56 protein-coding genes and 3 rRNA genes (1 of these 59 running past the window's edge) are annotated in these 57,671 nt (G+C 40.1%); 15 read left to right on the top strand and 44 right to left on the bottom strand.

The features are described 5' to 3' along the window. On the bottom strand, nucleotides 1–853 hold the 5' portion of the coding sequence (thiI, locus tag L641_RS0110575) for a tRNA uracil 4-sulfurtransferase ThiI (protein WP_008113180.1). The gene continues 605 nt to the left of window position 1, outside the view; 853 of the gene's 1,458 nt are visible here — the first part of the coding sequence; the start codon lies at nucleotides 851–853; its stop codon lies beyond the left edge, outside the window. 100 nt (nucleotides 854–953) lie between these two features. Next, entirely contained in the window at nucleotides 954–1,607 is a 654-nt protein-coding gene (locus tag L641_RS0110570) for a TetR/AcrR family transcriptional regulator (RefSeq protein WP_008113179.1), read from the bottom strand. A gap of 177 nt (nucleotides 1,608–1,784) precedes the next feature. Here L641_RS0110570 and coaD point away from each other — a divergent pair, with 177 nt between their 5' ends. Continuing rightward, nucleotides 1,785–2,276 carry a pantetheine-phosphate adenylyltransferase gene (gene coaD / locus L641_RS0110565; RefSeq protein ID WP_024601870.1) on the top strand — a complete coding sequence of 164 codons (492 nt, stop codon included), beginning with the start codon at nucleotides 1,785–1,787 and terminating at the stop codon, nucleotides 2,274–2,276. Between the two features lie 20 nt (nucleotides 2,277–2,296). Here the strand turns inward: coaD and L641_RS0110560 are convergent, their stop codons facing one another. From L641_RS0110560 to argC, 9 genes are all read right to left on the bottom strand, one after another. Next, nucleotides 2,297–2,818 (bottom strand): hypothetical protein, encoded by a 522-nt coding sequence (locus L641_RS0110560; protein ID WP_008113177.1) that lies wholly within the window; start codon nucleotides 2,816–2,818, stop codon nucleotides 2,297–2,299. Next, nucleotides 2,818–3,327 carry a hypothetical protein gene (locus L641_RS0110555; RefSeq protein WP_024601869.1) on the bottom strand — a complete coding sequence of 170 codons (510 nt, stop codon included), beginning with the start codon at nucleotides 3,325–3,327 and terminating at the stop codon, nucleotides 2,818–2,820. Before L641_RS0110555 ends, L641_RS0110560 begins: the two co-directional genes overlap by 1 nt. A gap of 1 nt (nucleotide 3,328) precedes the next feature. Then, complete coding sequence (locus L641_RS0110550; RefSeq protein WP_024601868.1) at nucleotides 3,329–3,862, bottom strand: hypothetical protein; 534 nt, start codon at nucleotides 3,860–3,862, stop codon at nucleotides 3,329–3,331. 14 nt (nucleotides 3,863–3,876) lie between these two features. Continuing rightward, a complete protein-coding gene (locus L641_RS0110545) occupies nucleotides 3,877–4,077 on the bottom strand; it encodes a hypothetical protein (RefSeq protein ID WP_008112648.1) in 201 nt (66 codons plus the stop codon). A 252-nt stretch (nucleotides 4,078–4,329) separates the two neighbouring features. Further along, complete coding sequence (gene argH / locus L641_RS0110540; RefSeq protein WP_024601867.1) at nucleotides 4,330–6,207, bottom strand: argininosuccinate lyase; 1,878 nt, start codon at nucleotides 6,205–6,207, stop codon at nucleotides 4,330–4,332. 52 nt (nucleotides 6,208–6,259) lie between these two features. Continuing rightward, nucleotides 6,260–7,462: an argininosuccinate synthase gene (locus L641_RS0110535; protein ID WP_024601866.1), complete on the bottom strand. Its 1,203-nt coding sequence runs from the start codon at nucleotides 7,460–7,462 to the stop codon at nucleotides 6,260–6,262. Then, nucleotides 7,459–8,391 (bottom strand): ornithine carbamoyltransferase, encoded by a 933-nt coding sequence (locus tag L641_RS0110530; RefSeq protein ID WP_024601865.1) that lies wholly within the window; start codon nucleotides 8,389–8,391, stop codon nucleotides 7,459–7,461. The genes L641_RS0110535 and L641_RS0110530 overlap by 4 nt, the downstream gene beginning before the upstream one ends. A gap of 7 nt (nucleotides 8,392–8,398) precedes the next feature. Beyond that, nucleotides 8,399–9,166, bottom strand: coding sequence for an acetylglutamate kinase (argB, locus tag L641_RS0110525; protein ID WP_024601864.1), 768 nt, complete (start codon nucleotides 9,164–9,166; stop codon nucleotides 8,399–8,401). Continuing rightward, a complete protein-coding gene (argC, locus tag L641_RS0110520; protein WP_024601863.1) occupies nucleotides 9,163–10,176 on the bottom strand; it encodes an N-acetyl-gamma-glutamyl-phosphate reductase in 1,014 nt (337 codons plus the stop codon). Before argC ends, argB begins: the two co-directional genes overlap by 4 nt. 221 nt (nucleotides 10,177–10,397) lie before the next feature. On the opposite strand from argC, the gene argE reads away from it, so the two are divergent. Next, the gene (gene argE / locus L641_RS0110515) at nucleotides 10,398–11,543 is read left to right on the top strand and encodes an acetylornithine deacetylase (RefSeq protein ID WP_024601862.1); all 1,146 of its coding nucleotides are present in this window, start codon (nucleotides 10,398–10,400) and stop codon (nucleotides 11,541–11,543) included. Between the two features lie 124 nt (nucleotides 11,544–11,667). Here argE and panP read toward each other — a convergent pair whose 3' ends face one another. Next, the gene (gene panP / locus L641_RS0110510) at nucleotides 11,668–13,293 is read right to left on the bottom strand and encodes a pyridoxal-dependent aspartate 1-decarboxylase PanP (RefSeq protein ID WP_024601861.1); all 1,626 of its coding nucleotides are present in this window, start codon (nucleotides 13,291–13,293) and stop codon (nucleotides 11,668–11,670) included. A gap of 259 nt (nucleotides 13,294–13,552) precedes the next feature. Here panP and L641_RS0110505 point away from each other — a divergent pair, with 259 nt between their 5' ends. Beyond that, complete coding sequence (locus L641_RS0110505; RefSeq protein WP_024601860.1) at nucleotides 13,553–15,424, top strand: GGDEF domain-containing protein; 1,872 nt, start codon at nucleotides 13,553–13,555, stop codon at nucleotides 15,422–15,424. Here the strand turns inward: L641_RS0110505 and L641_RS0110500 are convergent. The 8 genes from L641_RS0110500 to folB form a co-directional block, all read right to left on the bottom strand. Beyond that, complete coding sequence (locus L641_RS0110500; RefSeq protein ID WP_024601859.1) at nucleotides 15,417–16,085, bottom strand: SAM-dependent methyltransferase; 669 nt, start codon at nucleotides 16,083–16,085, stop codon at nucleotides 15,417–15,419. The genes L641_RS0110505 and L641_RS0110500 overlap by 8 nt on opposite strands. After that, nucleotides 16,085–16,852: an ABC transporter permease gene (locus L641_RS0110495; RefSeq protein WP_008466038.1), complete on the bottom strand. Its 768-nt coding sequence runs from the start codon at nucleotides 16,850–16,852 to the stop codon at nucleotides 16,085–16,087. The genes L641_RS0110500 and L641_RS0110495 overlap by 1 nt, the downstream gene beginning before the upstream one ends. Beyond that, complete coding sequence (locus L641_RS0110490; RefSeq protein WP_013464297.1) at nucleotides 16,853–17,782, bottom strand: ABC transporter ATP-binding protein; 930 nt, start codon at nucleotides 17,780–17,782, stop codon at nucleotides 16,853–16,855. It lies immediately after the preceding gene. After that, nucleotides 17,779–18,402: a flavin prenyltransferase UbiX gene (locus L641_RS0110485; protein ID WP_024601858.1), complete on the bottom strand. Its 624-nt coding sequence runs from the start codon at nucleotides 18,400–18,402 to the stop codon at nucleotides 17,779–17,781. Before L641_RS0110485 ends, L641_RS0110490 begins: the two co-directional genes overlap by 4 nt. Before the next feature lies 1 nt (nucleotide 18,403). After that, a complete protein-coding gene (gene mpl, locus L641_RS0110480) occupies nucleotides 18,404–19,759 on the bottom strand; it encodes a UDP-N-acetylmuramate:L-alanyl-gamma-D-glutamyl-meso-diaminopimelate ligase (RefSeq protein WP_024601857.1) in 1,356 nt (451 codons plus the stop codon). 214 nt (nucleotides 19,760–19,973) lie between these two features. Then, a complete protein-coding gene (locus L641_RS0110470) occupies nucleotides 19,974–20,774 on the bottom strand; it encodes an undecaprenyl-diphosphate phosphatase (RefSeq protein ID WP_024601856.1) in 801 nt (266 codons plus the stop codon). Then, entirely contained in the window at nucleotides 20,771–21,259 is a 489-nt protein-coding gene (gene folK, locus L641_RS0110465; protein ID WP_024601855.1) for a 2-amino-4-hydroxy-6-hydroxymethyldihydropteridine diphosphokinase, read from the bottom strand. Before folK ends, L641_RS0110470 begins: the two co-directional genes overlap by 4 nt. Continuing rightward, the gene (folB, locus tag L641_RS0110460) at nucleotides 21,260–21,619 is read right to left on the bottom strand and encodes a dihydroneopterin aldolase (protein ID WP_024601854.1); all 360 of its coding nucleotides are present in this window, start codon (nucleotides 21,617–21,619) and stop codon (nucleotides 21,260–21,262) included. It abuts the gene before it with no gap. A gap of 207 nt (nucleotides 21,620–21,826) precedes the next feature. On the opposite strand from folB, the gene plsY reads away from it, so the two are divergent. Beyond that, nucleotides 21,827–22,432, top strand: coding sequence for a glycerol-3-phosphate 1-O-acyltransferase PlsY (gene plsY, locus L641_RS0110455; protein ID WP_008466051.1), 606 nt, complete (start codon nucleotides 21,827–21,829; stop codon nucleotides 22,430–22,432). Nucleotides 22,433–22,455: 23 nt separating this feature from the next. Here the strand turns inward: plsY and tsaD are convergent, their stop codons facing one another. From tsaD to L641_RS0110440, 3 genes are read right to left on the bottom strand one after another with little or no spacing between them, the layout of a single operon-like run. Beyond that, the gene (tsaD, locus tag L641_RS0110450) at nucleotides 22,456–23,469 is read right to left on the bottom strand and encodes a tRNA (adenosine(37)-N6)-threonylcarbamoyltransferase complex transferase subunit TsaD (RefSeq protein WP_008466060.1); all 1,014 of its coding nucleotides are present in this window, start codon (nucleotides 23,467–23,469) and stop codon (nucleotides 22,456–22,458) included. Nucleotides 23,470–23,513: 44 nt separating this feature from the next. Continuing rightward, nucleotides 23,514–24,104: a YjaG family protein gene (locus L641_RS0110445; protein ID WP_008115608.1), complete on the bottom strand. Its 591-nt coding sequence runs from the start codon at nucleotides 24,102–24,104 to the stop codon at nucleotides 23,514–23,516. Further along, nucleotides 24,088–24,450, bottom strand: coding sequence for a DUF2007 domain-containing protein (locus L641_RS0110440; RefSeq protein ID WP_008466062.1), 363 nt, complete (start codon nucleotides 24,448–24,450; stop codon nucleotides 24,088–24,090). The genes L641_RS0110445 and L641_RS0110440 overlap by 17 nt, the downstream gene beginning before the upstream one ends. Before the next feature lie 75 nt (nucleotides 24,451–24,525). Here L641_RS0110440 and L641_RS0110435 point away from each other — a divergent pair, with 75 nt between their 5' ends. The 3 genes from L641_RS0110435 (at nucleotide 24,526) to L641_RS0110425 (ending at nucleotide 26,813) form a co-directional block, all read left to right on the top strand. Next, a complete protein-coding gene (locus tag L641_RS0110435) occupies nucleotides 24,526–24,975 on the top strand; it encodes a DUF2721 domain-containing protein (RefSeq protein WP_008466063.1) in 450 nt (149 codons plus the stop codon). A 243-nt stretch (nucleotides 24,976–25,218) separates the two neighbouring features. After that, on the top strand, nucleotides 25,219–26,097 hold the full coding sequence (locus L641_RS0110430; protein ID WP_024601853.1) for a LysR family transcriptional regulator: 879 nt from the start codon (nucleotides 25,219–25,221) through the stop codon (nucleotides 26,095–26,097). Nucleotides 26,098–26,192: 95 nt separating this feature from the next. Then, entirely contained in the window at nucleotides 26,193–26,813 is a 621-nt protein-coding gene (locus L641_RS0110425) for a 2OG-Fe(II) oxygenase (protein WP_008468193.1), read from the top strand. Here L641_RS0110425 and ubiA read toward each other — a convergent pair. Further along, a complete protein-coding gene (gene ubiA, locus L641_RS0110420) occupies nucleotides 26,810–27,688 on the bottom strand; it encodes a 4-hydroxybenzoate octaprenyltransferase (protein ID WP_024601852.1) in 879 nt (292 codons plus the stop codon). The two genes, L641_RS0110425 and ubiA, sit on opposite strands and share 4 nt — an antisense overlap. Then, complete coding sequence (locus tag L641_RS0110415; protein ID WP_013464288.1) at nucleotides 27,685–28,230, bottom strand: chorismate lyase; 546 nt, start codon at nucleotides 28,228–28,230, stop codon at nucleotides 27,685–27,687. Before L641_RS0110415 ends, ubiA begins: the two co-directional genes overlap by 4 nt. Before the next feature lie 250 nt (nucleotides 28,231–28,480). Here L641_RS0110415 and L641_RS0110410 point away from each other — a divergent pair, with 250 nt between their 5' ends. After that, nucleotides 28,481–28,879 (top strand): flagellar basal body-associated protein FliL, encoded by a 399-nt coding sequence (locus tag L641_RS0110410; protein WP_008468199.1) that lies wholly within the window; start codon nucleotides 28,481–28,483, stop codon nucleotides 28,877–28,879. On the opposite strand, the gene glpG is transcribed toward L641_RS0110410, so the two are convergent. The 6 genes from glpG to L641_RS0110380 form a co-directional block, all read right to left on the bottom strand. Next, nucleotides 28,876–29,697, bottom strand: a complete 822-nt coding sequence (glpG, locus tag L641_RS0110405; protein WP_024601851.1) for a rhomboid family intramembrane serine protease GlpG — start codon at nucleotides 29,695–29,697, stop codon at nucleotides 28,876–28,878. The two genes, L641_RS0110410 and glpG, sit on opposite strands and share 4 nt — an antisense overlap. Beyond that, entirely contained in the window at nucleotides 29,694–30,011 is a 318-nt protein-coding gene (gene glpE, locus L641_RS0110400; protein ID WP_008468201.1) for a thiosulfate sulfurtransferase GlpE, read from the bottom strand. Before glpE ends, glpG begins: the two co-directional genes overlap by 4 nt. A gap of 65 nt (nucleotides 30,012–30,076) precedes the next feature. Further along, nucleotides 30,077–31,102: an L-threonine 3-dehydrogenase gene (gene tdh / locus L641_RS0110395; protein WP_010390995.1), complete on the bottom strand. Its 1,026-nt coding sequence runs from the start codon at nucleotides 31,100–31,102 to the stop codon at nucleotides 30,077–30,079. 52 nt (nucleotides 31,103–31,154) lie between these two features. Further along, a complete protein-coding gene (locus L641_RS0110390) occupies nucleotides 31,155–32,351 on the bottom strand; it encodes a glycine C-acetyltransferase (RefSeq protein ID WP_024601850.1) in 1,197 nt (398 codons plus the stop codon). A gap of 163 nt (nucleotides 32,352–32,514) precedes the next feature. Beyond that, complete coding sequence (gmhB, locus tag L641_RS0110385) at nucleotides 32,515–33,084, bottom strand: D-glycero-beta-D-manno-heptose 1,7-bisphosphate 7-phosphatase (RefSeq protein ID WP_024601849.1); 570 nt, start codon at nucleotides 33,082–33,084, stop codon at nucleotides 32,515–32,517. Next, nucleotides 33,081–34,142: a glycosyltransferase family 9 protein gene (locus L641_RS0110380; protein WP_024601848.1), complete on the bottom strand. Its 1,062-nt coding sequence runs from the start codon at nucleotides 34,140–34,142 to the stop codon at nucleotides 33,081–33,083. Before L641_RS0110380 ends, gmhB begins: the two co-directional genes overlap by 4 nt. Before the next feature lie 123 nt (nucleotides 34,143–34,265). Between L641_RS0110380 and L641_RS0110375 the strand changes: the two genes are divergently transcribed. Then, nucleotides 34,266–34,985, top strand: coding sequence for a 3-deoxy-D-manno-octulosonic acid kinase (locus tag L641_RS0110375; protein ID WP_024601847.1), 720 nt, complete (start codon nucleotides 34,266–34,268; stop codon nucleotides 34,983–34,985). A gap of 6 nt (nucleotides 34,986–34,991) precedes the next feature. On the opposite strand, the gene L641_RS0110370 is transcribed toward L641_RS0110375, so the two are convergent. Then, nucleotides 34,992–36,077 (bottom strand): glycosyltransferase, encoded by a 1,086-nt coding sequence (locus tag L641_RS0110370; RefSeq protein ID WP_024601846.1) that lies wholly within the window; start codon nucleotides 36,075–36,077, stop codon nucleotides 34,992–34,994. Further along, nucleotides 36,074–37,147, bottom strand: a complete 1,074-nt coding sequence (locus L641_RS0110365) for a hypothetical protein (protein WP_024601845.1) — start codon at nucleotides 37,145–37,147, stop codon at nucleotides 36,074–36,076. The genes L641_RS0110370 and L641_RS0110365 overlap by 4 nt, the downstream gene beginning before the upstream one ends. Nucleotides 37,148–37,316: 169 nt before the next feature. Between L641_RS0110365 and L641_RS0110360 the strand changes: the two genes are divergently transcribed. After that, the gene (locus L641_RS0110360) at nucleotides 37,317–38,864 is read left to right on the top strand and encodes a capsule assembly Wzi family protein (protein WP_024601844.1); all 1,548 of its coding nucleotides are present in this window, start codon (nucleotides 37,317–37,319) and stop codon (nucleotides 38,862–38,864) included. Nucleotides 38,865–38,928: 64 nt separating this feature from the next. Here L641_RS0110360 and hldE read toward each other — a convergent pair whose 3' ends face one another. Further along, complete coding sequence (hldE, locus tag L641_RS0110355; RefSeq protein ID WP_024601843.1) at nucleotides 38,929–40,368, bottom strand: bifunctional D-glycero-beta-D-manno-heptose-7-phosphate kinase/D-glycero-beta-D-manno-heptose 1-phosphate adenylyltransferase HldE; 1,440 nt, start codon at nucleotides 40,366–40,368, stop codon at nucleotides 38,929–38,931. Then, nucleotides 40,368–40,958: an SIS domain-containing protein gene (locus L641_RS0110350; RefSeq protein WP_024601842.1), complete on the bottom strand. Its 591-nt coding sequence runs from the start codon at nucleotides 40,956–40,958 to the stop codon at nucleotides 40,368–40,370. The genes hldE and L641_RS0110350 overlap by 1 nt, the downstream gene beginning before the upstream one ends. A 323-nt stretch (nucleotides 40,959–41,281) precedes the next feature. Here L641_RS0110350 and waaA point away from each other — a divergent pair, with 323 nt between their 5' ends. Further along, entirely contained in the window at nucleotides 41,282–42,565 is a 1,284-nt protein-coding gene (gene waaA / locus L641_RS0110345; protein WP_024601841.1) for a lipid IV(A) 3-deoxy-D-manno-octulosonic acid transferase, read from the top strand. Then, on the top strand, nucleotides 42,562–43,110 hold the full coding sequence (locus L641_RS0110340) for a DUF1415 domain-containing protein (protein WP_008468212.1): 549 nt from the start codon (nucleotides 42,562–42,564) through the stop codon (nucleotides 43,108–43,110). Before waaA ends, L641_RS0110340 begins: the two co-directional genes overlap by 4 nt. Before the next feature lie 36 nt (nucleotides 43,111–43,146). Here the strand turns inward: L641_RS0110340 and L641_RS0110335 are convergent, their stop codons facing one another. From L641_RS0110335 to purL, 4 genes are all read right to left on the bottom strand, one after another. Then, nucleotides 43,147–43,476, bottom strand: a complete 330-nt coding sequence (locus L641_RS0110335) for a YdbL family protein (protein ID WP_008468219.1) — start codon at nucleotides 43,474–43,476, stop codon at nucleotides 43,147–43,149. Between the two features lie 11 nt (nucleotides 43,477–43,487). Then, the gene (locus L641_RS0110330; protein WP_029750371.1) at nucleotides 43,488–43,685 is read right to left on the bottom strand and encodes a YnbE family lipoprotein; all 198 of its coding nucleotides are present in this window, start codon (nucleotides 43,683–43,685) and stop codon (nucleotides 43,488–43,490) included. Beyond that, a complete protein-coding gene (locus L641_RS0110325; RefSeq protein WP_024601839.1) occupies nucleotides 43,682–46,138 on the bottom strand; it encodes a YdbH domain-containing protein in 2,457 nt (818 codons plus the stop codon). Before L641_RS0110325 ends, L641_RS0110330 begins: the two co-directional genes overlap by 4 nt. A gap of 96 nt (nucleotides 46,139–46,234) precedes the next feature. After that, entirely contained in the window at nucleotides 46,235–50,125 is a 3,891-nt protein-coding gene (purL, locus tag L641_RS0110320) for a phosphoribosylformylglycinamidine synthase (RefSeq protein WP_024601838.1), read from the bottom strand. A 211-nt stretch (nucleotides 50,126–50,336) separates the two neighbouring features. On the opposite strand from purL, the gene mltF reads away from it, so the two are divergent. Then, nucleotides 50,337–51,782 (top strand): membrane-bound lytic murein transglycosylase MltF, encoded by a 1,446-nt coding sequence (mltF, locus tag L641_RS0110315; RefSeq protein ID WP_024601837.1) that lies wholly within the window; start codon nucleotides 50,337–50,339, stop codon nucleotides 51,780–51,782. Between the two features lie 126 nt (nucleotides 51,783–51,908). Continuing rightward, complete coding sequence (locus L641_RS23385; protein ID WP_008468235.1) at nucleotides 51,909–52,079, top strand: hypothetical protein; 171 nt, start codon at nucleotides 51,909–51,911, stop codon at nucleotides 52,077–52,079. On the opposite strand, the gene tadA is transcribed toward L641_RS23385, so the two are convergent. After that, nucleotides 52,076–52,582, bottom strand: coding sequence for a tRNA adenosine(34) deaminase TadA (gene tadA / locus L641_RS0110305; RefSeq protein WP_024601836.1), 507 nt, complete (start codon nucleotides 52,580–52,582; stop codon nucleotides 52,076–52,078). The genes L641_RS23385 and tadA overlap by 4 nt on opposite strands. Nucleotides 52,583–52,759: 177 nt before the next feature. Here tadA and L641_RS0110300 point away from each other — a divergent pair, with 177 nt between their 5' ends. Continuing rightward, a complete protein-coding gene (locus L641_RS0110300; RefSeq protein WP_013464270.1) occupies nucleotides 52,760–54,064 on the top strand; it encodes an inosine/guanosine kinase in 1,305 nt (434 codons plus the stop codon). A 22-nt stretch (nucleotides 54,065–54,086) separates the two neighbouring features. On the opposite strand, the gene glsB is transcribed toward L641_RS0110300, so the two are convergent. From glsB to L641_RS0110280, 4 genes are all read right to left on the bottom strand, one after another. Beyond that, on the bottom strand, nucleotides 54,087–55,010 hold the full coding sequence (gene glsB / locus L641_RS0110295; RefSeq protein ID WP_024601835.1) for a glutaminase B: 924 nt from the start codon (nucleotides 55,008–55,010) through the stop codon (nucleotides 54,087–54,089). A 925-nt stretch (nucleotides 55,011–55,935) separates the two neighbouring features. Further along, a 5S ribosomal RNA gene (gene rrf / locus L641_RS0110290) occupies nucleotides 55,936–56,050 on the bottom strand. Between the two features lie 63 nt (nucleotides 56,051–56,113). After that, a 5S ribosomal RNA gene (gene rrf, locus L641_RS0110285) occupies nucleotides 56,114–56,228 on the bottom strand. Nucleotides 56,229–56,362: 134 nt separating this feature from the next. Beyond that, nucleotides 56,363–57,671: ribosomal RNA gene (locus L641_RS0110280) — 23S ribosomal RNA — on the bottom strand; the annotation flags it as partial.

Here is a 57,671-nt window from a genome sequence, read left to right as displayed (position 1 = left end):
GAATATTTAGTTTTTCAGCAACGGCACTACCCGCTCGCATCATCATACGTTTAAGCACAACACCCATTTGGCTGTTCTCAACGTTTTCTAAAATTTCAGCAACCACTGGTTCAAAATCAACAGTAATAAACTTAACTTTATGTGTAGAGCTGTATTGTTTCCATAGATAGTAGCTCGCTTGCTTAACCCCAATTTCATGGGCAGCACCACCTAAGTTAAAGAATAAAAAGTGTGTACGAGCGCCTTTACGGATCATCTGATAACTGGCAACGCCAGAATCAAATCCACCAGACATAAGCGATAATACATCGTCTTGTGTTGGCAGTGGAAAGCCCGCCATTCCTAAATGGGTTTGCGTCACTATGTAGGCTTTTTCGTCTTTTATTTCTAAACGAATCGTTACCTCTGGGCGGCTTAGCTTTACTCGTGCTCCTTCAACATGTTGATTAAGTCCGCCACCAACGTAGCGCTCTAGTTCAGTTGAAGTAAAATCATGTTGACCTATGCGCTTAGCACGTACACAAAAGGTTTTACCAATAATAGTGTGGCCAACTAACGAGATGGTTTTTTGATAAATGTCATCAAGAGTTTTAAAGTCTGTTTCGGTCACTTCAATAAACTGTACGATGCCAGGAATGCGCTGCAAGCTATCGATAAAATCAAGGCGAGTTTGAGCATCGTCCAGTTTTGTAACAACTGAAATATTATCCCAGTTATTACGTACTTGTACTTTTTCGTCAACACGACGCAATACAATTTTAATGTTATTTTCTAACACTTTGGTAAAGCGTTTACGGACTGAACGGCTTTTAATGGCTATTTCAGGGTGTAGTTTGACGATAAATTTAAGCATAGTTCAACTCTTAGACTGCGGGAATTCGCGCACCCAGGCATTGGGCGCGGCGGATTATAGCAAAAAAATTAACGCCTAGGAACTAACCAACTTAACAGGCTTAAGGATTCTGAGGAGCTGAATTTGCTAAAAGAGTATACTTTTCTCTTAACTGATTAATTTTATTTGCGCTTTTTTCTGTGCTGTAGGCTTTAAATAAAGTCAGTACTTTTACAATGCCAGGGTAAATATCTTGCTCAACCAGCACGCCACTGAGTCTTCTTGCTTTCATATAAGGTGTCCAAAAGCTGACTGTTAATTTTAGTGTATGAGCAAGCTCGATGGCATCTTGTTCATCAATGGCAATAATTTCACTATCCCGCAAGGCCAAAATAATGTTGCGTACTTGCTCAAGTAGCTCCTGCTGAAAATCAATGTAACCCTGCTTTAAATGGCTATCGCGAGCGAGAATATCGCCAAGATTGTCGTAAAAAAAATGATAGCGCCACATTAACTCAAACAAAGAATCTAAATAAGGGCCAAGATGACTAAATGCATCATCGCCTTTATCAACTGGCTTAAAGTGAGTACTTAAATGATCACGATAAAGTGCAAATATATGGCGAATGATGTCTTCTTTGTTTTTAAAGTGGTAGTACAGATTACCCGGACTCATGCCTAAACTCGATGCAATATGATTGGTAGATATTGCTCTTTCACCGTGTTCATTAAACAATGAAATACTGGTTTGAATTATTTTATCCTTGGTATTCATATACTCATTACTCAATTTTCAAAAATACGATGCTGCATTAAAATAATCCACTAGTATAAACAAATCATTGCATTTGTAACACTGCGTAGCTGCAGTTATATACAATTTACTTACAAGGCTGCTTTGCACACTAAACACTGCTACACTACGGCTAAAAATAATAACACAGTAAATATTATGAAAGTGACCGCAATCTATCCAGGCACATTTGATCCCCTTACCAACGGCCACACTGATTTAATCCAGCGTGCTGCTAAGATGTTTGATACCGTTATTGTTGCTATTGCTCATAACCCGAGTAAAAAACCGTGTTTTACTTTAGAAGAACGCGTTGATTTAGCAAATGAAATTTTAAGCCATTTAGATAATGTAAAAGTGATTGGCTTTTCGGGCCTGCTCGCAGATCTGGCTCGTGACCATAACGCAAATGTATTGATTAGAGGTATAAGAGCGGTTTCTGATTTTGATTACGAGTTTCAGCTCGCGAATATGAACCGCCGTTTAAACCCTGATTTAGAAAGTGTATTTTTAACACCTGCTGAGCGTAATACTTTTATATCATCAACCTTGGTAAAAGAAGTTGCTCGCCATAACGGCGATGTGAGTGAGTTTGTTGATACCATAGTAATGAAAGCATTGCAGTCGAGGCTAGGTAAAACCAAGCATTAAAAATAACACCTAGCGTATCATTACATTGCGCTAGGTAGCTTCGCTCTTGCTGGAAACAGAACGTTCTTAAGCCTCACTAAACCTAAAAAATCTTTATTGATAAATAGTGCCAATGCCATTATAAAATCAAAGAGAATAACGCCAAACCCGTATGCAGCCCAAAACCACCAGTAATCAATGTTCCCTTTAACTTGAACATCATAATGCATCCCCAAAAATAAACAGGTATTAGCCCCTAACCCCAGCATTAAGTAATAAAAAGCAATAGGCGTGTTTTGCAACGTTATTTTTCGCCACAAAAAAAGAATCAAAATAGTTGTGAGATCAAATATGAAATAATCTTTATAAGTAGAAGTTTCGAGGCTTAAAAATGCACTTAGAAAATACGAGATCATCATTATTAATGAAATATGCAGTAAGCTTTTATCTTGTTTATTAATGCTCGAAGAAAGGTTGAATAGAAAAGCGATTAAAAATAGCCACAATATAAAATTACCTAAATTTTCGCCAACTTTAACAAGCAGCCATAATAGATCTGTCATTATAGGCTTTTAAACTCAGTGCGTGATCTAAATAAACGACCTTTAAGTTTCATTAGCCCTAAAAAGTCTTTATTGATAAAAATAGCTATAATCATCAGTAAATCAACAACATTAACCCCCATGGAGTATAGACTCCATAACCACCAAGGCTCTGAATTCCAGTTTATATAAAGATCTACATAAATAGCATAAGTTAAACATGCATTTATAATTAAACCACTTACAATATAGTTTTTAGCTACAGAGCTTTGAAAACTTGAAACCTGTAATGCTAAAAAAATGATTAGGATTGTGGCAAAATCAAAAAAAATCCAGTTCAAGTAAACGTTTTTAAAAATGTAAAGGAAGTCACTTAGAAGGTAAGAAAAGAACATTATTGAGGCTAAATAGACCAGTAATTTATTAGCTGTATTTATACTCGATACAAATGTGTACAACAAAGCCATTAAAAAGCCCCATTGTATAAATGCATCAATATAATCTGCTAAAAATAAGTCTACATAATACATTCTAAGATATTTGATTAGCTTTTGAAGAAATACAAAAAGTTTGAATTGTGTTTTTTAATTTATTTAAACCAAGAAAGTCACGGTCAACTATCAAAGCAACTATCATTATTAAATCGATTATGTTGACGCTAAAAGTATAAATATCCCAAAAAACCCATGGTTCCGTATTTTTAATCACATATAAATCGTAGTACATTGATAAAAAAAACAATGAATTAATTGATAAACCGGTGATCAAATATGCAAAAGAAGGAGTTGTTTTTTTTATAAAAAAAGCAACTATTAACAAGGCGATAATAGTAAAAATATCATATAACGCCCAATCTAACAGGAAGCCATTTTGTATTGACAACCAAGTGTAAAAATAATCAGATGATGAATATGAAACCATCATAACAAATGAACTGAGTAATAAGGTAGATTCCCTTTTAATTCCAAGTGAAAAAACAAAAGCATTGAAGAAGAATGCCATTAGAAATCCCCACATCATATATGCGGATAAAGAGAATAAACCAAAAAACTCAGTTAAAAACATGCATAACCTTTAAATTACTTAGGCTTGATAGGAGGAACAACTCCACCACCACGTTGAAGATCCGTTCCACTTGCCGCAGCCATCGCCTCTTGAGAGATACTTACTGTATCAGATTGTAGGGTTTTAGGGCTAGCAGTTTGTTCCATTGCAGGCTTTAATTGTTGCGTTTTATTGTATGCTTGCATTTGTACTTGGCTGTTCGCTGAAATTTGCATGTGATTAATCCTTTTGAGTATTAAATTTTTATTATTGGCGTAAATTTAAATCACACCACCTGGAGCAGTTACTAAATAACTGCTGTAACGTATTGCCTTCGTTGGTTAATTGACTCAACAACTCGCTTCAGAATAATAAATGCAAACGATATGCCAACTTTAAATTAATAGCATGTTAATTTAAAAATTATTTTATTTTACTCAAAAAAAAACGCATCGGGGTCACCGTGCGTTTTTTATCCTAGGGATTGCTCAAGCCACGTTTTTACAAGGGATCTCCATGCTATTACTTGGCTTATTACTTGGCTTTAACATATATTCCATTGCGACTTCATCACAGTTTTCTTTACGTAAACATAACTCACAATCTTTCATGACTTTTTCAGGTAAGCTCTCTTTGTTACAGAAACTAAACCGCTGATTTTCGAAAAAGTCAGGTACACGAGTCAGAACGATGACACGATTGAGTGCCAATTTTTTGGCTTTTACTAATAAATGTTCTACTAGCTCTCGCCCTTGGCCTGTTACTGCGCTTTTAGGATCAATGCCTAATGAACGTATTTCAGCTAATCCTGTGTCGTAAATATAAAGTGAAGCACAACCCGATACCTGACCGTCTATCTCGGTTACAGCAAACTCATTAATTGAGTGCACCATATCACTTTTAGCTCGCGGTAAATTTTCGCCGACTGTTGCCCAGTGCTGTACGAGTTTAGCAATTGCTTCTACGTCATCTAAGTTGGCATCACGAACCGTTATTTGCTGTTTTTTTTTCGCGTCTTTCACCGCTTTACTTACTTGCTCTAATGATGTACCGCCAAGCGCTTGGCGTGCTTTAATACAGGCATCAATTTCAAGTACCGGATACACGTCATCTTCAAACACTGGATTTACTGATTTATACTGCTCTAGTGAAAGCTCCTCTAACGTTTTACCTTCACTAATAGCTAATTGTACCAACACCCCAACAATATGATGCCCTTCTCTGAACGGTACACCTTTAGCCACTAAATAATCAGCAAGTTCGGTTGCATTCGCGTGGCCACCTTTTGCCGCTGCAAGGGTTTTATCTGCTTTAACTTTTATACCTTTAATACACGCTTGTGCCATATGAATACACGCAAGCCATGTTGGCATGGCATCAAAAATGCCTTCTTTGTCTTCTTGCATGTCTTTATTGTAGGCAAGCGGTAGTGCTTTTAGAGTCATCATCATTGCGCTAAACGCACCAAACACCCGGCCAGTTTTACCACGAATTAGCTCTAATGCATCTGGGTTCTTTTTCTGCGGCATCAAAGATGAGCCCGATGTAACATTATCAGCCAGTTCGATAAACCCAGCTTCTCCTGAGTTATAAAAAATTAAGTCTTCAGACATACGCGATAAGTGGATCATAGAGATAGACGCGCAGCTTAATAGCTCAACCACAAAGTCACGATCAGATACACCATCAAGGCTGTTTTTAGTCGCGCCAGTAAATCCTAGCCCTTGTGCAAGTGCATGGCGGTCAATCGGGTATGCAGTGCCTGCAAGAGCGCCACTGCCGAGTGGGCAGTAGTTCATTCTTGCTTGGGCATCTTGTAATCGGCTTTCATCACGCTCTAACATTTCTACATAAGCCATACACCAATGGCTAAATAACACCGGTTGTGCACGTTGTAAGTGGGTATAACCTGGTAATATTGTGCCAAGCTCACGTTCAGCTAAGCCAATAAACTCTGCTTTAAGTTGCGCAATCGCTTTTAAAATATGATCGGCGGTATCGCGGCACCAGAGTCTAAAGTCGGTAGCAACTTGGTCGTTACGGCTTCGGCCTGTGTGTAACTTTTTAGCTAAATCACCTACTTTTTCAATTAGTGCAGCTTCAACATGCGAGTGAATATCCTCAGCACCTGAGGTGGCAACAGCGTGTGGATCTGCTTTTACCTCTTCAAGTAATTCATATAATGCCGATACCAGCTTTTGGTGTTCGTCATTAGATAACACGTTCACTTGTTCAAGTGCGCCAGCCCATGCAACAGAGCCAATAATATCTTGCTCTGCTAATTGATAATCGAAGGGAAGTGAATCGTTAAATTGTTTAAACGCTTCATCTGGACCCGTAGAAAAACGCCCGCCCCATAATGCCATGAAATCTCTCCAAACCCGATAATAGCCCCTTAATTTCAAGGGGCATAAAAAATTACTTTTTAGCTAATGCTGAAATTCTGCTTGATAGTGAGAATAAACGAATAAAGCCTTCTGCGTGCGATTGGTCATAAACATCGTCTTCACCGAAAGTAGCAAAATCTTCGCTGTATAAACTGTTAGGTGATTTTTTCTGAACCGCTGTTACTTGCCCTTTATAAAGTTTAAGTACCACTTCACCTGTTGCTAACGTAGAAAGCGCTTCTGCACCGGCTAAAATAGAATCTTTAAGCGGCGTAAACCAACGACCGTCGTAAACTAAATGCGAAAATTCACCACCGAGTACCTCTTTCCATTTACGGCTTGACTTATCAAGAACGAGCTCATCAATTGCTTGAAGCGCAGCTATGATCACTGTACCGCCTGGTGTTTCGTAACAACCGCGTGATTTCATGCCCACTAAACGGTTTTCTACAATATCAACACGACCAACACCATGCGGGGCAGCTATGTCGTTTAGTTTAACTAAACAGTCGTAAGGCTTTAATTGTTCGCCGTTTACAGCAACCACTTCACCTTCTACAACTGATAAAGTGACATGCTCAGCTTTATCGGGCGCTTGCTCTGGTGAATTAGTCCATGTCCATACTTGCTCACTTGGCTCACACCAAGGGTCTTCAAGTTCACCGCCTTCGTGAGAAATATGCCATGCGTTAGCATCACGACTGTAAATTTTAGTTGCTGACGCAGAACATGGAATGTCACGTTCAGCTAGGTAATCAAGCAATGATTCACGGCTTGATAAATCCCACTCACGCCATGGCGCAATCACTTTTAAATCAGGTGCGAGTGCGGCAAAACATGACTCAAAACGTACTTGGTCGTTACCTTTACCCGTACAGCCATGAGAAAGTGCATCGGCACCTACTTTACGTGCAATTTCAACTTGCGCTTTAGCAATGATTGGACGCGCCATAGAAGTACCAAGTAAATAAGTCCCTTCATATATAGAACCCGTTTTAAGCGTTGGGTAAATATAATCGCTTACCATCTCATCTTTTAAATCAACCACGTAACACTCAGATGCACCAGACGCTATAGCTTTAGCTTCTACGCCTTCAAGTTCTTCAGCTCCTTGGCCAACATCGGCAACAAAGGCAATAACTTCACAGCCGTAGTTCTCTTTTAACCATGGCACGATAGCCGATGTATCAAGACCACCTGAATAGGCTAAAACGACTTTTTTAATTGAACTCATAGGTGTTCCTTAACAAAATTTGGATTTAACAATGTAACTAATAGCGCATTTTGCGCATGCATGCGGTTTTCTGCTTGCTGTATAATTTTTGATGCAGGGCCATCCATTACCTCAGAAGTAATTTCAAACTCACGGTGTGCCGGTTGGCAATGTAATACCGTGGTAGCCCCGGTTTTTTTAAGTAATGCCTGGTTTAATTGATAAGGCATGTATTTTTCTTTTACTTGCTCAAGAGGAGTTGTATCCCCCATTGATACCCAGGTATCGGCGTAAACAACATTAGCGCCTACTGCAGCCTCAACCCTGTCACTTACCATTACAGAAGCGCCATTCATCGCTGCTATTTGCTCTGCTTTTTTAAGAATTTGCGAATCGGGCGAGCTGCCTTTTGGTGTTACAGCGACAAAGTCTGTTCCTAAAGTAGCGGCTAATAGCATTAATGAGTGCGTTACATTATTGCCCTCACCTAGGTAGGCAAGCTTTAACTGGCTAACATCACCATGTACTTCTTGTAGCGTTAAAAAATCAGCTAATGCTTGGCATGGGTGATATAAATCACACAAACTGTTAATCACAGGAACGGATGAATACTCACCGAGTGTCGTTAACGTACTGTGCTGATTAACCCGCGCAACAATACCATCAGCCCAAGTCGAAATATTTAAGGCAAAATCTTTTATTGATTCGCGGGCGCCCATTGCACCATTTTGTTGGTCAAGGTATACCGCATGGCCCCCTAAACGGTTTATACCAATATCAAATGAAAGGCGAGTACGTAAACTTTGCTTTTCAAACAAAGTAACCACTGACTTACCAGCTAGCACTTGGCTATATTTACTTGGGCTTTCTTTAATATCTTGCGCTAACTTTAATAAATTTAGTGCGCCTTGTTGGTCTAATTCTAGACCCGTTAAAAAATCTTTAAACATGTTCAACCTATGGTGTTACTTTAGTTCCGACATGCTCGCCTTGCAGCAAAGCAGTTAAGTTTTCTGGCTTTTGCCAGCTGGAAATGTACACACCGCGTCGTAAATGTTGGGCAGCGTGAAGACTGGTCTTAACTTTGACCTCCATCCCGCCCACAATTACTCCCTCTGCAATTAAAGTATCAATGTGTTTTGTGTCAAGTTGATGTAAAGGCTGCTTATTCGCATCAAGCACCGCTTCCACATCCGTCATAAAAATAAGTTCGGCGTTTAAATTACTCGCAATCGCTGCTGCTGCTTCGTCAGCATTAACGTTGTACCAAAGCCCTTGCTCATCAAAACCGATGGAGCTGACTATAGGTAAACGCCCGCCACTGAGTAATTCATTAATAATAGAATCATCATTACTATGGCATTGACCTACTTGCCCTAGCGCTTTTAATTTTTGTGATGCTGTTATTCCAGCTTCATATAAACTCAAGCCAACGGGTTTGTGCCCAGCAGTCATTGCTTGCGCCATTAATTGTTTGTTTGCTGTTCCCGCTAATGCTCCTACAATATAAGGCATCTGTTCTTTAGGGCTGATACGCAAACCTTGGTGTTTAGCACTGGCAAAACCGGCTTCTGCTAACCAATGATCAACTAATGAGCCACCGCCATGAACAATGACAAACTGTGCATCATGTTGCTCATTAAGAACCTCAAAAAGCGCTTTAGCGGCATTTTCAGTATTGAGTACTGCGCCACCGAGTTTAATAACCCACGTTTTACTGCTCATTTAAACGCTCCTACTAAACCTGTAGTGTGGGGCAAACCCATTGACAAATTAATACATTGCAGAGCCTGACCAGCCGCCCCTTTTAGTAAATTGTCAATCGCTGCCATCACTATTAATTGTGAGTCTTGCTGCTGCCACGCAATATCAACATAGGGTTGTTTTGCTACCCCTTTAATTGAGGGAATTTTGCCACCAAGCAATCGAATTAACGGCTCATCCGCTAATACTTGATACGCTTTAGTTACTTGCTCACTAGTCACACCCGGTTTTAGCTGTACATAAATGGTTTCTAAAATACCGCGAGGAAAATTACCTAAATGAGGGGTAAATAGTACGTTATGGCCAAGATGCTGCTGTATTTCAGGCCCATGACGATGGTTAAACAAACCATAAGCAGCAAGCGATACTTCGCAAAAATGCGTGCCAATACTTGCTTTACGACCAGCTCCAGTTACTCCCGATACAGCATTAATAATAATCCGCTCATCACTTAGTAACCCAGCTTGCTGAAGAGGCTTTAATGCGTTTAATGCAGCAGTTGGGTAGCAGCCAGCTACAGCAACTAACTGCGCCTTTGCAATGGCCTCACTATTCCACTCTGCAAGACCATATGCTGCTTCATTAAGAAGTTCTGGATGCTGGTGTTCAAAACCATAATAAGTAACATAATCGTTATTACTTGCTAGGCGATAACCACCCGAAAGGTCAAATACCTTCTTGCCCATCGCTAAAAACTGAGGGGCTAAATCAACACTTACTTTATGATCAGTACATAAACACACATAGTCTGCTAAATGAGCTATATCACTCAACGCACTCTCATTAAGCGGTTGCAAAGGTAAGTCAAGTAACCCTAAGTGCTCAGGGTATAATTCACTGAGCAATTTATGTTTATCTAAGCTTTGTGCTGATACATAACATGCTGATAATGTTAATGCTGGATGTTTGGCAACTAAACTAGCCAATTCTGCGCCGCTGTAACCGCTGGCACCTATAATTACTACGTTCATTATTTACTCTTTATCTAAAATTAGTGACTACATTCCATGTTATTTACTTACACTAGGTTGCAACCTAGCTAAGCTGATTAAATTAATGAGTGATAACTATCGTCGTATTATTTTCATGGCGTAACTTTAATATATTTATGCTTAAAAAGTGAATTGATATTCATCATAAATACTTTTATATTGTTATGCAATTAAATTGAATACTTATTTTGGATTTTTTTATGTCTCTGCCGTCATTTATTTCGATGTACCAGCAATTGATTGCTGCCCCCTCTATTAGTGCTATTGAAGAGCATTTGTGTATGAGCAATAAAAGCGTAATTGAACTACTCGCTCAGTGGTGTGAAAGCTTAGGTTTTACCTGTGAAATAATAGAGTTAGAAGGTGGTAAAGGCCGCTACAACTTATTAGCAAAACGCGGACAAGGCGATGGCGGGTTAATGCTTGCGGGACACACCGATACGGTGCCATTTGATGATAGCCGCTGGAATCAAAATCCATTTAAATTAACCGAGCTTGATAACAAATTATATGGTTTAGGCAGTATTGATATGAAAGGCTTTTTTGCTTTTGTACTGCAGGCTATTAGTGAGCTTGATGAAAAGCAACAAACTCAACCTATTTTAATATTAGCGACCGCCGATGAAGAAACCACCATGGCTGGCGCGCAGCAAATTTGTAAGCACCCAAATTTAAAGCCAAGCCGCTGTATTATTGGTGAGCCAACAGATATGACCCCCGTATTTACCCATAAAGGTCATATGAGTACAGCAATCAGAGTCGTTGGTCGTTCAGGACATAGCTCTGATCCCGAACGGGGCCTTAACGCCATCGAAGTAATGCATAAAGTGATTACAAAGTTACTGATCTTAAAAGAACAACTTAAGAATAAATATTCAATAAACCACTTTGAAATTCCTTATCCAACACTCAACTTAGGCAATATTCATGGGGGTGACAATGCCAACCGAATTTGTGGCTGCTGCGAAATGCACATTGATATGCGCCCTCTCCCCGGTTTAAGCGTGCAAGAGTTTCAAGCGCTCGTGCTTGATGCAACCTACGATATAAACCAGCAATACCCTAATGCTGTAAGCGTTATTGATTTACATGAACCCATTCCTGCCTTTACGGGAAGCACAGATAGCGCTTTAGTTAAATTAGCCGAAAATATAGCAGGGCAAAAAGCAGTCGCTGTTAACTACTGTACCGAAGCGCCATTTTTACAACAACTCGGTTGTGAAACCATCGTAATGGGACCGGGTTCAATTAACCAAGCGCATCAGCCCGATGAATTTTTAGCAATGGAAAAAATAAAACCTTCGCAACAAATTATCAGCAACCTTATAAAAGCAAGTTGCTTTTAATTAGTAACAAAAAAGACGCTTAGTCGCGTCTTTTTTGTCATTGCATTTGTCATTGCATTTGTAATTGTAATTGTAATTGTAATTGTAATTGTAATTGTAATTGTAATTGTAATTGTAATTGTAATTACATATATTTTCGTAAATACTTTTTAAATACCGGATCAGTTTGTGCTAGTTCTTTCTGCTCTTCTAATATCTCTTTTAAAATAGCGCCCGATGTAAGCGGGTTCGCAAGTACCACTCTAAATACCACGGTTGGTTGATTATCATATTGTACTGGCGTTAAACGCGTACGCGATACAAATGAGCGACCCGATTCACGTTGGCGTTTTTGCATGCTGGCAGTAAAACGATTAAGCGCGGCAAAAATGTCTAAACGGGTTTGTGCATCAGCTTGGGCTATCGCGTGTTTAATTTGTTTTGGTACATAGCGATAGGTCAGTAAGCAAAGTTCTGGCTCTGATATTAACTCAAAGTCTTCATCGGCTTTTATTAAATCAGCAAAATAACGCGCTTTTTTAATACTGCGATCGATAAGCATTTCATAGCCTTTACGACCAATAACACGTAAGCAAGCATGCACTAACATCGCCATACCAGGGCGGCTCCCCTCAAGGGTATGGCTGCCTAAATCTTTAGAGCCTTTACGTAAAATATATTCAGCATGGTGTTCGATGGCATCAGTTGCAGCAGGGTCTTTAAACAGCACCAAACCTGCTCCCATCGGTACATACATTTGTTTATGCGCATCAATGGTGATTGAATCTGCATGCTCAATACCTTTTAATAAATGCCTATGGGTATTAGACAGTAAAGTAGCTCCGCCCCACGCCGCATCAACATGAAAGTGGCAATTAATCTCTTGTGCTAAATTAGCCATGTCTTCAAGTGGATCGATATTACCAGTTTCAGTCGTTCCGGCTACACCAATAATTGCCATCACTTTAATGCCTTGCGCTTCAAGCTCTAGCGCTTTTTCTCGCATAGCATCTACATCAACTTTATTATCAGCCGATGTTTTAATACCAATTAAATTCTCACGGCCAATACCTAATAAATCAACCGATTTGCCTAATGAGTAATGACCTCGCTCAGAGATTAAAACCGCCAGTCCTTTGTAACCATAGTGGAGCATTCCCGCCACTAAACCTTGTGCAGCAATGCCTTTAAAGTTGCCATCCGCTTTCAATAAGCGGTTGCGAGCAATCCAAAGTGCTGTAATGTTAGCTACTGTGCCACCAGAGCAAAATGCTCCTAAAGAGGTTTTTGCACTGTGCATCCATTTAGAATAAAAGCCATCATTTTGTCTATAAGCTAAATGATGCATCATTCCTAAAACTTGACGCTCTAATGGGGTAAACGCTTTTGAGGTTTCTATTTTTACAAGGTTTTGATTTAGCCCGACCATTAATTTCGATAACGGCAGTAAAAAATGTGGCAGAGCAGATGTCATGTGACCAATAAAGCTTGGCGCTGCGGTATGTACAGAATGAGCAACCAGCTGTTCCATAATATCTTGGGCATAGCAAGACACAAACGTTGGCTCTTCAGGGATAGCCGCCGATTGAAAATCTTTTTCTATTTCATGTAATGGTTTTTCAATTGCCGCGATATTTTCGTTTAAGAAACCTGCTAAATTACTCGAAATTTCAAGCTCTATTTTGCTCAAAGTTGAGTCAGGGGCCTCTGGAACGGTAAATATCCGTTTGAGGCTTTCTTTAGAGGCGACGGCACAACGCTTTTGATCCATCTTCATACCTAGTGTGTGACTAAAACACCTGTTAGTTTGTAAAACACGCTAATTTAAGGTGTTTTTAAGCAACGGCATTTCTAAAAAATTGCGCTAACTTTACTGCAATATGACAAAAATGTCTCGTTTTAAGCCATAAAAGACAATACAAAATAGATAACATTTCACTATTTTTTATATTTAGTACAAAGGGTAATTAAAATATTGGGCATTTATAATTTTTAAGTATAATAAATCTAACAAAAAATAAGGATGTTGCATGCTAAAAGGAAATCTAAAATTAACTCGGTTGGCGCTCGGTACCGTCTTTTTTTTAGTCAGCTTAATAATTTACAGTTACTACACCTACACTGCCATCAATAATGATGTGATACGCAGCATTGATAATCGTTTATTAAATGCAGCCACCAGCGTAAAGTACATTTTAGGTAATGATTATCACGATAAAGTAGCGCAAGAAATTAGCTTTTCAAGCTATCAAAATAAAGCCGACCAGCTTTCGGCATTGGCCAATGATTTAAATATAGATTATTTATATTCAATGGTACTGATTGATGAAAATGTTTATTTTACTGCCTCTAGCTACACTCAAGATGATCAAAATAACGGTAAAGTTACTCAGTTTTTAGATCTTTATCCCGAAGCCACGCCAATAACTATGGCTGCATTTTTATCAACGGCCCCTATTTTTGAAACCTCAACAGCGCATCGCGGCCATTCTAAAACAGTATATATTCCTCATCTGGCAAAAAATGGCAGAACCTATATTACAGCTGCAGATATTAGCGTTGATAAAATTAGCAATGCATTAAAAACAGACTTATATCAATCTATGTTTCATTTTTGCTGCGTAATTATTATTTTATTAATAATTTATACTCTTTATTACTATGGAGTACGTCGTTCATTAATGAGCGACCATGCAAGCGGATTCGAAAATCATATTGCCTTAGAAAAACGGCTAAAAAAAAGCAATGAACATCATTTACAAATTGCGATTATTTTAGTGAACGAAATTGATAATATCAGCCGTTTTTTTGGCACAAAAACAGCCGATGAAGTGATGAAAAAACTACTTAGTCACTTTAAGCAGCAAAACCGTCTGCAATCACGTATTTATCGTATTGCGACCAACAAGCTGGCCATTTTAACCAGTAAAGAAACACCTTTTGATGAGCTTTACAGCATTATTCAATCCCATAATAAAAATACACCTTTTATTACAGACCCATTTATTTATATTACACTCAACGCTGGAGTCGCAAGAGGGAATAAGTCATTACTGCTTAAGAATGCCCACATTGCTTTGCTACAATCAAGGCAAGGTGTTCAACCCATAGTAAACTACTCAGAAGCGATTAACGACGCTAAATCTCTGTATTTATACAATGTAGAAATAGCAAAGGAAATTCGTGAAGCGTTTGATGCCCATCGCGTTGTTCCTTATTTTCAACCTGTTATAGATACCAATACCAATGCCATTATTAGGTATGACTGCTCACCAAGAATAGTGACCTCACATGGGGAGATTTTAACCCCTGATACCTTTTCTAATGCAGTAAATAGGCTGCGTATGGATGGGATGTTAACACGTACCTTATTTACTCAATGCATTTCGCGCTTTCGCAAATCAGCAATCAGCTGGGGGTTAACTGTGTGCGCTGAAAATATTGCAGATCCCACTATTTATGATCACATAGCGTATGAGCTTCATCGCTACCCCAACCCTGAAAACATTACTATTTCAATATTAGAGTCGCAGGTCATTACACACTACTATGAAATAAAATCATTTATTGCGATGGTGAAAAGTAAAGGGGCAAAAATCGTGATGCATTGTTGGGGTAATGAGTTTATTAATACGCTCAATACGTTAAAGATTGAGGTAGATGGCATTAAACTCGATGGTGCGATCACCAAGCAACTGGTAAATGATGAAAATACGTCGCTATTTATCGCCTATATTGCTGATATAGCCCAGCAGCTTGAACTTGAATTGGTTGTTGAGGCGGTAGAAAATAACACGGTTGCCGAGCTACTCAATAAACTAAATGTGACGCTGATGCAAGGTAGTTACCTTGGTAAACCAACGCCACACGTGACTCACTTTAAGCAACAATTAGCTATATAAGATTTATAACAAGCCGGTGGCTTTGCTGGCCACTGGCCCAGTACTTACGTTCGAAAGGGGTAATTGCTTCGTCTGACTCAAACAATTCGGTTTCACATGGATTCCCCGCTAATTCAAGCGCTCTGGCAAACTCTTTAACATAAATATCCCAATTACTGCGCACCTCAAGTAAACCACCTAACTTTACAATAAACGGGAATATAGCCGCCCCATGCCAGCGCCTTTGTATGTGTTTAGACTTAGGCCAAGGGTTAGGGTAAAGCAAATAGTGATGCGTAGGCTGCCAATTAGCAGCCACCGCTAAACGCCAAAAGTCATTTAAGTCAGCTTGCACTAAAATGTATTGACCACTTTCACTTTGTTTATATTCAACATCATGCTTATCAAGTCGATGAGATGACTTATCAATACCTATGACTAACGCTTCAGGATGACGTTTTGCTAAATTAGCGGTGCTCTCTCCGACCCCACAACAGGAGTCTAAAATAAGCGGCCCATTAAAGGCTTGCACTTTAGCATTAACTTCATCAAATGCGGTTTGCGTATGCGTTGCAATTGGCTTTTTAAACTCAGCCTGTAAGTGTTTATTAACTATTTTATCAAGCTTTTCATGAAGTCCCGCTTGATTAGATACAATACTACGTGAATTTGCATCGCTCATTAGTGTCTTAGCCCCACACCTTTTTTAATTAGCGTCAGTGCTAAAGTAAATAGGACGCTGATAAACACCAACAACACACCCATTGCGACCGATAAATCTACATCCGAAACACCTAAAAAACCATATCTAAATGCGTTAACCATATAAATAATTGGGTTTATTTGCGACACCATTTGCCAAAAATCAGGCAGTAAAGTGATTGAATAAAACACCCCGCCTAAATAGGTCAACGGCGTTAAAATAAAGGTAGGGATAATACTTATGTCATCAAAGCTGTTTGCATAAATAGCGTTAATTAACCCGCCCAAGGCAAACACCGCCGAGGTGAGAATAACAGTGGCTATAATCACAAAAATATTATGTATTTGTATATCAACAAAAAATAAAGAAACGCACGTTACGATAAAGCCAACCATAATGCCACGGGTCATACCTCCGCCCATATAACCCAGTACAATGATGTAATTAGGCACAGGTGCAACTAATAACTCTTCAATACTTTTTTGAAACTTAGTTGAGTAAAAGCTAGAGGCAACATTTGAATAAGAGTTAGTTATAACTGACATCATAATAAGGCCAGGGACAATAAACTCCATATAGCTAAAACCGCCCATGTCACCAATACGCGAGCCAATTAGGTTACCAAAAATAACAAAATATAAACTCATCGTGATCGCTGGCGGTACTAAGGTTTGCACCCAAATACGCAAAAAGCGAATGCACTCTTTAATCCAAATACTTTTTAAGGCTACGCCATATTTAAACATTTATTCGCCCCGCCCTTGCTCTAATAAACCTACAAATAATTCTTCTAATCGATTCGCTTTGTTTCGCATGCTCAGCACGGTATTACCTTGTTCAGTCAATGCTGTAAACACCGCGTTTAATCCTTGAGATTTAGCCACTTCAACTTCAATGGTGTGATCATCCCCCATAGTAAATTTGTATCCATCTAGCGTTACGGGTTTAGACGGTTGTTTTAAATCCAATACAAAGGTTTCTTTGTCTAATTTAGCAAGCAGGGCTTTAATCGTGGTGTTTTCAACAATTCGCCCGGTATCAATAATGGCGATGTTTTTACAAAGCAGTTCAGCTTCTTCAAGGTAGTGGGTTGTTAAAATAATGGTCACACCTTGTTCGTTAATTTGCCTTAAAAAGTCCCACATTGAACGGCGAAGCTCTATATCAACACCCGCTGTCGGCTCATCTAAAATAAGTAATTTGGGCTCATGCATTAAGGCACGTGCAATCATTAAACGGCGTTTCATACCACCAGATAAGGTACGCGCTTGCTTATCTTTTTTCTCGATTAATCCAAGCTGCGCTAAGTATTTATCTGCACGTTTATGTGCTTCGCCGCGCGGTACACCGTAGTAACCTGCTTGATTAACGAGTATTTGGCTCAGCGTTTCAAACTGACTAAAGTTAAACTCTTGTGGTACTAGGCCTAAATTCGCTTTAGCCGCCTCAAGGTCGGTATCAATATCGTGACCAAATACTTCAACTTTGCCTTTGGTCTTATTAACCAGTGAAGAAATTACCCCAATAGTGGTTGATTTACCCGCCCCATTCGGGCCAAGTAATGCAAAAAAGTCACCTTCGTGAACTTGTAAATCAACCCCTTTTACTGCCTCTACCCCATTTTTGTAAACCTTGGTAAGGCCTTCAATATTTAAAGCAATATTTTGCTTATTCATTTCTTACCCTCACCATAACCCCAACGCTTCGTGAGATTATGTTCAATATTTAAATGATCTAAAATTCGCGCCACCATAAAGTCAACCAAGTCTTCTATGCTTTGCGGTTGATGATAAAACCCAGGTGCTGCAGGCATAATTGTTACACCTAAACGCGATAATTTAAGCATGTTTTCTAAATGAATTTCGCTAAATGGCGTTTCGCGTGGCACTAAAATAAGCTGGCCTCGCTCCTTTATCACCACATCGGCGGCGCGCTCTAATAAATTATCTGATGCGCCGACTGCAATGGCAGACACAGAGCCTGCGCTACATGGACATACTACCATTTTTTTCGGCGCTGCAGAGCCCGAAGCTACCGGACTAAACCAATTATCTTTACCAAATACCTTTAACTGCCCAGGTTTTGCGTTATATAACAGACTTAATTGCTCTGTGGCCTTGTCTTCATTTGCTGATAGTTTAACATTTGATTCGGTATCAAAGACTACCCGCGCGGCACTTGAAATAAGCACATACACTTGAAACTGCTGCTCAAGCAACACTTCTAGCAACCTCAATCCATATGGAGCGCCTGATGCACCACTAAATGCTAAGGTGATTTTATCTTTAAATTGCACATTATTCTCCGCTGTATTTATTGGCCAAGCCATCAACAAGTTGTTGATGAAGGCCATTAAAACCACCATTACTCATAATTAAAACATGTTGATTTGGCTCAATACTTTCAAGCACTGTTTCGATAATGGCGATTGTAGAATCAAAACACTGCATACCGGCTTTTTCTGCTTGCTCCTTGAGCGACCAGCTTAAGTTTTCTGGTTCAAACAGTAGCACCTCATCCGCATCGCGTAATGAGTCTAACAATGTAAATTGATGAACTCCCATTTTCATGGTGTTAGAACGCGGCTCTAAAATCGCAATAATTTTGTCATTGCCCACTTTGGCGCGCAGCCCCGCAAGCGTTGTTTGTATCGCGGTAGGATGATGGGCAAAATCATCATACACTTTAATGTTATTTATATCCGCTTTAAGCTCCATCCGCCTTTTTGGGCTGATAAATTCGCCTAAAGCCGCAATACTGTGCTCAATAGCTATTCCTACATGGCGCGCTGCTGCAATGGCCATCATGGCATTTTTAACGTTATGCTCACCAATTGCCTGCCAGTTAACTACACCTTGCAGTTGCGTGTTTAATAACACATTAAATTGAGAACCATCCGCTTTAAGTAGCTGATAATCCCAATCATCGCCTAATGTTTCGCTCTCGCTCCACAGCCCTTTTGCTATAACATCGCTCAGAGCCTCATCATCTTTTGGCCACAATACTTTCCCGCTTTGCGGTAGTGTACGTATCAAATGGTGAAATTGTTTTTTAATCGCATTTAAATCTTCAAAAATATCAGCATGATCAAATTCAAGATTGTTTAAAATGAGTGTTCGCGGTAAATAATGAACAAACTTACTACGTTTATCGAAAAAGGCGGTGTCGTATTCATCGGCTTCTATAACAAAAAAAGGCGTTTGCCCAACCCGAGCCGAAAGACCAAAACTTTGCACGATCCCGCCAATTAAAAAGCCTGGTTTTAAACCTGCATATTCTAATATCCATGCCAGCATACTGGCAGTCGTTGTTTTACCATGGGTTCCTGCCACCGCCAGCACCCATGATTTTTGTAGTAAATTATGCTTAAGCCACTCTGGGCCTGAGGTATAAGGCAAGCTCTTATCGAGTACATATTCAACACACGGATTCCCTCGGCTCATAGCATTACCTATGACGACTATGTCGGGTGCCGGTTCTAGTTGAGATACATCATAGCCTTGGGTTAGCTCGATTCCTAACTCTTCTAATTGGGTACTCATTGGTGGGTAAACGTTTTGATCAGACCCGGTAACGTGATGACCTAATGATTTAGCTATAGCGGCAATACCACCCATAAATGTGCCACAAATACCCAAAATATGTATATGCATTTACTATCCTTTCATCCTGCGCGGAATGTGCTCTAAGGCGAACTTTAATGGCGCTATAATGCCAAAATTTAGATCAAGTTACCATCAGGGTCTGTTGAGCTTTCTAGGTAAATTTGCAGCAGATGTTTGGTATTTCAACAAGACAGCGCCGATGCGATGTTTGGCGCAAATAAAAAAGCCTCCCAAGGTGGGAGGCTTTTTAAAGATTAATGGCTTATAGCATTAAAAAGAATATTAAGCCGATGCCTAATAACAAACGATAAATAACAAATGGCAGCATACCCATTCGTTCAATCACTTTTAAAAACATAAAAATACAGGCATAAGCTGATAAAAACGACAGCACTACACCCAACAATAAAGCAGTCCAATCAACAATATGATCGCCAAGCGCTAGCTCTGCTGTGTAATAAAGGCCCATCATTGAAATAATCGGAATAGCCAGCAAAAACGAAAAACGGGCTGCACTTTGCTTATTCATACCCAGCATTAAACCCGCGGTCATGGTAATACCTGAGCGAGAAGTCCCTGGGATCATCGCAACGGCTTGCGCAAAGCCAATGATGAGTGCGGTTTTCCAATTAAGCTGATAAATTGTTTTTATTTGCTTACCTTTAGCATCGGCGTACCACAACAACAAACCAAATACGATGGTTGTGGTTGCAATCACCCATGCACTGCGCAAATACAGTTCAACAAAATCTTTTAGCAATAGCCCTAAAATAGCGGCAGGCACAGTACCTAAAATTATCCACCAGCCTAGTTTGCTGTCATCTGTTGTACCTTGTGCACCAAACGATTTAAACCAAGCACCGAGTATATCGGCCACTTCTTTACGAAAATAAATAACAACAGCAATTAACGTTCCTACATGAACGGCAACATCAAATGCCAAGCCTTGATCTTCCCAGCCTAAAATTTGCGACGGTAAAATTAAGTGTGCAGAACTCGATATAGGTAAAAATTCAGTAAATCCCTGAATTAGGGCTAAAACAATTATTTCTATAATACTCATGGGTTAGAAAACTCCACCTTCCATAGTTTTTGTTGAGGGTTGTTATATGCATTCCATATTTGGGCAATCGTTTTTTTTGCTACAGGGTGATAAAAATCAGGAGCCACCTCTGCTAAAGGCTGTAATACAAAGGCATTTTTGGTAATTTCGTCACGTGGTAGTTGAGCTGGGCTCTCGCAAATGACATCATCGTAAAAGAGTAAATCGAGATCCAAGGTGCGCGGGCTAAATTTTTTATCATTTGCTTTGCGACCATTATCGCGCTCTATTTGTTTTAATAACGCACACACATCTTCAAGCACCATTTCGGTAGTGGCAGCGAGTACGGAGTTGTAAAAGTTATTACCGGCAAAACCCACCGCTTCACTTTCAAATACCGAAGAATGTTGTGTATTTTTAAAGTGTTTATTTAACGCCACTAAAGCACGCCTGATATGCTCTGCTTTATTAATGTTTGACCCTAGGCTAATAAATATTTGCGCCATTTAAGCAAGAACCTTGTTACGCGTTATTTCTACACCGACGGTTTGCGCTTGTGCAACTGCAGCGGGCTTACTTACTTTTATTGTCACTTGTGGGGTATTAAATTCGGTTAAAATGATTTGCGCTAATTGCTCCACCAGTGTTTCTAAAAGCTCTACCGGTTTAGCCGTACTGTGTTCGATAACACGCTCACTTACCTTAGCGTAATCCAGTGCCAAGTTAATATCGTCGTTTTGCGCTGCGGGCTTGATGTCGCTTAACATTTCAATATCAAAGTACAGGCTTTGTTTACTTTTCTTTTCAAAATCATACACCCCGATAATCGTTTCGACATGCAATTGTGATATAAATACCTTGTCCATTGATACTCCAAATGACTGTAACAAGTCACTGAGTTAATTACATATTGTATCAATCAAATTAATACTGTATATACTTTAATCAGTGTTTAAATATACTAAAATTACTTCTACAATAGAATCGTTACAAAATTGCGAGTAATTTAAGAAGCCCGTAAATTTTGACGCCAATAATAGCTTAAAAGTAATGATTAAAAAATAAGGAAGCGCGTGTTAGTCATTTTAATGTTTGTTTTAGCCTATTTGCTCGGCTCGATTTCATCGGCCATTTTAGTGTCGCGGCTATTCAAACTCCCCGATCCACGCACGCATGGCTCCAATAATCCAGGTGCAACCAATGTTTACCGCTTAGGCGGGTCACTTCCTGCATGCTTAGTTTTAGTCTTCGATATTTTAAAGGGCACAATCCCTGTTTGGGGCGCTTATTTTTTAAAACTCGAGCCATTAGAGCTTGGTTTAATCGCCGTTGCTGCATGCCTAGGGCATATGTACCCATTATTCTTTAGTTTTAAGGGCGGTAAGGCGGTTGCAACTGCATTTGGCTCGTTACTACCGATAGGGCTTTCTTTAGGAGGGTTATTGATTGGTACTTGGTTGCTGATTGTCGCGATTACTCGTTACTCATCACTTGCCGCGTTAGTGGCCGTTACGCTAGCCCCTTTATACACATGGTGGATTAAACCGTTATACACCTTACCGGTGACCTTTATTACGCTACTGATCATTATTAGGCATCGCACTAATATTGTGCGTTTATTTAAAGGGGAAGAACCAAAAGTAGGGACTAAACAAGCCCCTACAGATGATAAGAAGTAATAACTAACCTGAATTCTGGTTAACTATATTGCTTCTAAGCTATCGATTGGCCAGCGCGGTTTAGTTTTCATATCAAGCGTAGCAAACTGCCCCGCTTTTAAACGCTGCATACCGGCATACGCTATCATTGCACCATTGTCAGTACAAAACTCAGTACGAGGGTAAAACACTTCGCCCTTCATACCTTGCATCACACGCTCTAATTGCAAACGTAATTGCGTATTAGCACTTACGCCACCGGCTATTACTAAGCGCTTAATACCGGTTTGTTTTAATGCGCGCTTACACTTAATTACTAAAGTATCAATAACGGCCGTTTGAAATGCATGAGCAATATCTGCTTTTGTTTGCTCATCACTGTCGTTTTCACGAATAGCAATTGAAGCGGCGGTTTTTAGGCCACTAAAGCTAAAATCTAAGCCAGGTTTGTCTGTCATTGGACGCGGAAAAACAAATCGCTTAGCAACACCTTGTTCAGCCATTTTAGCCAAACGAGGGCCGCCTGGATAATCAAGCCCAAGTAACTTGGCTGTTTTATCAAATGCTTCACCAGCAGCATCATCTACCGACTCACCCAATACTTCGTATTGACCAATACCAGCAACTTTTACCATCATGGTATGACCGCCAGAAACCAATAAGGCAATAAATGGGAACTCGGGGACGTTTTCCTCAAGCATTGGCGCTAATAAATGCCCTTCCATATGGTGCACTGCCACCGCTGGGATATCCCAGCCATATGCTAAAGAGCGACCAATTGAGGTACCTACTAACAAAGCCCCTACTAAACCTGGCCCTGCCGTATAAGCAATACCATCTAAATCTTCAGGACCACAACCCGCTTGCGCAAATGCCGCATCAATAAGCGGCAATGTTTTACGTACGTGATCGCGCGAGGCAAGTTCAGGTACTACACCACCATAGTCTGCATGTACTTTTACTTGGCTATATAATTGATGGGCTAGCAGCCCTTTTTCGTCATCATAAATAGCAATACCAGTTTCATCGCATGATGATTCAATGCCTAAAATTCGCATTGTTAATTCTCCTGCCACCTAACAAGGTGTTTAAAACAAATAACTTACAGTGCTAAACCAATGTTAGTTTGGCCATCAGCAAGGACATGCTTTTTCAATGCTTTCACATTTTCAGCAGTGATACGCCCCATTGCTTCTACAAAATCAATTAGTTCACCTAATACCTCTATTTCGTATTGCATCAGTGGGTGTTCACGCACCGCTTTGTTATCGGCAACATCACCTTCAACCGTCATTTGGTACTCAATAAAGCGAGCTACGGTGGCCTGTGATATTTTACTCACATTAACAAACTCTTGCTCATCTTGTGCTAAAAGGCCATGCATTAAACTCAGTAATGAGGTGGCAGCATCGATTGCAGGATAGGTACCAAACATATCAAAATCGGCAAGTTCAGGAACATTAGGTTCTATTTTTTCAACTTGCTTTTCTAAATCAATTTTACTTTTAGGAAGGAGTATTTTTTCCCAACATACATTTAAAGCATTGCGTAAAATAACCTCATCGCCAAAGCCGGTAGCCTCACTAAATAGCCCATAATTAGGCAACATACGCTCTATTAACGCACTGGCCAATACCGCTTTTTGTAAATAATTTAACTCTCTAATACGCTGAAAATTATTCGCTTTTGTCATTCTTTAAGGTCCCACATGACCAACAAAAATCAAATGTTGATCCATTATGCTCATTACAGTTAGGGCACACCCAATCTGGAGCGGATTGTTTTACTTGCTGATAGTTTACCAATATTTCACGTGCATGGCGCTCTTTTATCGCATAAACCTGCACACTTACTTGTGTTTGTTCAAATGGGATCTCGCCCATTGCGCCTTGCAGTATTTCACCTTTTATCTGGCACTCAATTCCCGCATTAAGAATCAGTCCTTTTATTATATTGGCCTCTAAACTATTTTCTGCATTATAAAGCGTCACCCAATCAAATGATGTTACATTTGATTGGCTATTATTAGTATTTTGCAATATCCACCTCATTTACTTTATGTGTACAATAAGCCCGCGTAACCTAAAGCAAATAATATGATTTAAGGACACATTATGACGCTAACTACCCCAGGTTTACTTTTTCCAGCCATCTCATTGTTATTACTTGCCTATACAAACCGATTTTTAGTACTTGCGCAACTAATACGAGAATTGAATGCCCGTGAAGGTGAGTCTATTCGTCCTGTTGTAGTGGCGCAAATAACTAATCTTAGAAAGCGAATAAAACTAATAAGGACCATGCAAGTATACGGAGTGGCCTCTTTTTTATTATGTACGTTATCTATGTTTGCATTATTTATAGAATTTAATACCACGGGCATTATTTTATTTGGTGTCAGTTTAAGCTGCTTGAGCTTATCTTTGCTTACTTCATTATTTGAAATTCATATTTCTTGTGATGCCATAGAAATTGAATTACAAAACATTGAAAATAAGCCTTTAAGTAACCGAGTTAGTAAAAACTTTATTGAGCCTAATCCTAAAAGCAAAAACAGCAATTAACCAAACGAGACTTTAGTAAAGTTGTTATAAAATTGCATAAATTTGGTCAATAATAAAACACTACAGTAATTTAACATTACCCAAAGGTATAACAACATTTTGCAACTATTCTCTTTAAATACGATTAAAAGAAAGTTAATCTTAATAAGTGGTTAAAAACCTTATTTCAACTGATCTGTAGGGATATAAAGTCAGTATTAAATCTGTAATTCCCCTAGCTTACCTATAAAAAAGGACTATATAGTGAGATTTGAACAATTAGAACAGTTTGTAGCACTTGGCCTGCTTCGTCATTTTAGGCAAGCTGCTGAACAAACCCAAATTAGTACATCTGCATTAACCCGTAGCATTCAAACTCTTGAAACGGAGCTTGGCTACGAACTAGTCACCCGCTCTACTCGCTCGGTTAAGTTAACTCAAGCAGGCGAACTTTTCCTCGACTTTGCTAAAAATACGCTCAATGAGCTAGAACAAATAAAGCATCGCGCTTTTCAATCAATTAATGGCACAGAAGAAAAAAAATTAGTGATTGGCTACACCACAACAACCAGCAGCATAGTACCAATCACCTGCGGCGAATTTTTGAGTCAGTACCCGCATATTAAAATTGAAATGCAGCTGCAAAATAAAACTGAGCTTCATAGAAAACTGCTTCAAGGAGAAATTGACATTAGTGTATGCTCGCAAATAGTCAATAGCATTGGTAGCGATATACAATTACCTGATCAACTTATTTTATTTTGTTCAAAACAACACCCTTTAGCAAATAAAAGCGATATTAGTAAAAAAGAGCTCGAAATCTATCCAATGTTCAGTTGTTTTTCGCAGTCAAAACAAGTGCAATCAATGCTTAATGAAGTAATAGACTCGTTAAATAAAGTTTCAACTATTAAAGTAGGTAGTATTGAGCAGGTAATGGCTGGACTTGAAAAGTCAGATCATTTTGCTATTGCAGGTATTGAACACACCAGCTCTGTGGCAGAAAACCATAACTTAATCCAGCTTAAAACGAATAACGATATTAGCCATGAACAACTTGTGGTGCAAACAAGCCAGCAAATAGAGGCAGGTGAGCATGTTGACCACCTACTCTCGCTAATTAAGAAGGTTTCAAGAGCATAAAAAATGACTCCATGCGTTTTATAACAACTATAAATTAGTGGCATTAAAGTTTTTTTTCACTACACTAACGCTCCCTTATATTATGACTAGCGTTAATGAATAACTTTACAGCTGCTGAAATTTACCTAGAGCACATTGAAACGCATGGCTATGCCATTATTGAAAACGCCATTGATAGTGACTTAATATCCGAGTTGATGGCTGATTGCTATAGAATAAATCCTCACTTTAGCCTTGCCGGTATTGGACGATTAAACAATTTACAAATTGATGATTCCGTTCGTAAAGATAAAACCTACTGGTTTGATGGCAGCTCAAATGCACAGCTTAGCTATCAACAAATAATGGAAGCTGTTCGCACTACCCTTAATCGTAACTTTTTCATGGGCTTGTTTGATTATGAATGTCACTATGCAAAGTATACGCAGGGTGATTTTTACAAAAAACATGTAGATGCGTTCAAAGGTCGTTCAAATCGAGTTTTTACCACCGTATTGTATTTAAACTCTCCTAAGAAAGGCGGGGAGCTGGTTATTTACAAGCCAAAAAGTAAAGACATAGAAGTGGTTATAAAACCCACTGCAGGCACTTTGGTATTATTTGAAAGCGAACGCTTTGTGCATGAAGTACTTCCTGCTTTTGATAACCGCTATTCGATTGCTGGTTGGTTCAGAAAAAATGCGTCAATTAGTGGTATTATCGACCCACCCCGTTAAGAAAAAACGGGGTAAGAAAATAATAAGCCTATAAATACAGTAAGTCCCACATAATGATTATTCAAAAACGCTTTAAAACAGGCATCTCGTTGACGTAAATGAATCAAACGCTGTTGATACAATAATAAAGCCGCAGCAACCGCTAACCCTAACCAAAAGCTTGCTCCAACTTGGCTAATAAAGCCGATCAATGTCATTAATACTAAGAATATAACGTTAAGCAACCCTATAATATGGCGATCGTAACTGGCGAATAAAATAGCGGTTGATTTAACCCCTATTTTTAAATCATCATCTCTATCAACCATGGCATACATAGTGTCATAAGCCACCGTCCAGCAAATATTAGCGACAAATAATAGCCAAGCTTGCACAGGCAATGAGTTTGTTGATGCCATAAATACCATAGGAATTGCCCAACCAAAAGCAGCCCCTAATACAACCTGTGGAAGTTGTGTGTAACGTTTCATAAAGGGATAACAAAACGCGAGCCCAAGCGCCCCAAACGATAACAAGATAGTATTGGTATTTAGCATTATTACTAAAATAAAAGCGATACTAACCAGCAGCAAAAACAAACTAACTGCTTCCCCACTACTCACAGCCCCAGTTGCTAAAGGGCGCTGACAGGTTCGTTTTACTGAGCCATCTATTTTCCTGTCAGCAAAATCATTGATAACGCATCCTGCGCTACGCATAACTATTACCCCAAGGGTAAACACAATGAAGTTTGTTAGGCTTGGTATCCCTTCATTTGCTATCCACAGCGCCCAATAAGTTGGCCAAAGTAATAATAAGGTGCCTATGGGCTTATCTATTCGCATTAACTGAACGTAATACGATACATGGTTTACCGATAAAGGGGCTAGTTTCATGAGTATAAATAGGCTCCTGGTAAAAAAACTTCACAAACTAAAAATTTGTAGTCATGCAAAGAGAACACGCTTCGTCGTCCTAATAATATGTGTATGGGTAAATTAAGTTCGCTCACCAGTGATTGCAATGAGTGGTTATCATCAAAGCGAGCAATTTCAATATCAGCGCGCTTTAACGCAGGGTCTTGAAATATGACATCACCCAACGGACGTTCACCCATATTATGCAGCTGATTATTTGTATTGTTGTTTGATATTGGCAACCAGCTTTGAGCATATACAACCGGTTTGTCATCACACAACAATAAAACCTCACGGTTAAGTACGGTGTTCACCTCATTACTTAATAAAGCTTGCTGAGGTTGCGAGAGGTTAACTTTTTGCTCGCTCAGCACCTTTACAGCAAAACGCTGCGACTGGCTTTTTAATTTAGCCGTTAAAGAATGCGGTTCAAATAGCCACTCTTGCTCAGCGCTAGATAAGCCACAGACTTGAGAAGTACTCTGCCAATCAGCAGATAAAGAAAGAGGAAACGTAATCACAATAGCTCTACTTGATAAAAATCAGCAAGATCATAACATTGCTAAGAGATTTGAAAAAGCGCGATTTACTCACTACCAAGCACACCCTGTTATTATAAAAAGCTAATCAACATTTGACTCTCGCTATTGCCTATCCCAAACTTGAGTACAGAGTGCCTTTACATAACTCAACAAATAACAGCATCTTGCTGTATCTTATTTACTAATAAGTATAAACTATTTGTAACCAGTTTACGGAAACGCTTTTGAAATGAAAAAAACAGTATTTACAGGCCTTTTTATTCTTCTAGTCAGCTTAACTAGCTTATCAGCACGTGCTGAGTCTACTGTCGGTTATTTTGGGTTTGAGCCAGATATTATTACCAACTACATTGGCCCATCGAGTAAAAAAATGGGCTATGTACGTGTCACTGTTGATTTAATGCTTAATAAAACATCAGATATTGCAATCGTGGAACACCACACGCCGTTACTTCGTGATGCGTTAGTAGAGATTTTATCTAAAGAGCCTGAAAACAAAATAAAGTCTTTAACAGGACGCGAGCAAATACGCCTTAAAAGCGCAGAAAAACTAAAAAGCCTTCTTAAAGAAGAAACAGGGCATGAGATCATCCGTGATCTCTTATTTACTAAATATTTATACCATTAGGCACTTTTTGTTTTAAAAAGCTGAGCGGTATAGGCAAAAGCCATACCGCTAACGAGCCCACCTAAGTGTGCCCAATTAGCCATTCCAACAAATAATACATCTGCAAAACCAAGTACTAACCATACCAGCATAAATCCAACAATTGCAGTTGTAACCAGTGCAGGCTGTTTAGGGTTAAGGGTGCTGTAAATCCAACAAAAGCCTAACAACCCATATACAACACCGCTAAGCCCACCAAAGTTAGGCCCGACCATTAAGTACTGTGCCCAATTACTTATTAAAGCGGTAACTAAAAAAAGTCCGATTAGACTCGACTTACCACATTGCTTTTCAATATTGTCACCCAGTGAAACCCACCAAATTAGATTAAACACGATATGCATGGCGCTAAAATGCACTATAGCCGGGGTTAACCAAGTAAGTGGTGACGCAGGGTTAAACTGCAACGCCATGTAAATAGGTTCAAACGCACCCAATAAAAAGGCAATATAAACAATAATACTCAGTATGCTAACACTTTGATTAAGCCAACTTAAGGCTTTAAACCGCGCGACTAAATTAAGCGACTGGCCTTGATATTTTAATGGTGATTGCGTGCTGCCTACTTGCCATGACGCTTGTTGATAACGTTCATGATTAGGGTTTTTAGCAAATTCATTCCACAACGGTTGCACCGCATGAAAGTCCTCAGGTGCCACACTAATGACAAGCGTATGGCCATCCTCAGTACGAATTTGCCCGCTAAACCCTTGGCTTTTTAAGTAATCTATAAAGCCCTGTGCAGCGCGAGGGTTAGTTAGGCTGCCTAGCTCTATCATCGTGATACTTTATCCTTGTAAGCGGCTTCCCATGCAGTAAAACCGCCATCCATACTGTAAACATCTTCAAAGCCTTGCTCTACTAAGTAGCTGGCAGCGCCTTGTGAGCTCATACCGTGATAACAGACAATAATAATCGGCTGGTCAAACTCTTTTTCCATCATAAATTGGGCAATATTCGCATTAGATAATGCCTCTGAACCCGGAATATGACCCGCTTGATACGAATTAGGATCGCGAATATCAGCAATCACTACATCTTCTTTATCGAGTAGTTCAAGGGTTTGTGCGATTGATATATGTTTAAATGCCATAGTACTCTCTTATAATTACAAAAAAGGCGACAAATGCCGCCTTTAATTCTCTTAACAAGGGGTAATTAATCCCAGTTAAGAATTACTTTACCCGATTGGCCTGAAATCATCATATCAAAGCCAGCTTGGAAGTCATCTATTGAATACTGATGAGTAATAATTGGTTTTAAATCAAGCCCTGATTGAATCAAACTAGCCATTTTGTACCAAGTTTCAAACATCTCACGACCGTAAATACCTTTGATCACTAAGCCTTTAAAAATAACTTGATTCCAATCGACCGCCATATCTGAAGGTGGAATTCCCAACATGGCAATTTTGCCGCCATGATTCATGTTATTTAGCATGGCATTAAATGCACTTGGTACACCTGACATCTCTAGGCCAATATCAAAGCCCTCTGTCATACCCAGCTCTTTAGCTACATCTTCAAGCTTTTCATTCGCGACGTTTACAGCACGCGTTGCGCCCATTTTACGTGCTAAGTCTAGGCGGTATTCATTTACATCAGTAATAACCACATGACGTGCACCCACATGCTTAGCCACAGCTGCAGCCATAATACCAATTGGGCCAGCACCGGTGATCAAGACATCTTCACCGACTAAATCGAACGATAAAGCCGTGTGTACTGCATTGCCAAATGGGTCAAAAATAGAGGCAAGTTCATCGCTAATATTATCTGGGATTTTAAACGCATTAAATGCAGGAATCACTAAATACTCTGCAAATGCGCCTTCGCGGTTTACACCGACCCCTGTTGTATTACGACATAAGTGAACGCGCCCAGCACGACAGTTACGACAATGGCCACAGGTTATATGACCTTCACCTGATACACGGTCGCCAACTTCGAAACCGCGAACTTCTTGTCCCATGTCAATTACTTCACCCACGTATTCGTGGCCAACCACCATAGGCGTCGGTATGGTGTTTTGTGCCCACTCATCCCACTTATAAATATGCACATCGGTGCCACAAATAGCCGTTTTACGAATCTTAATTAACAGATCGTTATGACCCACTTCAGGCTTTGGTGCATCTGTCATCCAAATGCCTGGCTCTGCTTTTAACTTTGATAATGCTTTCATAATTCACACTCAATTAAAAAATCGCGACTTCAGCCGCGATTTAACAAGAAAATTAAATAACACCAATCTCTTTACCAATACGGGTAAATGCTGCAATGGCTGTATCAAGCTGTTCTTTGCTGTGCGCTGCAGAGATTTGGGTACGAATACGCGCCTGCCCTTTTGGTACAACAGGGAATGAAAAGCCGGTTACATAAATCCCTTCAGCCAATAACTTATCAGCCATAAGTGACGCTACTTTGGCGTCTCCTAGCATCACAGGTATAATCGCATGATCTTTACCTGCACAGGTAAAACCAGCCGCTTCCATTTGCTCACGGAAGTATTTAGCATTTGACCATAGCTTAGCGCGAAGCTCACCGCCATTTTCAAGCATTTCTAACACTTTAATTGACGCCGTTACAATTGAAGGCGCTAACGAATTTGAGAATAAGTAAGGACGAGAACGCTGACGTAACCATTCAACAATTTCTTTTTTACCTGAGGTATAACCACCCGAGGCTCCACCTAGTGCTTTACCTAAGGTACCAGTAATAATATCAACACGATCAAGCACGTTGCAGTATTCAGGTGTACCTTTACCGTTTTCGCCAACAAAACCAACTGCATGTGAGTCATCAACCATAACAAGTGCATCGTATTTATCAGCTAAGTCGCATACGGCTTCTAAGTTACAAATAACGCCATCCATTGAGAACACGCCATCGGTTGCAATTAATTTAGTTTTAGCACCGGCTTCATCGGCTGCAATTAATTGCTTTTCTAAATCAGCCATATCGTTATTTGCATAACGGAAACGTTTTGCTTTACATAAACGTACGCCATCAATAATAGAAGCATGGTTTAATGAATCAGAAATAATCGCATCGTCTGCACTTAATATGGTTTCAAACAACCCCGTATTGGCATCAAAACATGATGAGTACAAAATGGTGTCTTCAGTTTCTAAAAATTGACTGATTTTTTTCTCGAGTGTTTTATGAATATCTTGTGTACCACAAATGAAACGCACAGAAGCCACACCAAACCCATGGTCATCTAAGCCTTGTTGCGCCGCTTTAATAAGCTCTGGGCTGTTAGCTAAACCTAAGTAGTTGTTAGCACAAAAATTAATAACTTTTTCGCCTGATGCCACTTCAATTTGAGCTTGCTGCTGCGAAGTGATAACACGTTCATTCTTGTACAAACCTTCCGCTTTAACGTCTTCGATTTGCTGTTGTAATTGGCTAAAAAAAGCAGATGCTCTCATCTGTGATCTCCATTTGGTTGAACGGGTTAAATAGCAGACGTGTTGCTGCTATTTATAATGCGGGTATTGTAAAAGTTTAAGCGCCAAATTGCACTGTTTGTCATTCGTCGCAAATTGCCTAACTGGCAGGAAAAGCTGCCAGTTTACAGGCTTGAGGTGTGTACTACGTTAGATCAGCAAATAAAGCCGGAAGGTCGTTGATTGAGTCACAAACATAGTCAGCAAAATTTACAGCTTTGTCATCAAATTTTTGCCCTGAACGTACCAGTACTTTGGTACGTACATTAGCGCTAATGGCAGCGTGCATGTCACCTAATTTGTCACCCACCATCACACTAAGTGCAGGGTTGATATGATGATCTTCTATTCCTTGAAGTAACATGCCAGGCGCTGGTTTTCTGCAATCGCACTCTTTTAAATAATCTGGTAATGCGTTTTTAGGATGATGAGGACAAAAATAAACGTCCGTAATTTCAATTTGATGAGCGCTAAACTGCGCTTTCATCCACTCGCTAAGCGCTAAAAATTCGCTCTCAGAATAATAACCACGGCCAATGCCTGACTGATTAGTCACTATAATTATTTTATAGCCCGCATCATAAAACGCTTTGCATGTTGAAAACACACCGTCTATAAATTCAAACTCTTCACTTTTAAACACATAACCATGGTCAACATTTACTACGCCATCTCGATCTAAAAAAAGCGCCTTGTTAGTGTTTTCTTGATTCATAACAGTGACTCTTTTTTAACAACATGATCAAACATTTGTTTTACTGCATCGGTGGTTATTTGACTCATTAAATCATCGCCTTTAACACGAGTACCCCAAGGCAATTGCTCGGCGATTTTACCTGTTTGCTTTACTAAGTTTTGATGGTAAACCTCAACCACGTAGTCTTGGTATAAATAAGGCCCCGTTCGCGCTGGGTTTGAATGCGCATATAAGCCAATAACCGGTGTGCCCACAGTCACCGCCATATGAGCTGGGCCTGTGTCAGGTGCCAGTACTAAGTCTGCACGCTTAAGTACGCACAATAATTCTTTGAGTTTTGTTTTACCCACCAAGTTCAGAATGGGTGAATCAGAGTGTTTAATGATGTTATTTGCTAAATTAATTTCCAGTTCAGTCGGTCCACCAGTTAATACTATTTTAAACCCCTGTGTATGTGCATAATCCGCAAGCGCAGCATAGCGTTCGGCTAACCAGTTACGCTGTGCTTTACTTGCTGCTGGCGAAATAACAAATAGCTTATTTGATAAATAATCGTCACCTAGAAGCTCATCAGCTTTAGCTTGATCTTTGTTGGTAAAGGGCATATTCCATACAGGGACATAATCATCAACACCAATCGCTTGGGCAAAGCCTTTAAATCCCTCTAAAACATGCGCCTGAGATTGGGCTTTAATGCGTTTATTAATAAATAAACTATGTAGCTCTTTTGAACGAGCCCAGTCAAAACCAATTTTAACTTTGGCAGGAATACAGCGAGCAACAAAACCTGCTCTTAAAGCCACTTGCATATTAAGCAGTACGTCAAAACACTGCCCTTTAAAGGTTTGCTTTAACTGTTTCAGTGCCGGTTTACCTTGTTTTTTATCAAATACAACAAGCTCAACGCCTGGTAAGTCAGCTAACAGCATCGCCTCGACCTTACCTATAACCCATGTAATTTTGGCATTTGGGTGTGCTTTTTGAATAGCTTGTACCGCACTTACTGCATGGCATACATCACCAATAGCAGAAAGACGTAAAATACAAATTGAAGTGTAAGTAGGCGCTGAAGTCACACGTTTCCTTGGAGGTAAAATAATAAAACCTGATCTTAAATTATAATCGCGTCATTGCAAGTACTTATCCTTAGCGTTAAAACACGTTAATATGTGCACATATTAACGCGAACCCTATGAGCTATGTTTAATCAACACGTCAAAAATAACCATGTCATTTTGAGCCATCCTCAATATAGCAGCCAGATAGAGTTAGATTGGTTTAGCCCCGACTTTTGGCAGCAACAGCAAAAAATTGTTGGCGCTAAAAAGGGACGTGCAACCGCATGGTTTTTTAAACACGCAGATTTAACGGCTGTGTTGCGCCATTATTGGCGTGGCGGCCTGATAGGAAAGCTACTCAGTGATCAGTATTTGTACTGGGGGCTTGAGCATACCCGTGTTTATAAAGAGTTTAGCTTGATGGCACAATTAATAGAGCTAGGTTTAAATGTACCAAAACCTATTGCCGCTAAAGTGAGCCGCCATGGTTTTATTTACCGAGGTGATATTATTACTGAAGCGGTTAGCGGCGCTAAAAGCGTATTAGATATACTGATTGAACGCGCATTGAATGATATTGAAATAAAAAAAATAGCCAGCACAATTGCGTTATTTCATAATGAAGGGGTGTATCACGCTGATTTAAATATTAATAATATTTTATTTGATGACAGTGGCAACGTTTTTATTATCGATTTTGACCGCGGCGAAATAAAAACACCCGATAAAAAATGGCAACAAAGCAACATGTCTCGACTACAGCGCTCATTTTTAAAAGAGCAAAGCCGCAATAGCAGCTTTCATTGGCAAGAAAACGATTGGCAAAGTTTAAATAAACACTACCATAATGGGTTAACCTAATAAAAACTAGTTTGCTAACGCTAAGTATTGCTCTGTTACTCTATCGGCACACACCTTTTCTAAAATAGCTGCGTTGGTTACATTTGGGTTATCTGCGAGCACTTGCTTAACTGCGAGCGCTAGGAGCTCACCTTGGCCAATAGGTACTAGGTATTTACTTAGTTCACCCGTAAGTATTTCACTTGGACCATGAGGGCACTCAGTACTGACAGCAGGCGTACCTACTGCTAAAGCCTCGACTAGCACATTACCAAACCCTTCAAAGTCTGAACTTAACAATAAAGCTTTTGCCTGCTTTATCCAGTTATATGGGTTTTGTACAAATCCCGGAACAATAAGCTGATTTTCAATACCATATTCTTTGGCTAACTTTAATGCCTTTTCTTTTTTGTTACATAACAGCACTAATTTGTATTTTTTATCTAACTTGGCAAATGCAGAAAATAAAATATCATGGCGTTTTTGTTTAGCTAAACGTCCCACATGAATAAGATATGGAGAATCGGGTATATTTGTATTCACCTCATTAGCTTTATCATTGATTGTTTTAAAATTGAATGGATTATAAATAGTGGTAATAGCACTTGGGGTTATTAAGCTGCCTTGTTGTATTTCTTCTTCAACCCCTTTGGACACGCAGATCAGTGATTTACCATTAAGATTTTGTTTACTCTTTTTAAGATATAAGTATGAAAGCGGGCCTAGTTTTTTTTGCCTAGCGAGCTCTGCATTAACTGAGTTATGAACAACAAAATGGGTATTTTTTATTTTACTCTGCGCTAATAAGTTATTACTACGATCTAAATTAGAAAGTACTATATCAATAGACCCAAGTTGCCGTAACTTTTGCTCAAACCATGCCTCTAACACTCTGATATTCTTTTTTATCTGCCAAAATCGATCTACTTTTGTTGCTCGACCTGAAAATAAACTTTCAACGTTCAAAGTGGTTGGAATGTCATATTCAATATTTTGCGCCAATGACAAGATAGTCACATTGTGGTCTTTTAATACCATCTCTTGCGCTAATGTAAGCATTACCTTTTCAGCGCCACCACCAACAAGAGAGTCAATTACAATGACAATATTCATAGCTTATTCCCCTGCAACAGTACTTTTACACCATTCGTTATAACATCAAAGCTATGTACATTTTCTAACAACATATATTGGCTGAGTGTATTGTTATAATTTGGCTCAGTAAGTAGCTCTTGCACTTTTTGAGTGATGTCTAAAATATCAAGCTCAGCTTGTTTAACAACGCCAGTGGCTGCACAACGTGCGACTCGATCACTCTGATCTTTTGAAATAGCACAAGCAATGGTTGGGGTTTGCAAAGCAATAGCTTGTAGTAAAGTATCACCCGCGCTCAGTAATGCAATTTTAGCCTGACTGAGTAAGGCTAAAAATTCAGTTCCCTCTTGGCTTGGCAAACAAATTAACTCATTGGTTTTAGGTAGCGACTTAGTGTAATTAGGGCCAAATACCACCACGCCTTTCAAGCCTGTTTGTTTAGCAATAACAAGCCCTGCTTGAAAATATATATCTGCGCAACTTACGCCATTAACTGTATGACCACCAGAGCCCGCGTTAACAATAAAGAATTCTTTTTCTTTCAAGTGATAACGGTTTAGTGCATCGCATTTTTGTTGCGCTGATGCAAATACTGTAAATGGCCCAACATTAGCAGGATAGGCCAAAGGCAACATGCTCAATTTTAGCTTTTCATACCACGAAAGAGGTTCAATACAGTAATCCGGTTGTACCACCCAATGAGTATCAATAAGACCAGTCCTATTAAGCTTTAAACCTTTTGCCCGCTTTTTTGCATGCTGCGAAATAAAAACAACTTTAGCACCCACTTTTTTTGCCGCTTTCATTTGCTCAGCGCGTCCTGCGCAATCAAAAAGCACCGCATCTGGTTTGTATTGATCAATAAACTGACATACGTGCGTATTTTCTTTTGTTGCCGATTGGTTTAAGAGTAAGCTAGAAAACGGGCAGCTTTTAGCATAAGCCGTATGCTTATTTAAGATAAAATGAATATCTAACTGCTTGCCATACTCAGCCTTTAAAGTTTGAGCCAGCTGTAATGAGCGCATATATTCACCAATACCTTCTGGTGATGACACAGGAATAAATAAAAGTCGTTTTTTGCTCATTACAATCTCACTGGCTTATTTGACCTGCAGTATACCAATGGCAACTTTTTAGCGATAGATGGTAAGCATTTTTCTATATGATTTAACATACCAATTTAGATTTAATTACTGCAATAAGATGCTTAGATTGCTAAACTTACCGGCAATTTCAATCACAAGGATCTGAGCTTTGCGAAACAAAATTTTTATACTTTCTTCGCTTTTTTGTGCAATGAGTACCCCTGTTTATGCTGAACCCTGGGTTAAACCTGATGATTTTGGGTTAAGAGCGGATATCCAGCAACTCGCCGATGCAGGTGTTATTTTAGCCCCGGTAACGACTTACCCGTTAATGTGGAAAAGCTTTATTGCTGATATCGATAATGCCGGACTAGAGCAATTATCACCTCGCTTACAAGATGCGTTATTGCGTGTAAAACATCGTTATAAGTCAGAAAACAGTGGTTCACATAGTGTTCAACTTTCTGCATTTGCTAGCTCAGATCCATTAGCGACCACCAGCTTTGGTGCAACGAATACCCAAGAGTCAGAATTAACAGCAGCCTATGCTTACCTAGGACATAACTTTGCAGCCAAAATTGCGCTTAATCACCGCAGTGATGGTAAAAAGTGTTTAATCAACGGTAAAACAACAGACAATATAGTTAACAATGAGCAAGCACTGACTGACTGCAATGATACCTCACTTGATGATAGCTATTTAGCGTATCGTTTGGGTAATTGGATATTTAGAGCCGGTGCGGTTGAACAGTTTTGGGGACCAGGCGTTGATAACAGTCTAATTATGTCTGGTAACGCCAAACCACTTCCTGCAATAAGTATCAGCAGAGAACAAAGCAGTGCATTTGAAACACCTTGGCTGAGTTGGATTGGTCAGTGGAGCTTTACTGCACAAATGGCAAAGCTAGAGTCAACACGAGTTGTACCAGATGCGTTATTATGGAGCACTCGTGTTAACTTTCGCCCCGTTCAACAATTAGAAATAGCATTAAGCTGGACAGCACAATGGGCAGGGAAAGGACAACCAAGCTCGGCTAGTGACTTTATCGATATGATTGCCGGTGATACAGAATGCGTTGATGGCACCAGTAATTGTGATAGCCAGTTACAGTCAAAAATTGGTAATCAATTAGCCGGTATTGATATTCGCTGGTCTGATACGTTGTTCAATCAACCTTATGCTATTTATGCAAGTACCATTGGTGAAGATGCGAGCTCACAATTTAAACCAGCAGATAGAGCGTATTTATTTGGCTTACAAACAACACATCGCGTTTACGAGCAGAATTTACTAGTCAACTTAGAATATATTGATACAGGTGTCTCTTGCTCTGCGGGGTCAACGACCGAAAACTGCTATTATGAGCACACAGATTATCAATCAGGCTATCGCTATCATGGCCGTCCTATCGGCTCTACTTATGATAATGATACGCAGTCACTAGTACTTACTGTACTTGGGCAACTTTCTAACGGAACTGATTGGCAAGTAAAACTGCGTGATATTGACTTCAATAGCGACAACCGCGATCGTTACCCTAATAATCCAGATTTAGGTAACTCAATCACAAAAACCGCATTTAGTTCTAAGCAGCTTGAAGTACGTTATAGAATGCTTGCAATGGGAGGGCGCTTAACCCTTGGCGGACTTGCCTCTAATAACGATGGAGCAGAAAACGATACCTCTGCATTTGCTAAGTTCGAATACAACTTTTAGTTTCATTAATAACATTAAAAAAGGGGATAAACTGCAGTTTATCCCCTTTTTTTGATTTCACTAACTAGCTTTTTATTTTGCTAATCACTTTTGATGTTGAACAGCCATCTAAAAACTCAAGCACTTCGACTTTTCCGCCATGGCGCAGCACATGCTCCGCACCGGCTATTTGTTCTACCGTATAGTCGCCGCCTTTGACAAGAATATCAGGGCTTATTTGCTCGATAAGTTTTGCCGGCGTGTCATTTTCATCAGCACTTCCAAACGGGATAACCCAATCAACGGAGGCAAGTGCACTGAGGACCATGGCGCGCTCATCTAATGGGTTTATTGGGCGTTCTGGGCCTTTCAAACGAGCAATAGATTCATCATTGTTTAAACCAACCACTAATCTGTCCCCACGGGCTTTAGCTTGCGCTAAATACCGCACATGCCCTGCATGCAAAATATCAAAGCAACCATTAGTAAATACAATCGTTTCACCATTTTGCTTAGCAAATTCAATATGCTGCAATACGTCATCAAACGGGGTTTGATAATGCTCGCCAGTTGCTTGTAAGTATTGCCCCAGTTTTCGACTTAACTCTTCTGGAGAAACCGTAGCCGCGCCCAATTTACTCACCGCAATACCTGCAGCTAAATTAGCAATTTCTACCGCATCTTTAGGCATCATGCCCGCACCTAACATAACGGCAAGGGTTGCAATAACAGTATCCCCAGCGCCAGTTACGTCACTGACCTCAAGCTCTTGAGCTGCAAAATCATATTTTTCAGTGGCATTTATAAGCGACATACCTTGCTCTGAACGGGTAAGTAACATCGCCGTTATACCCGCATCACTAATGAGGTTTCGTGCACTACTTGCAAGTGTCTCTTCTGAGCCCACTTGCCCGCCTGCTAATTTAAATTCATTTAAATTAGGGGTTATATAATCAGCACCGCGATATAACTGTAAATCTGATGATTTAGGATCAACAAGTACCGTTTTACCTGCTTTTTTGGCCACACTTATCATCTCTTTGATCAGCGATAGCGAGCCTTTGTTGTAATCAGAAAACACTATAAAGTCGTAATCATTTAGCACAAGCTCTAATCGATTTAATAAAAGCTGGCTATGTGATTCGTTAAAAGTTTCTTCTAAATCTAAACGTACCACTTGCTGATGACGGCTAATTACACGCATTTTAGAAATAGTCGGTAAATCGCATACACTCACTAGCTGTGAATTTATTTTTTCACCTTCTAAAATATTTTCTAAAATTTGCCCACTTTCATCCTCGCCAATAAGGCCTAACAACCCCACTTTACCATCTAAACGGGCTATATTTTTAGCTACGTTAGCCGCACCGCCAGCCTTGTCTTCAAATTTACTTACTTTAACAACGGGTACTGGCGCTTCTGGTGAGATACGCCCTGAATCACCATACCAATAGCGATCGAGCATCACGTCGCCCACCACTAAAATACGTGCTGCTGATAAGTTCTTTAGTAAAGATAAATCCATTACTGCTGCTCCGCAACAACCATATCCATGGCTTCACATAACCAATGGCCAATAAACATGTGTGCTTCTTGAATACGCGCGGTTTCGTCGTTTTTAATAATAATAGGTAACTTTGCAATATCTTTTACTTGCCCGCCGTCACGGCCAGTAAGTGCAACCGTGAATGCCCCTATTTTGTTAGCAGCTTCTAATGCTAAATTAATATTTTTACTGGTACCTGATGTAGTTAAACCAATCACGATATCTTCAGGTTTACATAGCGCCTGTACTTGGCGCTCAAACACAGTATCAAAATGATAATCGTTGCTGTGTGCTGTTAAAATAGACGTGTCTGTGGTCAAAGCAATAGACGCTAATGGACCTCGCTCTAATTTATAACGCACTACAAACTCTGCAGCTAGATGCTGAGCATCGGCAGCACTGCCGCCATTACCAAACCAAACCACCTTACCACCAGCTTGTAAAGCACTATGACATGCTTCTAGCAACTGCATTACCTCTTGATGATACGCCTCCATTGTTTCAAACAATACTTGATGACGGTTTAAACTTTCTAGGTAGCTGGTTGCCACTGAATCTATAATTGACATGAGATATTCCTCTTGGAACTGAAATGGCAGGAAAAATTAATTTCATTATTCCATAATTTTATAGCCAAATCACCTCTATATAACTAAATTAGATGTTTCACAGAAACTAAAATCAAAGGCTTACTGCATGGAAATCGTTTTTGTTATAAAAGTAACCATAAGCATTTCCAAAATCATGAAACTGATGCAATAGCGTGATTTGAATGACATTGATTTAGTTTATACCCTAGTAAATGAACTCAAACCAACTTTTATACTTTGTATGTTTAGAAATAAGCCGTTTCACGATAAACTAGCTACAATTACCTTAAACAAAGCTCAGTATGGCACGCACTTTTTATTCACTTGCACTAATCATTATTAGCCCTTTGATCATATTTTATTTATATGTATTACGTGGTAAAAAAAATTCAGGTTATCGCGCGCATTTTAAAGAACGTTTTGGATTTGTACGTCGCTGTTTATTTTCTAATAAAACTAAACCTGTTGTTATTCATTGTGCTTCTGTAGGTGAGGTATTAGCAGCTACGCCATTAATTAAAGCGTTGCAAAATGAGCACCCGCAGCTCAATATTTTGATCACTTGTAATACCCCAACTGGACGCGCACAAATAACAGCACAATTTAAAGATACCGTCGCTATTAGTTATTTACCTATCGATTTTCCTTTTGCCACTGCTCGATTTTTAAAACGCGTAAAACCGCAGTTACTATGTATTTTAGAAACTGAATTGTGGCCAAATATTATGGCTAATGCGCATAACAAAAAAATCCCGGTATTGGTTGTTAATGCGAGACTTTCTGAAAAGTCGCAGCAGGGTTATCAAAAGGTTGCGCAGTTAACTCACCGTATTATGCAATCTATTACTGCGTTAGCCAGTCATAATAAAACAGATGCAGAGCGTTTTATTACACTTGGGCTTGAGCCTTCAAAAAGCCATGTTACAGGTTCAATCAAGTTTGATATTAGCCCTACTCAAGAGCAACTAACAAAGGTGAGCGCGCTCAAACAGTACTATAATAGCCAAGAACGTTTTATATGGGTGGCAGGTTCTACTCACCCTATAGAGCATGAATTAATACTCGATGCCCACCAGCAGTTGTTAAAAAAGCAGCCTGATGCTTTATTGATTATTGCCCCGCGACACCCCGAGCAATTTGATAAAGTGGCTGAACTACTCACACAAAGTACTTTAAGCTTTAGTCGTCGTAGCCAAAATAATTACCAAAACGAACACGTTTTACTTGCCGATACGCTAGGTGAATTACAGTGTTTATACGGCGCGGCTAGTGTTAGTTATATTGGCGGTAGTTTGATTCGTCGTGGTGGTCATAACCCGCTTGAGTCAGCCGCATTTTCGGTCGGTGTAATAACAGGCCCTCACACGTATAACTTTGATCATGTCTATCCTGAGTTAACAAAGCTTAAAGGGGCATGCGTGGTAGAAAATGCAGATGAACTGACACAACAACTCATTACCTTTAGCCAAAATAAAAAGGCATGCCAAACGCTCGGCACAAAAGCGGCGCAATGTGTTGCTAAAAACCAAGGCGCCATAAAAAAAACACTCACTATTATTAATCAATACTTAGAGCCAAAACAGTGACTAACATAGCTATTAGCCAAACCCGAGAATGGGTTTCATCCGTTATTGTAAAATATAACTTTTGCCCGTTTGCCCGTAAAGAAGTCGAAAACAACTGTATTCATTACATTGTAAGTAACGCCAATACTATCGATGATGCTGTAATGGATATGCTTGAGCAATGTATCGAGCTTGACCGCGAGAGAGAACGAGAAACCACGCTAATCATGTTCGATAACGGTTTTAGTGACTTTGAAGACTTTTTAGATTTAGTCGATTTAGCAAATGCGCTATTGGTTGCACAAGGCTTTGAAGGTAAATATCAAATTGCAAATTTTCACCCCGATTATGTATTTGCCGATAGCGATGAAACCGATCCGGCCAACTACACAAATAGAGCGCCGTTTCCTACCTTGCACCTAATTCGTGAAGCAAGTATGAGTGAAGCACTTGAAAACTATGACGAACCTGAGTCTATTCCTGAGCATAATATAAACTTAGCACGCCGAAAAGGCATTGATTTTTGGCAACAATTATTAGAAAACTGTAAAAAACCGAGCGTATAAGCTCGGCTTTTAATACCTTTAGTTAACCCATTAACTTTATTTTTTGACCCAGCTACCGTTTACTTCAATATAATGGCCGCTTTGCGTTTTTTCGATTGTTTTTGCCGCTGCCAATGCCTCAACTTGTGCAAGTGACAAGTTATTCTTTTTAGCTAATTTTAAGTACTGTGCCTTACGTTTTTCGTTAACGTCATCAACAACCGCTTTTGCTTCTGTATTTTGTACAACTAATCCAAGGTAGCCTGAGCTGTTTTCACCAACTAAGCCTTGGCTTTTAGCTTCATCTAAACTCATAGCCCAAACTGAAAATGACATACAAACGGCACTGATTAGGGTTACTATATTTAATTTATTTTTAATATTCATATTCTAGCTCCTTAAAATAACTCACTGTCATCGCTAAATAAATTATCGAGCTCTTTATCTACTTTGACACGAATTTCATGATCAACCTTAACATTTAAATTAATAGTGATTGGCTCTTTAGCCGACACCTCAACACGATGCGTGCACGCACTTAGTGCTGATATTGCTGCTAACGCGAGCAGCACTTTTATCGATAACGACGGTCTCATTGCCCATTTCCTTTTTGTGAAAATTGTTGCTCAACTTTTTGTGTAATTTCATCACTTAAACGCAGTGCCCGTAAAAGCGTAAATATGTTTTCTTCATGGTTGTAATTAAAGTTAACTTGCTGCTGCGCTTGCTGATTATAACCTTGTAAATTAACTCCAAGCTTTAACCAACCATCATTTTTAAGTACAACGCTGCTATTAAGCTTTTGAATATCTAAATCAGTCAATAACCCCAGTACAGGTTGCAACTCTTGCTGTTGCTGCATCACAGAATCAAATGCAGCATTATTGCTAATTTTTAAATTGCCCTCGCCTTGACTAAACAGACTGCCTTGGCTAATGTGCACACCATTTTTATTAACGCTCACCGGCAGTGTACCAGCCAAACGCCCTGTTAAAGTAATACCCGACTTATCATCAAGGGTGATCAGCTTACTTGCATCAATATTATTAAACGTTACAGTGCTAACTTGGGTTTCTTGTCCAAGCGTATAGTTATCTAATAAAAATGTACCGCCAAGCACATTACCTTCAACATTACTAACAAGCACATTATTGTTATTGACGAGCCATTGCCCTTTAAGGCCTTTGATAACTGCGCCCGCTCTAAACTCATTTAAATGAAAGGTAGTCGGTTTTACATTAAGCCTACCTGAATTAAACTCCCCGCTAAATACACTACTAAAATCACTTGCAAGGTAGTCATTATAAAGTCCACTTAATTGGCGAATATCTATATCAAAGGATGCCCTTTGTAAATTGACATCGCCACTAATATTGCCGTTAAAAGTACCTTTTGTCAGCTTAGCAAGTGGATAAAAATGATTAATAAAGGTGTTTAATGGCAACACACTTTGCGCTGGCACAATCACCTCAAACGGATGCGCCTGTGACGATATATGATGATTTACCACCAACTCAATATCATCTATAAACGCATGGTGCGACGCTTTAAGTGCACGGCTTTGTAATCCACTCGAGTCTATTTTTATATTATTCAGTCTTATATCAGCGCTATTAAGAGCCTTAATTTGCGTTTTCGCAGTTAAATGAGCAAATAACTCACCTACACCTAGGTTTGCTTTTGCCGTGAGACTATTATTTATATTGGTAAGTTTAAATTCTTTATATGCCGCATTTTTTAACTGATTAGTTAATGTAATTTCTGCATTTAGCTGTTTATCCATTTTCGCGGTTAAACCACCTTGATAATGCACTGCTTTTACATCAAAAGCTTCAAAGCTAGCAACGGAAAATTTACTCTGTGTGTACCCGACAGGTTTTGAGTCAATAAATTCACTTAATTCAAAGTAACCACTGAAATTAAGCGTATTAGCAGTAACAGGAATAAATGCGGGTAGCCTTTCAAGCTCAACGTTGTAATCACCTTTAACTTTAGTACCATTTAGCTGAGCGCTTATATTAATGCTGTTTATATCTGGCGTGCTTATTTGAGCAGACACCTTTGCCTGCATATTATCAAGCAAAGCGTTTATAGAGAGTGCGGTGTCTGTTATTAAAATATCAAAGTGTTTATTACCTTCACTCATCACATTAATTACTGGAATACTCAGCTCCCCCTGTTCTAAGCGAAGAGCTTTAGAAAGCTTAACCTGCCAATTTAAAGCAACTTGTTTGCTTACAAAATCTGCGTACTCACTTGGTGGAATTAACTCAGTACAGCGAGGGGTTAAATTAATTTTGTTATTAAGTGAACCGGTATCTAGGATTAACGCTTGGTTATTTAAATTAAAGCGAGTAGCCATCTGGCCAGTGGCTAATAAATTAAATTGGCATTTCTCAAACGTATGAGCAAATTGAGCGCTAATCCCCCCGTTCAACTTAAGCTCAATCCCGTCAAAACTAAACGCTTGTTGAGTATTAAAGTTAACAGCATCGAATAAGGTGTTTTTAGTGTTTATTACCTGTTTTAACAGAATGTCATCAACTGCTAGCTGACCACTTATTTTATTGGTGGTTAAAATCGCACTCGCATTTATATCGCCCGTTACATTAAATTGATTTAGCGCAGGTTCTAATACACTAAATTTTAATGGTTTACTGAGCTGATTACTGTTTACTACAAGCTGTTTAATATTAATGAGTGGGCGATTTGAAGGTAGCGCTATCTCAAGCTGTTTAGCCGGTTGATTAGCGTTATCACTTTTAGGTAATGGATTGAGCGTTAATATTGCACTTTGAACACTGACATGCTTTGTATTTGCAGTAATATCAGAGAGTTGTAATTGTTGGTTTTGGTAATTTAAACACACAGTGTCGGCATGTATATTTAACTTTGAGGTAATTGAAAAATCGAGGCAGCTTAATGTGACACCTGCTTTTTTAAGTTCAGGGGCAATGGCCCATTGTAGTAAAGGCAAGCGAAATACATACCCGAGTAATAATAGACTCAGTAAAAGAGTGCCAACAATTAAACCAATGCGCTTAAACATATTATCCTTACATGTTTTTTAATCACTATAATCAAAAAAGGCTGCACAAGGCAGCCTTTTTTATTTTACATCCAGATCATGAATCTAGTGTGTATATTAACCTACATTTTTACGCGCATTACGGAACATACGCATCCATGGGCTATCCTCTTTCCACTCATCTGGGTGCCAAGAGTTAGCAACAGTACGAAATACACGCTCTGGATGTGGCATCATTACAGTTGCACGGCCATCTGTTGATGTAATACCTGTGATACCTTCTGGCGAGCCGTTCGGGTTCGCTGGGTATTGCGTTGTAGGGTTGCCGTAGTTATCAACAAATTTAACCGCTACAGTACCACTTGCAAGTGCTGCTTTTGTTGCTGCTTCGTTTGCAAACTCTGCATGGCCTTCACCATGAGATACCGCAATTGGCATCCGCGAGCCCGCCATACCATTAAAGAATACCGATGGATTCTCTTGTATTTCAACTAAGCTAAAGCGTGCTTCAAAACGCTCTGACTTGTTCGTTACAAAGCGTGGCCAATGCTCAGTACCTGGGATCAACTCTTTTAATGTTGATAGCATTTGACAACCGTTACATACCCCTAAGCTAAAGGTATCTTCACGATGGAAAAAGCTTAGGAATTGATCGCGTGCCATGTCATTAAACAGTATTGACTTAGCCCAACCTTCACCCGCACCAAGCACATCACCGTAAGAGAAACCGCCACACGCCACTAAGCCTTTAAATTGCTCAAGTGTTAAGCGCCCTTCTAAAATGTCGCTCATGTGCACATCAACCGCTGCAAAGCCCGCACGGTTAAATGCAGCTGCCATTTCTAAATGAGAGTTTACACCTTGCTCACGTAAAATAGCCATTTGCGGTTTAGCACCAGTTGCAATATATGGAGCTGCAACATCTTCATTTAAATCAAAGTTAAGTTTTACATTTAAGCCAGGATCTTTTGCGTCAAACTTAGCGTCAAACTCTTGCTTAGCACAATCTGGGTTATCACGACGCGCTTGCATTTGATACGTTGTTTCGGCCCAAATTGTACGAAGTTCAGTACGAGTATGATTAAGTACTGTTTGCTCACCACGATTAAACACGATGTTATCGTCGTTATTTAGCGAGCCAATCACATGACTAATTGCGGCAACTCCATGCTGCTCAAATACCGCATTTACAGCCTCTAAATCGCTATTCGCTACTTGAATTACAGCACCTAGCTCTTCGTTATAAAGCGCTTCAATATCAGAGCCGGTCAAAGTCGCTAAATCAACGGTAACACCGGTGTGACCGGTAAACGCCATTTCAGCGATAGTGGTAAATAAACCACCGTCTGAACGGTCATGGTACGCAAGCAACTTGCTATCAGCGACTAGCGCTTGCATTGCGTTGTAAAAACCTTTTAGTAGCTCTGGGCTATCTACATCAGGTGTTGTATCACCTAATTGCTTATAAACCTGAGCAAGGCTTGATGCGCCCAGTCGGTTTTTGCCCGCGCCTAAGTCAACTAAAATAAGCGATGTATCGCCTTTATCTGTTCGTAACTGTGGGGTCACTGTTTTACGTACGTCTTCAACACGACCAAAAGCAGTGATAATAAGCGATAACGGTGATGTTACAGATTGCTCTGTAGCATCATCTTCGTTCTTCCATGTCGTTTTCATCGACATAGAATCTTTACCTACAGGAATTGTTAACCCAAGTGCCGGACATAACTCTTCACCCACCGCTTTTACCGCTTCGTATAAACCGGCATCTTCTCCTGGGTGTCCCGCTGCGGCCATCCAGTTTGCAGATAACTTAATATTTTCAAGAGAGCCAATGTTTGCACAGGCAATATTCGTTAACGATTCTGCCACTGCTAAACGCGCTGAAGCGCCATAGTTAAGTAGTGCTGCAGGCGTACGTTCACCCAGTGACATTGCTTCACCATGGTAAGTGTCATACGTTGCTGCGGTTACTGCACAGTTAGCTACTGGTACTTGCCATGGGCCTACCATTTGATCGCGTGCTACTAAACCTGTTACCGAACGATCGCCAATAGTAATGAGGAAGGTTTTTTCAGCAATGGTTGGTAAACGTAATAAACGTTCTGCAGCATCAGCAGCACTGATATTTTCAACGTCGAGTGCTTTACCTAACACTTGTTGTGATGTTACATCACGATGCATTTTAGGTGCTTTCCCTAATAAAACATCGAGAGGTAAATCAACAGGATTATTTTCAAAGTGACTATCAGCAACCGTTAAATGAGGCTCTGCAGTTGCTTCACCAATAACCGCATATTGCGCTCTTTCACGCTTACAAATAGCTTCAAAACGATCAAAATCTTCAACAGCGACAGCGAGTACATAGCGCTCTTGCGATTCATTACACCAAATTTCGTGTGGTGCCATGCCCGGTTCATCATTTGGGATATTGCGAAGCTGAAATTTACCGCCACGTCCACCGTCACTAACAAGTTCAGGGAAAGCGTTAGATAAACCACCTGCACCCACATCATGAATAAACGCAATTGGATTTGCATCACCTAGCTGCCAACATTTGTCGATGACTTCTTGGCAACGACGCTCCATTTCTGGGTTTTCACGCTGTACAGAGGCAAAATCTAAATCTTCATTTGATTGACCCGATGCCATACTTGATGCAGCGCCACCGCCTAAGCCAATGTTCATTGCAGGGCCGCCTAGTGCAATGAGTTTTGCACCAACTGGAATATCGCCTTTTTGAACATGATCAGCACGGATATTACCTAAACCACCGGCAAGCATAATTGGCTTGTGGTAACCACGCACCTCTTCACCATTGTGACTGGTCACTTTTTCTTCGTAAGTACGGAAATAACCTAATAAATTAGGACGGCCAAACTCGTTATTAAACGCAGCACCACCTAATGGGCCTTCAGTCATAATATCTAGAGCATTAACAATACGGCCAGGCTTACCAAAATCACTTTCCCAAGGCTGTTCAAAACCAGGAATACGTAAATTAGATACAGTAAAGCCCACTAAACCCGCTTTTGGTTTTGAACCACGACCAGTTGCGCCCTCATCGCGAATCTCACCGCCCGACCCTGTTGCCGCACCAGAGAAAGGAGCAATAGCCGTTGGGTGGTTATGGGTTTCAACCTTCATTAATATTTCAATGTCTTCTTGGTGATACGCATATTCACCTTGTGCATTCGGGAAGAAGCGACCCGCCTTTGAGCCTTTCATTACGGCTGCATTATCTTTATAAGCAGATAATACATTTTCAGGATTATGCTCAAAGGTGTTTTTAATCATTTTGAACAACGACTTTGGTTGTTCAATGCCATCAATAGTCCAATCAGCATTAAATATTTTATGACGACAATGCTCTGAGTTCGCTTGAGCAAACATAAACAGTTCAATATCGTTAGGGTTACGCCCTAACTTAATAAAGTTTTCAACTAAATAATCAATTTCATCATCAGCAAGCGCAAACCCTTGCTCTATATTTGCTGTGGCTAATGCTTCACGGCCGCCACCTAAAATATCAACTGATGACATTGGACGAGGTGCATCGCTGCGAAATAACTGCGCGGCATCTTCTAATTTACTGTGAGTAGCTTCAGTCATGCGGTCATGAAGAAGTGCTGCAACTTGTGCTAACTGTTCTGCACTTAAATCACCTTCAACATAGTAAGCAATACCGCGCTCTACGCGATGAACTTGTTTAAGCCCACAGTTATGAGCGATATCTGTCGCTTTTGAAGCCCATGGCGAAATTGTACCAGGACGAGGCGTCACTAATACCAACTGACCTGCTGGCGCATGCTCAGCAATTGTTGGGCCGTAGGTTAATAACTTTTCAAGTTTGGTGTGCTCATCAGTGTTTAATGGCGATGTTAAATCGGCAAAGTGAGCGTATTCGGCATATACATTGGTGACAGGAAGTTGCGATTGTTGGCAACGCGCTAAAATTTTATTAACTCTGAACTCTGAAAGTGCTGGTGCACCACGAAGGATCAACATAAGTAATTTCACCCGGGGTTAGGGATTGAACGATATTTTAGGCGCGTATTATAGTCCAAATTACTCTCAGATTTAACTCAAAAATGCGCTTTTCATTAAATTAACTTTTTCTTTTTGTTTACACCTATTTTTTACTCACTGCGATTAAACGATAAGTGACGTAATCAGTAAGTTTTGTTATAACAGGAGGTACGATGCTAAAGAGGCGAATATGTTGAAGATAAAGCTAATAACAATCATTACGTTAGTCATACTTTTGTGTGCATGTAATACACAAGAGCAATCAACACAGCTTGCCCAAATCAAATCTGAAAACAAAATTCGTATTGGTACACTTGCTAGTGCAAGTAATTACTATCAAGCCGTTCAAGGGGAACAAGGATTTGAATTTGAGCTCTCTCAAGCGTTTGCAGACTACTTAGGGGTAGAGCTTGAAATTGTACCCTTTTTTAATTTATCCGAAATGTTTGCGCGTTTGGACAGTGGTGACCTCGATTTAATTGCCTCAGGGCTTACTTACAATAAAGTACGTGCTGAGCGCTATCGCTATGGCCCTACATACAGAACAATTAGCCAAAAATTAGTCTTTAAACAAGGCCGTGAACGCCCTCGTGATTTTGATGATTTAACCGGAAACTTCACCGTTATCGCTAAAAGTAGCCATTCATTAACATTAGAAGAAATTCAACAAACCAACCCAAACTTAAGCTGGAATGAAACCGAAGAGTTTGATGAAGAAGAATTACTACAAGCAGTTATTGACGGCGAAATAGATTACACCTTAGCGGATTCACATACTTTAGCGCTATTTCGTCGCTATCACCCTAATTTAAGTATTGGCTTTTCAGTTACCCGAAATGATTCAATTGCATGGATACTAAGAAAGTCGAATGATGATTCGCTATACGCATTATTAGTCCCCTTTTTTGGTGAAGCAAAACAAAATAATCAACTTTATGTGCTCGAAGAAAAATACTTCGGTCATGTCCGCCAATTTAATTACGTTAATACCTTGGCCTATATAGACGCAATTAAAGAAACACTGCCTAAATATCAACCTTGGTTTATGCAATATGCAGGTAGCCTAGATTGGCGCTTACTGGCAGCACTAAGTTATCAAGAGTCGATGTGGAACCCGCGTGCTAAGTCACCAACCGGTGTGCGTGGTATTATGATGCTAACAAGACGCACAGCAAAACAAGTCGGTGTAACAAACCGCTTAGAACCAGAGCAAAATATACGCGGTGGTGCACAATACCTAGCAAAATTAATTAAACGCGTCCCGGATCGAATCCCTCAACCTGATCGTACTTGGCTTGCACTTGCCGCCTATAATGTAGGTTGGGGACACGTTAACGATGCCCGTATTATTACCAAGCAACAGGGAGCTAGCCCTGATAAATGGGCCGACGTTAAAAAGCGCTTACCATTGTTAGTAAAAAAACGTCACTATCGTAATACCCGTTATGGCTATGCTCGCGGTGATGTAGCTGTGACCTATGTTGATAATATACGCCGCTATTACGATGCGCTTGTTTGGCTTGATGAAAATAATGCAATAGCTCCGATTACCTCAACAAATGAAACAGAAGAGAAAATCGTTAAACCAGATGATTCAGAGCAACGTACAAGTAATGCCGCTGAAGAAAAAAAATAAATACGCAGCTTAGTAATTAACTGAACATCAGAAAATCAAATAGTTGTTTACTTGTAATCAATTATTCAATAATCTGGCTTAATTGTATAAAATTTTGTGTCATTACCAAGCACATAAGGATAAGTCATGCTTAAACGTAGACGTACACATCAACTTAAACGTTGTATAAAGCACTCAACCGCCACTCGTCGTCGAGTGATGTTAAGAAATTTACATAAAAAAATAATTTGGCGCCGCCGTATGTTTGCTATGCAGCAAATGGCTGAATTAGACGCCTTAATAGCAGCAGCTGACTAATCGCTGTTACTATTACGAGCGGCTTGCTTTGCCGCCTTTATTTGTGCTCGGCGACGCTTAAAAAAACTAGAAATAGTCTCTGCACATTGTGTTTCTAATACCCCACCCGTTATTTCTACCTGATGGTTTAAACGAGGTTCTTGCAAAAGGTTCATAATTGAACCAGCTGAACCCGTTTTAGCATCGGCTGCACCAAATACTAAGCGTTTAATTCGGCTATGTACTAATAAACCTGCGCACATTGAGCATGGCTCTAGCGTGACGTAAAGAGTACAGTCAATTAAGCGATAATTATTAAGTACTTTTCCTGCTTCACGTACCGCTATCATCTCAGCATGAGCCGATGGGTCGTTATCAGTAATTGAACGATTATAGCCTGCGCTAATAAGCTGATTATCTTTAACAATTATAGCCCCTACCGGGATCTCATCTAGCTGCTCCGCTTGTTTTGCATACACAAGCGCTTGTTCCATCCAATATTGGTCGTCAAATGGCTCTATCATTATTATTACTTAACTATTTTTTATGCCGTAATTATACCAACTTAGCGCAATAAAATGCGTCATTGATCACTTTATTGCAAAAATAAAACAAATTTAAGTGGTTTGTCATGGCTCATAAGGCAGGATTTACGCTATAATCTCACGCTTTTTTTATTTAGCTCACAACACGGGTAGCAAATGAAATTTCCTGGACGCCGCAGGCATAAACATTATTTTCCAGTGGAAGCCAAAGATCCACTGACCAATCAACTTAACGCCACTGAGCGATTACACCGCAGCTATATTACGGGGATCGATCAAATCGTTGTTGATATAGAAGCTAAGGTTGACCAAGCTTTTCTCGATGAATTTCAATTGCGCCGAGGGATGTCGCAAGTTATAGATAATGACATCACCAATGCTTTATACGATCGCTTAAAACTAAACGACATGGTCGATTACGAATTCGCAGGCGGAACCGTTGGCAACACGATGCACAACTATTCCGTACTTGCTGATGACCGTTCGGTGCTATTAGGTGTAATGAGTGAAAACATAAAAATAGGCAGTTATGCTTATCGCTTTTTATGTAATAACTCAAGTCGCGTAGACTTAGACTACTTACAGCCTGTAGATGGTCCTATAGGCCGCTGTTTCACATTGATTGATGAAACGGGTGAACGCACCTTTGCCATTAGTGCTGGCCTAATGAATTATCTAAAGCCTGAGTCAATTGATAAAGAGCTAATCGAAGGCTCATCGGCATTAGTGATTAGCGCTTATTTAATGCGTACTCAAGGTGATGAAACCATGACCGAAGCGACCATGCAAGCAATCAAGTATGCTAACGATGCAGATGTACCGGTTGTATTAACACTCGGTACTAAGTTTCTTATCGAGCAGGATCCGACATGGTGGGCTAACTTTGTAGAAAAGCATGTTGATATCCTTGCTATGAACGAAGAAGAAGGCCAAGCAATTACTGGATTTGAAGATCCATTACTAGCTGCCGACAAAGCATTAGACTGGGTTGATTTAGTAATTTGTACTGCCGGTGAAAAAGGCTTATTTATGGCCGGTTTTGTTGATGACAGTTTCAAACGCGAAACAGAGTATCCACTTTTGCCTGGTGCTATCCCTGACTTTAATCGTTATGAGTTTTCACGTGCAATGCGTAAAGTTGACTGTGAAAACCCAATAAAGGCATATAGTCATACTGCTCCGTTTATGGGCGGGCCTGACTCGATTAAAAATACCAACGGCGCTGGTGATTGTGCTTTAGCTGCTGTATTGCATGACTTATCAGCGAATGTTTATCATAAGTTGAACGTTGCTAATTCAGCAAAACATCAGCAACAAGCGATTACCTACTCTTCGCTCGCTCAAATTAGTAAATACGCCAACCGTGCAAGTTACGAAGTGCTGGTTCAGCATTCTCCACGCTTATCACGTGGCTTACCAGAGCGCGAAGATTGTTTAGAGCAAGTGTATTGGGATCAATAAAATCCCAATGCACTCAGCGTATTTAAAATATCGATATATCAAGCTTTTTAGATAGCAGCTCTAATGCTGCTATTCCTGCCACCGAGTTACCAAAAGAGTTTAATCCTGGGGAATACACTGCCACAGTAAACCTATTCGGTAATACCGCCAATATAGTCCCAGAAACCCCTGATTTTCCAGGCATCCCCACTCGATAACCAAAATCACCCGCCGCATCATATAAACCACTGGTAAATAACAACGAGTTTAGTTGCTTATTTTGACGGCTAGAAAGCACTCGTTTAGAAGAGCTGTAGTCTATCCCTTTATTAGCTAAAAAGTTGTAAGCCTTAGCAAGTTCAATACAATTAAGTTCTATGGCACAAAAATTAAAGTATGACCACAGCACATCATCCACTTCATTTTCAAAGTTACCGAATGATTTCATTAAGTGTGCCATTGCCGCATTTCGATGCCTAAACTCATACTCTGAATTAGCCACTTGTTTATCTATTACGATACTTCGATTACCAGATAAATCGCGAAATGTTTCCAGCATAGAGTGCATGGGTGCTGATAAACGACTATATAAAGCATCACAGGTAACTATGGCACCCGCATTAATAAATGGGTTACGGGGTATGCCTTTTTCAAACTCAAGCTGGGTCAGTGAATTAAATGCTGTTCCTGAGGGCTCTTTACCCACTCTACTCCATAGTTCATCGCCATAACGTTGCAGCGCTAATGTCAGAGTCATTACTTTAGAAACAGATTGAATAGTAAAACGCTGTTCACAATTACCCGCGCAAAATATCTCTCCCTCAGTGGTGTAAATGGCAATAGAAAACTGCTCAAGATCAACTTCAGCAAGAGCAGGGATATAATCAGCAACCTTACCTTGGCTCAATAAAGGTTTAACCTCTTGAGTTATCTCATTTAGCACTCGTTGATAATCACTGGTTGGCAATAGACACCTCAATAATATGCAAAGTTAAAATCAAATTTTAACACGTAGGATCTATAACTGCATGAGAATGTTAAGTCTATAAGTTATTAGTAATCTGATAGGAAGCATATACATGATGAGATTAGCGGGCAGTCTCTTTTTTTAAGATATTGCGTAATTCATCTTCAAATTTAAAACAATAAAAAACCAGCATTTTGCTGTAACGTGGTTCTGTTATTTGGAGCCAGTGCGCTAATTTATAGCGACAATACAATAGAACATCCCACTTTTTTGTTTAGATCCAAGCTGTTTTGTTTGATGTATAGGAATACGAATGCCATGGAGCACAAGATATGCAAGAGCGGCCACTACTAAGTTCCATATACAGTCTTGGCTTGATGTTTTTCTTTATCTCAGACAACAAAAAACCCGTTACATTGCTGTAACGGGTTTCTTTAATTGGATCCTGGTAATGTCATGGTGCCCACAGCGGTAGAAAGTCACATAGCAAATGCGACACTATCATTGTGTCGGGGCAGCCTTGTGCGGGGCTCGCCTTCGAGCTGTTTAGGAATACGAATGCCGTGAAGCACAGGATGTAAGAGAAAGGCCACCACTGAGTTCGGCATGGGCTCTTGGCTATTTATTAAATCCCAGACAGCAAAAAACCCGTCACATCGCTGTAACGGGTTTCTCTTATTTGGATCCTGGTAATGTCATGGTGCCCACAGCAGTAGAAAGTCACATAGCAAATGCGACACTATCATTGTGTCGGGGCGGCCTTGTGCGGGGCTCGCCTTCGAGCTGTTTAGGAATACGAATGCCGTGGAGCAAAGGATGTACGAGAACGGCAACCACTGAGTTCGGCATGAGCTCTTGGCTATTTATTAAATCCCAGACAGCAAAAAACCCGTCACATCGCTGTAACGGGTTTCTCTTATTTGAATCCTGGTAATGTCCTACTTTCACATAGCAAATGCTACACTATCATCGGCGCTGTTTCGTTTCACTACTGAGTTCGGCATGGGGTCAGGTGGGTCCAAAACGCTATTGTCACCAAGAAAATTCTTTTCAATTTTCTTATTATTTATTTTTAAATTTAAAGTCTTTCGACTAAATTTGGAGCCTGGTAATGTCCTACTTTCACATAGCAAATGCTACACTATCATCGGCGCTGTTTCGTTTCACTACTGAGTTCGGCATGGGGTCAGGTGGGTCCAAAACGCTATTGTCACCAAGCAAATTTGGTGTAAGTTCGATTTAATCGAGCTTACTAAAATTTGGAATTCTGATAATAAAGTCTTTAAGTATCTACTTTAGTCTATTAACTTCTTAGCTTGTTTCACTATCACATAAAACGCGTTTGGCGTTGTATGGTTAAGCCTCACGGGTAATTAGTACAAGTTAGCTTAATGGCTCACACCACTTCCACATCTTGCCTATCAACGTTGTAGTCTTCAACGGCCCTTCAGAGACTTTAAAAGTCTAGTGAGAACTCATCTCGAGGCCTGCTTCGCGCTTAGATGCTTTCAGCGCTTATCAGTTCCGAACGTAGCTACCGGGCAATGCCATTGGCATGACAACCCGAACACCAGCGGTTCGTTCACTCCGGTCCTCTCGTACTAGGAGCAACCCCTCTCAATTCTCAAACGCCCACGGCAGATAGGGACCGAACTGTCTCACGACGTTCTAAACCCAGCTCGCGTACCACTTTAAATGGCGAACAGCCATACCCTTGGGACCGACTTCAGCCCCAGGATGTGATGAGCCGACATCGAGGTGCCAAACACCGCCGTCGATATGAACTCTTGGGCGGTATCAGCCTGTTATCCCCGGAGTACCTTTTATCCGTTGAGCGATGGCCCTTCCATTCAGAACCACCGGATCACTATGACCTACTTTCGTACCTGCTCGACGTGTCTGTCTCGCAGTTAAGCTGGCTTCTACCATTACACTAACCGTACGATGTCCGACCGTACTTAGCCAACCTTCGTGCTCCTCCGTTACTCTTTGGGAGGAGACCGCCCCAGTCAAACTACCCACCAGGCACTGTCCGTAACCCCGATTCAGGGGCCAACGTTAGAACATCAAAACTACAAGGGTGGTATTTCAAGGACGACTCCACAAAAACTAGCGTCTCTGCTTCTAAGTCTCCCACCTATCCTACACATGTAGGTTCAATGTTCAGTGCCAAGCTGTAGTAAAGGTTCACGGGGTCTTTCCGTCTAGCCGCGGGTACACAGCATCTTCACTGCGATTTCAATTTCACTGAGTCTCGGGTGGAGACAGCGTGGCCATGGTTACACCATTCGTGCAGGTCGGAACTTACCCGACAAGGAATTTCGCTACCTTAGGACCGTTATAGTTACGGCCGCCGTTTACCGGGGCTTCGATCAAGAGCTTCTCCGAAGATAACCCCATCAATTAACCTTCCGGCACCGGGCAGGTGTCACACCGTATACGTCATCTTGCGATTTTGCACAGTGCTGTGTTTTTAATAAACAGTCCCAGCCACCTGGTCACTGCGGCTCCAATCAGCTTAGGGAGCAAGTCCCATCACCAATCGGAGCGTACCTTCTCCCGAAGTTACGGTACGATTTTGCCTAGTTCCTTCACCCGAGTTCTCTCAAGCGCCTTAGTATTCTCTACCTGACCACCTGTGTCGGTTTGGGGTACGATTCG

The organism is Pseudoalteromonas sp. TB41, assembly GCF_000497975.1.
Taxonomy (GTDB): domain Bacteria; phylum Pseudomonadota; class Gammaproteobacteria; order Enterobacterales; family Alteromonadaceae; genus Pseudoalteromonas; species Pseudoalteromonas tetraodonis.
This window is presented reverse-complemented; position numbering and strand designations above follow the sequence as displayed.

What these genes read in the sequence shown, in the direction of transcription:
- L641_RS0110410 (WP_008468199.1), top strand. Translation starts at nt 28,481, where the DNA reads ATGAAAAAAACAGTATTTACAGGCCTTTTTATTCTTCTAGTCAGCTTA.
- L641_RS0110375 (WP_024601847.1), top strand. Translation starts at nt 34,266, where the DNA reads ATGTTTAATCAACACGTCAAAAATAACCATGTCATTTTGAGCCATCCT.
- L641_RS0110300 (WP_013464270.1), top strand. Translation starts at nt 52,760, where the DNA reads ATGAAATTTCCTGGACGCCGCAGGCATAAACATTATTTTCCAGTGGAA.
- argH (WP_024601867.1), bottom strand. Translation starts at nt 6,207, where the DNA reads ATGGCATTATGGGGCGGGCGTTTTTCTACGGGTCCAGATGAAGCGTTT.
- ubiA (WP_024601852.1), bottom strand. Translation starts at nt 27,688, where the DNA reads ATGAAACTAGCCCCTTTATCGGTAAACCATGTATCGTATTACGTTCAG.
- coaD (WP_024601870.1), top strand. Translation starts at nt 1,785, where the DNA reads ATGAAAGTGACCGCAATCTATCCAGGCACATTTGATCCCCTTACCAAC.
- L641_RS0110500 (WP_024601859.1), bottom strand. Translation starts at nt 16,085, where the DNA reads ATGAGCGATGCAAATTCACGTAGTATTGTATCTAATCAAGCGGGACTT.
- L641_RS0110335 (WP_008468219.1), bottom strand. Translation starts at nt 43,476, where the DNA reads ATGAATATTAAAAATAAATTAAATATAGTAACCCTAATCAGTGCCGTT.
- L641_RS0110445 (WP_008115608.1), bottom strand. Translation starts at nt 24,104, where the DNA reads ATGACAAAAGCGAATAATTTTCAGCGTATTAGAGAGTTAAATTATTTA.
- L641_RS0110365 (WP_024601845.1), bottom strand. Translation starts at nt 37,147, where the DNA reads ATGAGCAAAAAACGACTTTTATTTATTCCTGTGTCATCACCAGAAGGT.
- tdh (WP_010390995.1), bottom strand. Translation starts at nt 31,102, where the DNA reads ATGAAAGCATTATCAAAGTTAAAAGCAGAGCCAGGCATTTGGATGACA.
- L641_RS0110425 (WP_008468193.1), top strand. Translation starts at nt 26,193, where the DNA reads ATGAATAACTTTACAGCTGCTGAAATTTACCTAGAGCACATTGAAACG.
- folK (WP_024601855.1), bottom strand. Translation starts at nt 21,259, where the DNA reads ATGGCGCAAATATTTATTAGCCTAGGGTCAAACATTAATAAAGCAGAG.
- L641_RS0110350 (WP_024601842.1), bottom strand. Translation starts at nt 40,958, where the DNA reads ATGTCAATTATAGATTCAGTGGCAACCAGCTACCTAGAAAGTTTAAAC.
- purL (WP_024601838.1), bottom strand. Translation starts at nt 50,125, where the DNA reads ATGTTGATCCTTCGTGGTGCACCAGCACTTTCAGAGTTCAGAGTTAAT.
- mltF (WP_024601837.1), top strand. Translation starts at nt 50,337, where the DNA reads ATGTTGAAGATAAAGCTAATAACAATCATTACGTTAGTCATACTTTTG.
- L641_RS0110555 (WP_024601869.1), bottom strand. Translation starts at nt 3,327, where the DNA reads ATGTATTATGTAGACTTATTTTTAGCAGATTATATTGATGCATTTATA.
- L641_RS0110535 (WP_024601866.1), bottom strand. Translation starts at nt 7,462, where the DNA reads ATGAGTTCAATTAAAAAAGTCGTTTTAGCCTATTCAGGTGGTCTTGAT.
- L641_RS0110390 (WP_024601850.1), bottom strand. Translation starts at nt 32,351, where the DNA reads ATGAGAGCATCTGCTTTTTTTAGCCAATTACAACAGCAAATCGAAGAC.
- L641_RS23385 (WP_008468235.1), top strand. Translation starts at nt 51,909, where the DNA reads ATGCTTAAACGTAGACGTACACATCAACTTAAACGTTGTATAAAGCAC.
- hldE (WP_024601843.1), bottom strand. Translation starts at nt 40,368, where the DNA reads ATGGATTTATCTTTACTAAAGAACTTATCAGCAGCACGTATTTTAGTG.
- L641_RS0110530 (WP_024601865.1), bottom strand. Translation starts at nt 8,391, where the DNA reads ATGTTTAAAGATTTTTTAACGGGTCTAGAATTAGACCAACAAGGCGCA.
- L641_RS0110330 (WP_029750371.1), bottom strand. Translation starts at nt 43,685, where the DNA reads ATGAGACCGTCGTTATCGATAAAAGTGCTGCTCGCGTTAGCAGCAATA.
- L641_RS0110490 (WP_013464297.1), bottom strand. Translation starts at nt 17,782, where the DNA reads ATGAATAAGCAAAATATTGCTTTAAATATTGAAGGCCTTACCAAGGTT.
- L641_RS0110560 (WP_008113177.1), bottom strand. Translation starts at nt 2,818, where the DNA reads ATGACAGATCTATTATGGCTGCTTGTTAAAGTTGGCGAAAATTTAGGT.
- argE (WP_024601862.1), top strand. Translation starts at nt 10,398, where the DNA reads ATGTCTCTGCCGTCATTTATTTCGATGTACCAGCAATTGATTGCTGCC.
- L641_RS0110545 (WP_008112648.1), bottom strand. Translation starts at nt 4,077, where the DNA reads ATGCAAATTTCAGCGAACAGCCAAGTACAAATGCAAGCATACAATAAA.
- L641_RS0110505 (WP_024601860.1), top strand. Translation starts at nt 13,553, where the DNA reads ATGCTAAAAGGAAATCTAAAATTAACTCGGTTGGCGCTCGGTACCGTC.
- panP (WP_024601861.1), bottom strand. Translation starts at nt 13,293, where the DNA reads ATGGATCAAAAGCGTTGTGCCGTCGCCTCTAAAGAAAGCCTCAAACGG.
- L641_RS0110570 (WP_008113179.1), bottom strand. Translation starts at nt 1,607, where the DNA reads ATGAATACCAAGGATAAAATAATTCAAACCAGTATTTCATTGTTTAAT.
- argC (WP_024601863.1), bottom strand. Translation starts at nt 10,176, where the DNA reads ATGAACGTAGTAATTATAGGTGCCAGCGGTTACAGCGGCGCAGAATTG.
- argB (WP_024601864.1), bottom strand. Translation starts at nt 9,166, where the DNA reads ATGAGCAGTAAAACGTGGGTTATTAAACTCGGTGGCGCAGTACTCAAT.
- L641_RS0110325 (WP_024601839.1), bottom strand. Translation starts at nt 46,138, where the DNA reads ATGTTTAAGCGCATTGGTTTAATTGTTGGCACTCTTTTACTGAGTCTA.
- waaA (WP_024601841.1), top strand. Translation starts at nt 41,282, where the DNA reads ATGGCACGCACTTTTTATTCACTTGCACTAATCATTATTAGCCCTTTG.
- glpE (WP_008468201.1), bottom strand. Translation starts at nt 30,011, where the DNA reads ATGGCATTTAAACATATATCAATCGCACAAACCCTTGAACTACTCGAT.
- mpl (WP_024601857.1), bottom strand. Translation starts at nt 19,759, where the DNA reads ATGCATATACATATTTTGGGTATTTGTGGCACATTTATGGGTGGTATT.
- tsaD (WP_008466060.1), bottom strand. Translation starts at nt 23,469, where the DNA reads ATGCGAATTTTAGGCATTGAATCATCATGCGATGAAACTGGTATTGCT.
- folB (WP_024601854.1), bottom strand. Translation starts at nt 21,619, where the DNA reads ATGGACAAGGTATTTATATCACAATTGCATGTCGAAACGATTATCGGG.
- glpG (WP_024601851.1), bottom strand. Translation starts at nt 29,697, where the DNA reads ATGATAGAGCTAGGCAGCCTAACTAACCCTCGCGCTGCACAGGGCTTT.
- gmhB (WP_024601849.1), bottom strand. Translation starts at nt 33,084, where the DNA reads ATGAATCAAGAAAACACTAACAAGGCGCTTTTTTTAGATCGAGATGGC.
- L641_RS0110435 (WP_008466063.1), top strand. Translation starts at nt 24,526, where the DNA reads ATGACGCTAACTACCCCAGGTTTACTTTTTCCAGCCATCTCATTGTTA.
- L641_RS0110495 (WP_008466038.1), bottom strand. Translation starts at nt 16,852, where the DNA reads ATGTTTAAATATGGCGTAGCCTTAAAAAGTATTTGGATTAAAGAGTGC.
- tadA (WP_024601836.1), bottom strand. Translation starts at nt 52,582, where the DNA reads ATGATAGAGCCATTTGACGACCAATATTGGATGGAACAAGCGCTTGTG.
- L641_RS0110550 (WP_024601868.1), bottom strand. Translation starts at nt 3,862, where the DNA reads ATGTTTTTAACTGAGTTTTTTGGTTTATTCTCTTTATCCGCATATATG.
- L641_RS0110470 (WP_024601856.1), bottom strand. Translation starts at nt 20,774, where the DNA reads ATGAGTATTATAGAAATAATTGTTTTAGCCCTAATTCAGGGATTTACT.
- L641_RS0110370 (WP_024601846.1), bottom strand. Translation starts at nt 36,077, where the DNA reads ATGAATATTGTCATTGTAATTGACTCTCTTGTTGGTGGTGGCGCTGAA.